Annotated in this window: 51 protein-coding genes (2 of these 51 only partly in view); 31 read left to right on the forward strand and 20 right to left on the reverse strand. The window is 71.2% G+C overall.

What is annotated here, in order from left to right; genetic code table 11:
* Window positions 1-1,924 carry the 5' portion of a M14 family zinc carboxypeptidase gene (locus GE115_RS03725; protein WP_312854873.1) on the reverse strand. Its footprint begins 1,226 nt before the window's first position, so only the first 1,924 of its 3,150 coding nucleotides appear in the window; it begins with the start codon at window positions 1,922-1,924; the stop codon falls past the left edge of the window.
* A 634-nt stretch (window positions 1,925-2,558) separates the two neighbouring features.
* Between GE115_RS03725 and dnaB the strand changes: the two genes are divergently transcribed.
* The gene (dnaB, locus tag GE115_RS03730; RefSeq protein WP_153683884.1) at window positions 2,559-3,932 is read left to right on the forward strand and encodes a replicative DNA helicase; all 1,374 of its coding nucleotides are present in this window, start codon (window positions 2,559-2,561) and stop codon (window positions 3,930-3,932) included.
* A gap of 85 nt (window positions 3,933-4,017) precedes the next feature.
* Here dnaB and GE115_RS03735 read toward each other — a convergent pair whose 3' ends face one another.
* Together GE115_RS03735 and GE115_RS03740 are read right to left on the reverse strand one after the other, a co-directional pair.
* On the reverse strand, window positions 4,018-4,239 hold the full coding sequence (locus tag GE115_RS03735) for a tautomerase family protein (protein ID WP_153683469.1): 222 nt from the start codon (window positions 4,237-4,239) through the stop codon (window positions 4,018-4,020).
* Window positions 4,240-4,330: 91 nt separating this feature from the next.
* On the reverse strand, window positions 4,331-5,086 hold the full coding sequence (locus tag GE115_RS03740; RefSeq protein ID WP_153683470.1) for an SDR family oxidoreductase: 756 nt from the start codon (window positions 5,084-5,086) through the stop codon (window positions 4,331-4,333).
* A gap of 215 nt (window positions 5,087-5,301) precedes the next feature.
* Between GE115_RS03740 and GE115_RS03745 the strand changes: the two genes are divergently transcribed.
* From GE115_RS03745 to GE115_RS03765, 5 genes are all read left to right on the forward strand, one after another.
* The gene (locus tag GE115_RS03745; RefSeq protein WP_153683471.1) at window positions 5,302-6,324 is read left to right on the forward strand and encodes a TRAP transporter substrate-binding protein; all 1,023 of its coding nucleotides are present in this window, start codon (window positions 5,302-5,304) and stop codon (window positions 6,322-6,324) included.
* A gap of 26 nt (window positions 6,325-6,350) precedes the next feature.
* Window positions 6,351-6,866 (forward strand): TRAP transporter small permease, encoded by a 516-nt coding sequence (locus GE115_RS03750; protein WP_153683472.1) that lies wholly within the window; start codon window positions 6,351-6,353, stop codon window positions 6,864-6,866.
* Window positions 6,863-8,173, forward strand: coding sequence for a TRAP transporter large permease (locus tag GE115_RS03755; protein ID WP_153683473.1), 1,311 nt, complete (start codon window positions 6,863-6,865; stop codon window positions 8,171-8,173). The genes GE115_RS03750 and GE115_RS03755 overlap by 4 nt, the downstream gene beginning before the upstream one ends.
* Window positions 8,174-8,204: 31 nt before the next feature.
* Window positions 8,205-9,041, forward strand: coding sequence for a 5-dehydro-4-deoxy-D-glucuronate isomerase (gene kduI / locus GE115_RS03760; protein ID WP_153683474.1), 837 nt, complete (start codon window positions 8,205-8,207; stop codon window positions 9,039-9,041).
* 68 nt (window positions 9,042-9,109) lie between these two features.
* Window positions 9,110-9,826, forward strand: a complete 717-nt coding sequence (locus GE115_RS03765; RefSeq protein WP_172979678.1) for an IclR family transcriptional regulator — start codon at window positions 9,110-9,112, stop codon at window positions 9,824-9,826.
* A 37-nt stretch (window positions 9,827-9,863) separates the two neighbouring features.
* Here GE115_RS03765 and GE115_RS03770 read toward each other — a convergent pair whose 3' ends face one another.
* Together GE115_RS03770 and GE115_RS03775 are read right to left on the reverse strand one after the other, a co-directional pair.
* Window positions 9,864-10,298 (reverse strand): hypothetical protein, encoded by a 435-nt coding sequence (locus tag GE115_RS03770; RefSeq protein ID WP_153683476.1) that lies wholly within the window; start codon window positions 10,296-10,298, stop codon window positions 9,864-9,866.
* A gap of 97 nt (window positions 10,299-10,395) precedes the next feature.
* The gene (locus GE115_RS03775) at window positions 10,396-11,370 is read right to left on the reverse strand and encodes a GlxA family transcriptional regulator (RefSeq protein ID WP_153683477.1); all 975 of its coding nucleotides are present in this window, start codon (window positions 11,368-11,370) and stop codon (window positions 10,396-10,398) included.
* 71 nt (window positions 11,371-11,441) lie between these two features.
* Between GE115_RS03775 and GE115_RS03780 the strand changes: the two genes are divergently transcribed.
* From GE115_RS03780 to GE115_RS03800, 5 genes are all read left to right on the forward strand, one after another.
* The gene (locus GE115_RS03780; protein ID WP_153683478.1) at window positions 11,442-12,110 is read left to right on the forward strand and encodes a DJ-1/PfpI family protein; all 669 of its coding nucleotides are present in this window, start codon (window positions 11,442-11,444) and stop codon (window positions 12,108-12,110) included.
* Window positions 12,111-12,197: 87 nt separating this feature from the next.
* On the forward strand, window positions 12,198-12,662 hold the full coding sequence (locus GE115_RS03785; RefSeq protein WP_172979680.1) for a PPOX class F420-dependent oxidoreductase: 465 nt from the start codon (window positions 12,198-12,200) through the stop codon (window positions 12,660-12,662).
* A gap of 46 nt (window positions 12,663-12,708) precedes the next feature.
* Window positions 12,709-13,212: a hypothetical protein gene (locus GE115_RS03790; RefSeq protein ID WP_153683480.1), complete on the forward strand. Its 504-nt coding sequence runs from the start codon at window positions 12,709-12,711 to the stop codon at window positions 13,210-13,212.
* Window positions 13,212-13,961, forward strand: a complete 750-nt coding sequence (locus tag GE115_RS03795; protein WP_153683481.1) for a class I SAM-dependent methyltransferase — start codon at window positions 13,212-13,214, stop codon at window positions 13,959-13,961. The genes GE115_RS03790 and GE115_RS03795 overlap by 1 nt, the downstream gene beginning before the upstream one ends.
* 25 nt (window positions 13,962-13,986) lie before the next feature.
* The gene (locus tag GE115_RS03800) at window positions 13,987-14,565 is read left to right on the forward strand and encodes a DUF2867 domain-containing protein (protein WP_246190566.1); all 579 of its coding nucleotides are present in this window, start codon (window positions 13,987-13,989) and stop codon (window positions 14,563-14,565) included.
* A gap of 33 nt (window positions 14,566-14,598) precedes the next feature.
* Here GE115_RS03800 and GE115_RS03805 read toward each other — a convergent pair whose 3' ends face one another.
* Window positions 14,599-15,213, reverse strand: a complete 615-nt coding sequence (locus GE115_RS03805) for a TetR family transcriptional regulator (protein WP_153683483.1) — start codon at window positions 15,211-15,213, stop codon at window positions 14,599-14,601.
* 159 nt (window positions 15,214-15,372) lie between these two features.
* Between GE115_RS03805 and GE115_RS03810 the strand changes: the two genes are divergently transcribed.
* The 4 genes from GE115_RS03810 (at window position 15,373) to GE115_RS03825 (ending at window position 21,040) form a co-directional block, all read left to right on the forward strand.
* Window positions 15,373-18,120, forward strand: coding sequence for a helix-turn-helix transcriptional regulator (locus GE115_RS03810; RefSeq protein WP_172979682.1), 2,748 nt, complete (start codon window positions 15,373-15,375; stop codon window positions 18,118-18,120).
* 113 nt (window positions 18,121-18,233) lie between these two features.
* Complete coding sequence (locus GE115_RS03815; protein WP_153683485.1) at window positions 18,234-19,073, forward strand: alpha/beta fold hydrolase; 840 nt, start codon at window positions 18,234-18,236, stop codon at window positions 19,071-19,073.
* Entirely contained in the window at window positions 19,070-19,948 is an 879-nt protein-coding gene (locus GE115_RS03820; protein ID WP_153683486.1) for an alpha/beta hydrolase, read from the forward strand. The genes GE115_RS03815 and GE115_RS03820 overlap by 4 nt, the downstream gene beginning before the upstream one ends.
* Before the next feature lie 132 nt (window positions 19,949-20,080).
* Window positions 20,081-21,040: an alpha/beta fold hydrolase gene (locus tag GE115_RS03825; protein WP_153683487.1), complete on the forward strand. Its 960-nt coding sequence runs from the start codon at window positions 20,081-20,083 to the stop codon at window positions 21,038-21,040.
* A 22-nt stretch (window positions 21,041-21,062) separates the two neighbouring features.
* Here the strand turns inward: GE115_RS03825 and GE115_RS03830 are convergent, their stop codons facing one another.
* The 3 genes from GE115_RS03830 to GE115_RS03840 form a co-directional block, all read right to left on the reverse strand.
* Entirely contained in the window at window positions 21,063-23,831 is a 2,769-nt protein-coding gene (locus tag GE115_RS03830) for a helix-turn-helix transcriptional regulator (RefSeq protein WP_216648744.1), read from the reverse strand.
* Window positions 23,832-24,088: 257 nt separating this feature from the next.
* Window positions 24,089-24,445, reverse strand: coding sequence for a nuclear transport factor 2 family protein (locus GE115_RS03835; RefSeq protein ID WP_153683488.1), 357 nt, complete (start codon window positions 24,443-24,445; stop codon window positions 24,089-24,091).
* 55 nt (window positions 24,446-24,500) lie between these two features.
* Window positions 24,501-25,310, reverse strand: coding sequence for a hypothetical protein (locus GE115_RS03840; protein ID WP_153683489.1), 810 nt, complete (start codon window positions 25,308-25,310; stop codon window positions 24,501-24,503).
* A 148-nt stretch (window positions 25,311-25,458) separates the two neighbouring features.
* On the opposite strand from GE115_RS03840, the gene GE115_RS03845 reads away from it, so the two are divergent.
* From GE115_RS03845 to GE115_RS03860, 4 genes are all read left to right on the forward strand, one after another.
* A complete protein-coding gene (locus tag GE115_RS03845) occupies window positions 25,459-26,478 on the forward strand; it encodes a zinc-dependent alcohol dehydrogenase family protein (RefSeq protein WP_216648745.1) in 1,020 nt (339 codons plus the stop codon).
* A gap of 25 nt (window positions 26,479-26,503) precedes the next feature.
* A complete protein-coding gene (locus GE115_RS03850) occupies window positions 26,504-27,379 on the forward strand; it encodes a helix-turn-helix transcriptional regulator (RefSeq protein WP_153683490.1) in 876 nt (291 codons plus the stop codon).
* A gap of 80 nt (window positions 27,380-27,459) precedes the next feature.
* Window positions 27,460-27,816, forward strand: a complete 357-nt coding sequence (locus GE115_RS03855; RefSeq protein WP_376765696.1) for a DUF3054 domain-containing protein — start codon at window positions 27,460-27,462, stop codon at window positions 27,814-27,816.
* Between the two features lie 30 nt (window positions 27,817-27,846).
* Window positions 27,847-28,269, forward strand: a complete 423-nt coding sequence (locus GE115_RS03860) for a PPOX class F420-dependent oxidoreductase (RefSeq protein WP_153683491.1) — start codon at window positions 27,847-27,849, stop codon at window positions 28,267-28,269.
* 77 nt (window positions 28,270-28,346) lie between these two features.
* On the opposite strand, the gene GE115_RS03865 is transcribed toward GE115_RS03860, so the two are convergent.
* Window positions 28,347-29,687, reverse strand: a complete 1,341-nt coding sequence (locus GE115_RS03865; RefSeq protein ID WP_172979684.1) for a phytase — start codon at window positions 29,685-29,687, stop codon at window positions 28,347-28,349.
* Between the two features lie 77 nt (window positions 29,688-29,764).
* Window positions 29,765-30,544 (reverse strand): hypothetical protein, encoded by a 780-nt coding sequence (locus tag GE115_RS03870; RefSeq protein ID WP_153683493.1) that lies wholly within the window; start codon window positions 30,542-30,544, stop codon window positions 29,765-29,767.
* Window positions 30,545-30,803: 259 nt separating this feature from the next.
* On the opposite strand from GE115_RS03870, the gene GE115_RS03875 reads away from it, so the two are divergent.
* Complete coding sequence (locus GE115_RS03875; RefSeq protein ID WP_312854875.1) at window positions 30,804-32,759, forward strand: FAD-binding monooxygenase; 1,956 nt, start codon at window positions 30,804-30,806, stop codon at window positions 32,757-32,759.
* Between the two features lie 46 nt (window positions 32,760-32,805).
* Here GE115_RS03875 and GE115_RS03880 read toward each other — a convergent pair whose 3' ends face one another.
* Window positions 32,806-33,522, reverse strand: coding sequence for an IclR family transcriptional regulator (locus GE115_RS03880; RefSeq protein WP_153683494.1), 717 nt, complete (start codon window positions 33,520-33,522; stop codon window positions 32,806-32,808).
* Between the two features lie 243 nt (window positions 33,523-33,765).
* On the opposite strand from GE115_RS03880, the gene GE115_RS03885 reads away from it, so the two are divergent.
* Both GE115_RS03885 and pntB read left to right on the forward strand, forming a co-directional pair.
* The gene (locus GE115_RS03885; protein ID WP_153683495.1) at window positions 33,766-35,346 is read left to right on the forward strand and encodes a Re/Si-specific NAD(P)(+) transhydrogenase subunit alpha; all 1,581 of its coding nucleotides are present in this window, start codon (window positions 33,766-33,768) and stop codon (window positions 35,344-35,346) included.
* 10 nt (window positions 35,347-35,356) lie between these two features.
* A complete protein-coding gene (pntB, locus tag GE115_RS03890; protein ID WP_446678398.1) occupies window positions 35,357-36,760 on the forward strand; it encodes a Re/Si-specific NAD(P)(+) transhydrogenase subunit beta in 1,404 nt (467 codons plus the stop codon).
* Between the two features lie 36 nt (window positions 36,761-36,796).
* Here pntB and GE115_RS03895 read toward each other — a convergent pair whose 3' ends face one another.
* From GE115_RS03895 to GE115_RS18715, 5 genes are read right to left on the reverse strand one after another with little or no spacing between them, the layout of a single operon-like run.
* Window positions 36,797-37,405 (reverse strand): GNAT family N-acetyltransferase, encoded by a 609-nt coding sequence (locus GE115_RS03895; protein WP_153683497.1) that lies wholly within the window; start codon window positions 37,403-37,405, stop codon window positions 36,797-36,799.
* Window positions 37,393-39,549, reverse strand: coding sequence for a penicillin acylase family protein (locus GE115_RS03900; protein WP_172979686.1), 2,157 nt, complete (start codon window positions 39,547-39,549; stop codon window positions 37,393-37,395). The genes GE115_RS03895 and GE115_RS03900 overlap by 13 nt, the downstream gene beginning before the upstream one ends.
* Entirely contained in the window at window positions 39,542-42,148 is a 2,607-nt protein-coding gene (locus GE115_RS03905; RefSeq protein WP_153683499.1) for a GNAT family N-acetyltransferase, read from the reverse strand. The genes GE115_RS03900 and GE115_RS03905 overlap by 8 nt, the downstream gene beginning before the upstream one ends.
* On the reverse strand, window positions 42,145-43,527 hold the full coding sequence (locus GE115_RS03910; protein WP_312854877.1) for a lysine N(6)-hydroxylase/L-ornithine N(5)-oxygenase family protein: 1,383 nt from the start codon (window positions 43,525-43,527) through the stop codon (window positions 42,145-42,147). The genes GE115_RS03905 and GE115_RS03910 overlap by 4 nt, the downstream gene beginning before the upstream one ends.
* Window positions 43,524-45,002, reverse strand: a complete 1,479-nt coding sequence (locus tag GE115_RS18715; protein WP_312854878.1) for a pyridoxal phosphate-dependent decarboxylase family protein — start codon at window positions 45,000-45,002, stop codon at window positions 43,524-43,526. The genes GE115_RS03910 and GE115_RS18715 overlap by 4 nt, the downstream gene beginning before the upstream one ends.
* A 221-nt stretch (window positions 45,003-45,223) precedes the next feature.
* On the opposite strand from GE115_RS18715, the gene GE115_RS03920 reads away from it, so the two are divergent.
* From GE115_RS03920 to GE115_RS03930, 3 genes are read left to right on the forward strand one after another with little or no spacing between them, the layout of a single operon-like run.
* Window positions 45,224-46,840, forward strand: a complete 1,617-nt coding sequence (locus GE115_RS03920) for a glycosyltransferase family 39 protein (protein WP_172979687.1) — start codon at window positions 45,224-45,226, stop codon at window positions 46,838-46,840.
* A 32-nt stretch (window positions 46,841-46,872) separates the two neighbouring features.
* Complete coding sequence (locus GE115_RS03925; RefSeq protein ID WP_153683502.1) at window positions 46,873-47,463, forward strand: hypothetical protein; 591 nt, start codon at window positions 46,873-46,875, stop codon at window positions 47,461-47,463.
* On the forward strand, window positions 47,460-47,765 hold the full coding sequence (locus GE115_RS03930) for an ABC transporter ATP-binding protein (RefSeq protein WP_153683503.1): 306 nt from the start codon (window positions 47,460-47,462) through the stop codon (window positions 47,763-47,765). Before GE115_RS03925 ends, GE115_RS03930 begins: the two co-directional genes overlap by 4 nt.
* An 80-nt stretch (window positions 47,766-47,845) precedes the next feature.
* On the opposite strand, the gene purB is transcribed toward GE115_RS03930, so the two are convergent.
* Both purB and GE115_RS03940 read right to left on the reverse strand, forming a co-directional pair.
* Window positions 47,846-49,225 carry an adenylosuccinate lyase gene (gene purB / locus GE115_RS03935; protein ID WP_153683504.1) on the reverse strand — a complete coding sequence of 460 codons (1,380 nt, stop codon included), beginning with the start codon at window positions 49,223-49,225 and terminating at the stop codon, window positions 47,846-47,848.
* A complete protein-coding gene (locus tag GE115_RS03940; RefSeq protein ID WP_153683505.1) occupies window positions 49,222-49,749 on the reverse strand; it encodes a low molecular weight protein-tyrosine-phosphatase in 528 nt (175 codons plus the stop codon). The genes purB and GE115_RS03940 overlap by 4 nt, the downstream gene beginning before the upstream one ends.
* 211 nt (window positions 49,750-49,960) lie before the next feature.
* Between GE115_RS03940 and GE115_RS03945 the strand changes: the two genes are divergently transcribed.
* From GE115_RS03945 to GE115_RS03955, 3 genes are all read left to right on the forward strand, one after another.
* The gene (locus tag GE115_RS03945; protein ID WP_172979689.1) at window positions 49,961-50,902 is read left to right on the forward strand and encodes an aminoglycoside phosphotransferase family protein; all 942 of its coding nucleotides are present in this window, start codon (window positions 49,961-49,963) and stop codon (window positions 50,900-50,902) included.
* Window positions 50,903-51,025: 123 nt separating this feature from the next.
* Window positions 51,026-51,346 (forward strand): hypothetical protein, encoded by a 321-nt coding sequence (locus tag GE115_RS03950; RefSeq protein WP_153683507.1) that lies wholly within the window; start codon window positions 51,026-51,028, stop codon window positions 51,344-51,346.
* Window positions 51,346-52,797: an alpha/beta hydrolase family protein gene (locus GE115_RS03955; RefSeq protein WP_153683508.1), complete on the forward strand. Its 1,452-nt coding sequence runs from the start codon at window positions 51,346-51,348 to the stop codon at window positions 52,795-52,797. The genes GE115_RS03950 and GE115_RS03955 overlap by 1 nt, the downstream gene beginning before the upstream one ends.
* On the opposite strand, the gene GE115_RS03960 is transcribed toward GE115_RS03955, so the two are convergent.
* On the reverse strand, window positions 52,772-53,155 hold the full coding sequence (locus GE115_RS03960; RefSeq protein WP_153683509.1) for a phage holin family protein: 384 nt from the start codon (window positions 53,153-53,155) through the stop codon (window positions 52,772-52,774). The two genes, GE115_RS03955 and GE115_RS03960, sit on opposite strands and share 26 nt — an antisense overlap.
* 148 nt (window positions 53,156-53,303) lie before the next feature.
* Here GE115_RS03960 and GE115_RS03965 point away from each other — a divergent pair, with 148 nt between their 5' ends.
* From GE115_RS03965 to GE115_RS03975, 3 genes are all read left to right on the forward strand, one after another.
* Complete coding sequence (locus tag GE115_RS03965) at window positions 53,304-54,395, forward strand: histidinol-phosphate transaminase (RefSeq protein ID WP_312854879.1); 1,092 nt, start codon at window positions 53,304-53,306, stop codon at window positions 54,393-54,395.
* Between the two features lie 78 nt (window positions 54,396-54,473).
* Entirely contained in the window at window positions 54,474-55,607 is a 1,134-nt protein-coding gene (locus GE115_RS03970; protein WP_312854880.1) for a thiamine pyrophosphate-dependent dehydrogenase E1 component subunit alpha, read from the forward strand.
* 98 nt (window positions 55,608-55,705) lie between these two features.
* Window positions 55,706-56,201, forward strand: the 5' portion of a protein-coding gene (locus GE115_RS03975; RefSeq protein ID WP_246190572.1) for an alpha-ketoacid dehydrogenase subunit beta. It continues 464 nt past the right edge of the window; the window shows 496 of its 960 coding nt (coding positions 1-496); the start codon lies at window positions 55,706-55,708; its stop codon lies beyond the right edge, outside the window.

The following is a 56,201-nucleotide window of genomic DNA, read 5'->3' on the forward strand; positions in this document are numbered from 1 at the left end:
AGCCGAGCGCGGTGCTCTCCTCGAACGCGAGGGCCAAGCCGTCGCTCGCGACGAAGTCGACCCCGTAGAGGTCGGCCACGGCCGACGCCGCGGCGTGGCTCGCGGCATCCGGACCGAGCAGGATCGTGCCGTCGGCGAGCTGCGACAGGGCCACGCCCTCGCCGAGCAGCTCGTTGACCGCCTGGTAGTCGGCGACGCCGCGCGGCTGGAAGGCGAGGTAGGTGCCGGCGGCCGGGATCGACCCGGTGAGCGGGGCGTCGACGATCGGCTCGAGGGCCGTCGTCGGCGCGGCATCCGTCGTCGAACCCACCGACGCGACATCGGCGCCCCACAGCAGGGCGAGGCTCCACGCGGAGATGTCGTACATGCTGGGCACGCGCTCGGAGATGTCGCTGCCCTCGTCGAGCAGCACGTTGGCGAGACCGCGCAGCGGCTGGTGCATGTCGACGTAGAACGAGCCGGAGGGGTACGTCACGTCGCCCGACGTGAACGGCTCCGTCGTCTTCGACACGCGGATGCCGTGGACCAGCAGCTGCTGCACGAGCGTCTCAGCGTCGGACGCCGAGCGCTGCGAGCCGTCGGTCGGGATGACGTAGGCGCGCGGGTAGTCGGCGTTGTAGACGTCGGTCTCGTCCCAGATCGTCGTCCACTCGGCCGGCACGCCCTCGGGGAGGTCCTCGGGTGCGATATCGGCCGGGATCACGACGCTCGGTTCGCCCGCGAGGCCGCGCCGGAAGATCTCGATCTGGTTGTCGAGCAGCGCGTCGCGGTGCTCGAGCACGTAGTCGGACACGGTGTCGACGACGATCTCGGCGACCTCGATGTTGATCTTCGCGCGGGCCGGCTGGTCGCCGCTGCGTCCGAGCGGGAGCTCGACGGTGTTCGTGACGGCGCCCTGGTAGGCGACGTACTGCGGGGCGAAGATCGGGGGCCAGTCATCCCACCCGGAGCGCTGGTCGCGGAACGGGATGTTGATGAAGCCCGTGTTCGTGGTCGTCGTCGCCCCGCTCGCCGGGTCGTAGTACGTGTTGCCCGGGATGTTCGCCGCGGTGACGCGCTCCTCGATCTCGAGCGCCGTCGCGTACGCGTGCGGCACGAACAGGTCGTACTCGTAGTTCTCACCGTGCGGGGGCCCGCAGGGCTCGACCTGCAGCACGTTCGTGTAGCCGTGCAGGTCGATGAAGTAGGTGGGCTGGATGATGCTCGCGAGATCGCGAACGACGGATGCCTCGGCGGTCGCGCCCGTCACGAAGTCGCGGTTCGCGTCGTACCCGTTGGCCGTCGCGCGCTGTCCGAGCGCGCGACCGTCGGGGTTGTTCGTCACCGTGAAGTACAGGCGGTTCGTCGCGATGAGGTCGAGCACCTCGGGATCGGTGCTCGTCGCCAGGTCCTCGATGTAGTTGAGGGTGGCGTCGGTGCCCTCCCACTCGTTGCCGTGGATGTTGCCGTTGTACCAGATCGGCACCTTGTAGCCGGCCTGCAGCGCCTCGTCGGAGGCCGCGGCGGTCGGGTCGAGCTTCACCTTGTCACGCCAGGCCGCCTGCTGCGCGACCTGCTCGGGCGTCTCGGGTGCGGTGACCGTCACCAGGTAGATGTCGCGACCCTGCGCCGAGGTGCCGACCACCTGCGCCGACACGCGGTCGCTCGAGTCCATCAGGCCGTTGATGAACGGCGCGATCTCGTCGTACGGCATGACGCCGCGCGCGATCGATGCGTCGGTCGGGAGGTCGGGGAACACCGTGAGCTCGGGCTGAGTCGGATACTGCGTCGGCATCTGGATGAGCGGCGAGACCGGCCGCACGATGTCGAGCACGGGCGGCTCCACCGCGGCGAAGGCGGGTGCGGCGAAGACGGGGGCGGCGACCATCGCCGTCGTCAGGACGACGGCCGAGGTGCACACCCCCGCGAGGGTTCGTCTGAGCACGGAAACTCCATTCGGTGTCCAGCCGACCGGGGTCGGCTCCGCCGAGTCTGGCCGCGCGCCGCCGAGACGACCTCGACGGTGAACCGGTGCTCGAACGTGGATGCAAATCTATGGAGGTCGTGTTACGGAGAACAACCCCCGCGGTTGCATTCGTGTGACCGGCCGACGCCGGCGAGGGCCTCCCTCGTCGGCCCTGCACGGGCTGCTCACGGCGCTGCGGCCGCTACACCCGGAGTGCGCTGCAATGCAAGAGCAATGCTCGAGTTCTCCAGATGGTTGTGCACAGGTACGGATGCCTCGTCGGTGAGTTTCCGAAGAAGTTTTCCCCCACAGGTGTGGAATCAGGAAACACCGGGTCAAGCCTGAATTCAGGTCGTGTAATTCACACGAATTCCACAGTTCTCCACAGGCTGAGTGCACATGATCCACGGCGTTTCGCCCAGACTGTCCCCAGAGTTATCCACAGGTGCAGTTGTGTGTGGACAGGTGTGTTCCCTATCGTGAAGCAGCGTCTCCCGACCGGCCCCGCGGTCCACTCCCGAATCCGGTGTCGGCAGTCCCTGATAGGACTGGCCGAAGGGATCGACGCGCGCTCGCGCGGAGCATCCGCGGAGCCGAATCGGAGGTCATGGAGTTGTCGATCGCGCACATCGGACTCGCCGAACCGCACGACGACGGTGAGACCCGCCGAGGCGAACGCACTCCCCCGCACGACCTCCTCGCCGAGCAGAGCGCCCTCGGCGGCATGATGCTCTCCAAAGACGCGGTCGCCGACGTCATCGAGACGATCCGCGGCGTCGACTTCTACGTGCCCAAGCACGAGGTGGTCTTCAACGCCATCCTCTCGCTCTACTCGCACGGCGAGCCGACCGACGTCATCGCGGTGACCGACGAGCTCACGAAGTCGGGCGAACTGCAGCGGGCCGGCGGCGTCGAGTACCTGCACACCCTGACGAGCCTCGTGCCGACCGCGGCGAACGCCGGCTTCTACGCCTCGATCGTCGCCGAACGCGCACTGCTGCGCCGGCTCGTCGAAGCGGGAACCCGCATCGTGCAGATGGGCTACGCCGGCGAAGGCGAGGTCACCGAACTCGTCAACCACGCGCAGGCCGAGATCTACGGCGTCACCGGCTCGGTCGAGACTGAAGACTACGTGCCGCTCACCGAGGCGGTGACCGCGGCGATCGACGAGATCGAGGCCGCCAAGCACACCGACGGCAAGATGACCGGCGTGCCCACCGGCTTCCACGACCTCGACGACCTGACCAACGGCTTCCACCCTGGCCAGATGATCATCGTCGCGGCCCGCCCCGCTATGGGAAAGTCGACGCTCGCGCTCGACTTCGCCCGGTCCGCGGCGATCCACCACGACCTGCCGTCGATCGTCTTCTCGCTCGAGATGGGCAAGGCCGAGATCGCGATGCGCCTGCTCTCCGCCGAGGCCAACGTGCCGCTGCAGAACATGCGCAAGGGCACGGTCGACGGCCGCGACTGGACCACCATCGCCGCGACCCGCGGTCGCATCAACGACGCGCCGCTCTACATCGACGACTCCCCCAACATGACCCTCGTGGAGATCCGGGCCAAGTGCCGCCGGCTCAAGCAGCGCGTCGGGCTCAAGATGGTGATCATCGACTACCTGCAGCTGATGACCAGCGGCAAGCGCGTCGAGAGCCGCCAGCAGGAGGTCTCGGAGTTCTCACGTGCGCTGAAGCTGCTCGCGAAGGAGCTGCAGGTGCCCGTGATCGCGCTGTCGCAGCTGAACCGTGGCCCCGAGCAGCGCGCCGACAAGATGCCCGCCCTCAGCGACCTGCGCGAGTCGGGCTCGATCGAGCAGGACGCCGACATGGTGATCCTGCTGCATCGCGAAGCGGCCTACGAACGCGACAGCCCCCGAGCCGGCGAGGCCGACCTCATCGTCGCCAAGCACCGGAACGGCCCGACTCGTACGATCACGGTCGCGTTCCAGGGCCACTTCTCGAAGTTCGCGGACATGGCGCAGGTGTAGGGGTCGCGAAACGCATCCGCGAAGCCGGCGTTGCCGTCGAGGTCCTCGCGATCCCCGAACGGACGCTGAGGTGCGCACTCAGGTGTCAGCCGCCGTGCTTGGCGACGACCTCTGCGCGCGAGGCATCCTCGCTCGCGAGTACCCCGCCGTTCGCGACGACGTCCGGGGTGATCTCCTGGAAGACCATCCGTACGTCCTGACGGCGTGCGCCCAGGATCTCGACGGCGCTCTCGGTGACTGCTTCGGCGAATGCGCGGCGCTGTTCGACGGTGCGGCCCTTCAGGAGCTCGACGGTGATGTTGGGCATGGTTCCTCCTCGGTTCGGTGTTGCGTCAGTGGTTCGGTGATGCGTCAGTGGTGTGGCTGATTGCCGAGCCGGTGCTCGGCGTCGGAGTCGGTCATCGGCCCATCCACCCGCCATCGACGGGCAGCACGACGCCTGAGATGTAGTCCGACGCGCGGCTCGCGAGGAAGACCGTTGCCCCGGCCAGGTCGTCGGGCCTTCCCCACCTGCCCGCCGGGATTCGCTCGAGGATCGCCGTCGATCGGACCGAATCGGCGCGAAGCGCCTCGGTGTTGTCGGTGGAGATGTATCCGGGCGCGATCGCGTTCACGGTGACGCCGTGTGCGGTCCATTCGTTGGCGAGTGCCTTCGTCAGCCCTCCGATCGCAGACTTCGCGGCGGTATAGCCCGGTACGTTGATGCCCCCCTGGAAGCTCAGCAGGCTCGCAGTGAAGATGATCTTGCCCCGGCCGCGCCGGAGCATCTGCGCTCCGATGGCCTGCGTGAGCAGGAACTGGCTGGTCAGGTTGACCTCGAGCACCTCGTCCCACCATCCCATGGGATGTTCGGCGGCAGGTGCCCGCCGGATCGTTCCGGCGTTGTTGACGAGGATGTCGGCCGTCGGGGCCACCTCGGCGGCGAACCGGGCGACCTGCTCGCGGTCGCGGAAATCGACTGCGAGACCCTCGAAACGCCGGCCGAGGGCGCGGACCCGCTCGCCGATCACGCCTCCCTCAGCCTCCTGTGAGGCCGACGCGGCGATGATGTCGGCACCAGCTGCCGCCAGTGCCTCGGCCATGGCCAGACCGATACCGCGTCGTGCGCCGGTCACCACAGCGGTGGTACCGGTCAAGTCGAACAGGCCGCTCATCGAGACTGCGCCTCCGCCGTGCTCGTCTGCACGGGCGCATCCCCGCTTCTCCGATATCCCGCCGCGTGCATGTCGCCTCCCCGTTGAGAGCATTCGTGATGGAACCGCGTTCCGATTCAAGTTCTGTGTGGTGAAACTCTGTTCCGTGTTGCTACAGTAGCCCACACTGCACTGTCCGGCGCAAGCGTGACCGGGTTACTCAAGGAGGAGTTCCAATGCACAAGCGTGTTCTTGCCGTCGCGACGGCATCCGTCATGGCGATCGGTCTCGCCGCCTGCTCCAGCGGGGCCGGAGAAGCGGCAGGCGAATCCGACGAAGGGAGCGGCGAGAAGCGCGTCTTCAAGGTCGCCTTCAATCAGAACGCCGCGCACCCGCAGGCCCAGGCCATCCTCGCGCTGTCCGACGAGCTGGAGGCCCAGACGGACGGGCAGTACTCCCTCGAGCTCTACCCCGACGCCACCCTGGGAACGCAGGAGGCGACGATCGAGCAGATCCAGTCGGGCACGATCGACTTCGCCTTCGTGGCGGGCTCGTTGCTCGAGAGCTTCAGCTCGGATGTCGCGGTCGTCAACCTGCCCTACATCTACGAATCGCCCGAGCACCAGATGGAGGTGCTGAACGACGACGCCATCGTCGGCGACCTGTACGACTCGCTGCTGGAGGACGACATCAAGGTCCTCGCGGCCGCGCACGCCGGCGTCCGGAACATGTACACCGACAAGCCGATCGAGTCGCCCGACGACCTCGCCGGCTACAAGATCCGCGTGATCGGATCCGACACCAACGTCCGGATGATGGAACTCATGGGCGGCAGTGCCGCACCGATGGCGATGGGCGAGGTCTACACGGCCATCCAGTCCGGTGTCATCGACGGCGCCGAGAACAACGAGGTCACCTACTTCGACGTTTCGCACTACGAGGTCGCGCCGTTCTACTCGGCGACGAAGCACCTCATGCTGCCGGACTTCTTCATCGCGAGCCCGAAGACCTGGGACAGCCTGGACGAGGAGACGCGCGAACTGTTCGAGGAACTGCTCGACGGTGCCGTCGAGGACGTGCTCCACAACTTCGCGGTCGCCGCCGAGGAGGCGCAGGAGAAGGCCGAGGACGGGGGCGCGGAGTTCGTCGACGCCGACGCCGAAGCGTTCCGCGAGGCCGTGCTGCCGCTGCACGAGGAGGTCGTGACCACCTCGGCCATGGAGGAGATCTACGACGCCATCGAGTCCGCCCGCGGTTGACGCGGCACGTTCGAAGGAGGAAGTCCATGACCACGTTCCGACATTGGCTCGACCGCGTGCTCCGCGTCCTGTGCATCGCACTCTTCGCGATCCTCGTCCTGCTCGTCGTCTGGCAGGTGTTCACCCGCCTCGTCCTCAACGCACCGAGCGCCTGGAGTGAGGAGGCCGCGCGCTACACGTTCGTCTGGGTCTCGCTGCTCGGGATCGCGATCGCGGTCGGTGAGAAAGCCGACGTGGTCATGGACTTCCTCGTCGAGAAGCTGCCGGTGAGCCTGCAACGGGTCGCCGACGTGCTCGCGTACCTGTGCGTGCTCGCGTTCGTCTCCTACGTCATGATCTACGGCGGCTTCCTCCAGGTCGTGGCGTCCTGGACCGCGACCAACGCGTTGCTGCCCCTCACCGCGGGGCAGTTGTACCTCGTGGTGCCGATCGCGGGCATCATCATCAGCTTCTACCTGATCCTGCACATCGTGCACGCGCTCTCGCCCGGATACACCGGCCGCGAGGGCTTCACCGAGAACCCCGAGGCGGCGACGGCATGACCGACCCGCTCGTCCTCAGCGGCATCCTCATCGGCGGACTGGTGCTGTTGCTCGCCCTCGGCGTGCCCGTGTCGATCGCGATCGGGCTCCCGTCCGCGGTCTGCATGCTGCTCCTCGCGGGCTTCGAGAACGGCGCGATCACGTCGATGCAGCAGATGTTCCGCGGCGCGAACACGTTCGTGTTGGTCGCGGTTCCGTTCTTCGTGCTCGCGGGCGCCATCATGAACACGGGTGGCATCGCGGAGAGGCTCATCAATCTCGCGCGGGTCATGGTCGGACGAACCCCCGCCGGCCTCCTGCACACCAACGTGATCGCGAACGCGATCTTCGGCACCGTATCCGGCTCGGCCGTCGCGACCGCTGCGGCCGTCGGCTCGACGATGACGCCGATGCTCAAGAAGGAGGGCTACGACCCGGCGATGTCGGCCGCGACGAACGTGTCTGCAGCGCCCTCCGGCATGCTCATCCCGCCGAGCAACACGCTCATCATCTATTCGCTCGCCGCCGGCGGCACGTCGATCGGCGCGCTGTTCCTGGCCGGCTACATCCCCGGCATCCTCTGGGCGCTCGGATGCTCCGCAGTCGTGTTCTTCTATGCCCGTCGGCATCCCGAACTGCGCGGCAACGCGTTCCCGGGCTGGAGGACCGCCTTCGTGGTCTTCCTTCGAGCGCTGCCGTCGCTCGGTCTCATCGTCGTCGCGATCGGCGGCATCATCGCGGGATTCTTCACGCCCACCGAGGGCTCCGCGATCGCGGTCGTGTACGCGCTCGTCCTGTCGATGATCTACCGCACGGTGCGAGTGCGCGACCTGCCGGGCATCCTCTACGACGCCTGCCGGACCAGCGCGATCGCGATCTTCCTCATCGCCGTGTCGTCGATCATGGGGTACGTCATGACGTACGCGCGGATCCCGCAGCTCATCGCCGAGACGCTGTTCGGCTGGACCGACTCGAAGGTCGTCGTGCTGCTGATCATGATGGTCGTGCTGCTGCTCATCGGCATCCCGCTGGACCCGACGCCCGCGATCCTCATCTTCGTGCCGATCTTCCTGCCCATCGCGGTGTCGTACGGGATCGACCCGGTGCACTTCGGCATCATGATGGTGTTCAACCTCGCGATCGCCGTGATCTCACCGCCTTCGGCTCCCGTCCTCTTCGTGGGAACGCAGGTCGCGAAGGTCCGGCTCGAGCCGGTCATCCGGCGGATGGTGCCGTTCCTCGTCGTACTCGTCATCCTGCTGTTCGTGATCGTGTTCGTCCCCGACCTGTCGCTGTGGCTGCCGCGACTGGCCGGACTCATCAACTAGCCCAACCCAGCACCGACCCTCAGGAGAACCCATGGCCTCCCGCACGCGCGGCCCCGTCTCGCCCGAGCAGATCCCCGGCTTCACCCAGCAGGACCTGCGCGACCGCTTCCTCGTCGACGACCTCCTCGTGCCCGGGCGGCTCTCGGCGGTCTCCACCCAGTTCGACCGGGTGGTCGCCGTGGGCGCCGTCCCGACCGACGCGCCGATCGAGCTCACGACCATCCCGGAGATCCGCTCGGAGTACTTCCTCGAGCATCGTGAGATCGGCATTGTGAACGTCGGCGACGACGGAACGGTGACCGCAGACGGCGTCGAGTATCCGATGGCCCCCGAGGCCGTCCTCTACCTGGGGCGGGGCGTGCGCGAGGTCGTCTTCACGTCGGCGGATCCTGCCGCGCCCGCGAGGTTCTATGGGTTCTCGGCGCCGGCGCACACGTCGTACCCGACGGTCCTCGCCCGGCCCGACGAGGGCACCGTCCGCGAGCTGGGCGAGCAGGCCACCTCGAACACCCGGCGGCTGCGCCAGGTCATCCACGAGAACGGCATCCGCAGTTGCCAGATCGTCATGGGCGTCACGCGACTGCTCGAGGGCAACATGTGGAACACCCTCCCCTCGCACACGCATGAACGGCGCAGCGAGTTCTACCTGTACTTCGACGTCGCTGCCGACGCACGGGTGGTCCATCTCATGGGCGAGCCCTCCGAGACCCGCCACCTGCTCGTGGGTGACGGCGAACTCGTGATGTCGCCGAGCTGGTCGATTCACTCCGGCGTCGGGTCGCGGGCGTACGCTTTCGTTTGGGCGATGGCAGGTGAGAACCAATCCTTCGACGATATGGATCACGTGCAGATCACTGAACTGGTGTGAGGGGCGAAACGATGGGCCGGATGTCGACGATGACCGCCCCGCCGGCCAACGCGAGCATGAAGACGCTCGTGGTGCTCGAGGCGGCGCTCACCAATGAGCGCTTCACCGACATCGTGGACGCCGCCGCGCTGCCGAAGTCGACGGTCCACCGGATCCTCGCCACGCTCGTCGAAGAGGGCTTCGTCGCCGGCGACGCAGACTCGGGATACCGCGCGGGCGGCAGACTGCTCACGCTGGCAGGGCGGGTCCTGTCGGACGTCGAGAGCACGACGCTCGCGCTCCCGATCGCCGAGCGACTGGCCGCCGCCGTGGACTGCACGGTTCACATCGGCGTGCTCTCGGGCGACGAGATGGTCTACCTGATACGCATCGATTCGTCCAAGCCGTACCGGATGCGCTCGCGCGTGGGATTGGGCATCCCGTTGCACACCAGCGGCATGGGCAAGGCCGTGATGGCCCAGTGGGACCGGGCCGATGTCGAGCGCTACGCCGAGCGGACCGGGCTGCCCGCACGCACCGAAGCGACGATCGCCGACCTTTCCGCGCTGATGGCCCAGCTGGCAGACGTACGCGATCGCGGATACGCACTGGACCTCGGCGAGAACGAGGCGGGAACCGTCTGCGTCGCCGCACCCGTGTTCGACCACACGGGTCGGGCGACGCACGGGCTGTCGATCTCCTCGATCGCCCTGGAGCACCCCGGTTCGAGCATCGAGGCGCTCGCGCCCGAGGCGATCGCGGCCGCGCGTGAGCTTTCGCGGCTGCTCGGGGCCTCGGCGGTGTGAGCGGGACCGTGGAACCTGCGCTGGCAGCTGCGGACGCTCAGCCGGTGGCCTTGCGAATGTGCTCGGCGACCCGCTTCTCGGTCTCGGGCGTGAGCGCGAGCAGTGCGAACGAGGTCACCCACATGTCGCCGTCGTCGAGCTGTGCCGCTTCCTCGAAGCCGAGCGTCGGATAGCGCGTCTCGAACTTCGACGCCGGCTTGAAGAAGAGCACGATCTTGCCGTTCGCATCGGCGTACGAGGGGAACCCGTACCACGTCTTCGGGAACAGTTGCGGTGCGACGTCCTTGACGATGCGGTCGATGCCCTCGGCGATCGCGCGGTCGTCGTCGGGCAGGGCGGCGATCGCCTCGAGGAGTGCCTTCTCGCCCACTTCACGCGCCTTGCCGGCCTTCGCCTCGGCTCGCAGCTCAGCGGCGCGCTGCTTGACGGCGGCGCGTTCGTCGGCGGAGAGTCCGTCGGTCTTCGTAGCCATGAGTTGCTCCTTCTCGATGCGTTCTCGGGGATCGGTGTCGAACTGCATCCACGCTACGGAGCCGGAGCCGGGCGGCGCTTCTCGAATCCTGATCGTCTCACCGTCGGCCGTGCACCGCGCCGGCGAAGGTCCGCCGATACTCCTGCGGCGTGGTGCGGAGCACACGCCGGAAGGCGGTGCGCAGCGCTTCCGTCGAGGTGAATCCGCACTCCCCGGCCAGCGCCTCGATCGGCAGGTCGCTGTGCTCGAGCAGCTCCTGGGCCCGACGGACCCGCTGCTCCGTCAGCCACTCCACGGGGCTCACCCCCGTCTCCTGCCGGAACCTGCGGGTGAGCGTGCGGACGCTCACCAGCGCTCGGTCGGCGAGCTCGTGCAGGGGCATCGATTCCTGCAGGTTGGCGAGCATCCAATCGCGCAGCGGCGCGAGCGTGACTCCGGATCCTTCGGGCAGCGGCTGCTCGATGAACTGGGCCTGGCCGCCCGCCCGGACCGGGGCCACCACCAGTCGTCGTGCGGTCGCGTTCGCCACGCGCGCCCCGTGGTCGGCGCGCACCAGCTGCAGGCACAGGTCGATCCCGGCCGCCAGTCCCGCGGAGGTCAGCACATCGCCTTCGTCGACGAACAGCAGGTCGGGTTCGACGTGCACGGCGGGGTAGGTCTCGGCGAGGCGTCGGGCGTGGGCCCAGTGCGTGGTCGCGCGCCGGCCGTCGAGCAACCCCGTCGCGGCCAGCAGGAACGCGCCGGTGCAGATCGACACCAGTCGCGCGCCACGGCGATGCGCCTCCAGCAGCACCTCGGTGATCTCGGGCTGGTCGACCACGCCGTCGTCGGCGGTGCCGGGCACCACGACGGTGTCGGCGCGGGTGGCCCAGGCCAGGTCGTGCTCGGCGCTGAGCAGGAAGCCGCTGTCGGTCGGCACCTGGGGCGCATCTCCGCACACGGCGACCCGGTATCGGCGAGACGCATGCCGGTTGGCGGCCTGGCCGAGCACCTGGCACGGGATCGCGAGGTCGAACGCCACCACGCCCTTCGGGGCGAGGACGGCCACGGTGTGCTCCGGCGAAGGCATCATGGCCGGATTCTAGGTGCATATGGCCTTCGGGCCACTCCCCTTGGACCGGAGGCCCTCGCAGGATGGGCACCATGCCCACTGATACCGACACCGCACCTGATACCGACACCGCACCGCATACCCGGATCGACATCGCCGTCTTCGACGGATTCGACGAACTCGACGTGGTCGGTCCGCTCGAGGTGCTGCGATCCGCGGCGCTGCTCGGCGCCCCACTGACCGTCCGGCTCGGCTCGGCCCACGGTTCCCGCATCGCGCGCGGCCTGTTCGGGCTCACGATCGAGCTCGATGGCGACCTGGGGGCCGATGCCGACGTCCTGCTGATCCCCGGCGGCGGGTACCAGCCGCCGCGAGAGCACGGGGTCCGAGCCCAGATCGTCGATGGCACGCTGGGCGCAGCCGCGACCGACGCGCTGCAACGCGGAGCCGTCGTGGCGGCCGTGTGCTCCGGCGCCATGGTCCTCGCGAACGCCGGCCTGCTCCGGGGTCGCCCCGCCATCACGCACCGGAGTGCGATCGGAGACCTCCTGGCGCTCGGCGCGCGCATCCGCGACGTCCGCGTCGTCGACGACGGCGACGTCATCACGTGCGGAGGAGTGACCGCCGGCATCGACCTCGCCCTGCACCTGGTCGCACGCATCGCCGGCGAGGGGATCGCCGAACTGACGGCGCGACGGATGGAGCACGACCGGACCAGCGCGGTGATCGGCATGACCGCGGTGAGCACAGAGGCGAGCTGAAGCGTTTGACATACATACAGGCATGTACGTATGTTAACCACACCGAGATCGACCCATCCCGATGAACGAGTTCCAGGTGAGGCATCCATGAGCACCGCGCAGAGCCGGTTCCGGCGCATCCAGAGCGCGATCTTCACCCGGATCCGGCATCCCGAGGCGGCGACCGTCTCGGAGACGGGCGCGATCGCCTGGGATGCGAGTCTCCTCCGTGGAAGGCACGGCGTCCTCGTCACGTATCGCGCTGACGGAAGCTCGGTGCCGACGCCCGTCTGGTACGCGGCGCACGGTGATCGCGTGTTCGTGCGCACCGGTGCCGAGGCCTACAAGGTCAAGCGCATCCTCCGAACGCCTGCGGTGCTCCTCGCGTCCAGCACCGGTCGCGGCAAGCCGACGGGGGCGCCGATGCGGGGCCGTGCGCGGATCCTCGACCCCAGCGAGGAATCGATCGCCGAGCGCGCGCTGCGGGCCCGGCACGGGCTGCTGCGATGGGTGTACTCGGGGGCGATCGACGACCACGTGCCGACCGTCTACATCGAGGTCGGTCCAAGGTAGACGGCCGGCTGCCGCCGAACGGAGCCGGAATGAGGGGAAACACATCATGAGCACAGACCGCGTCATCACGAGGTCCGTTCCGGACCGCGTCCGTCGGGCCATCGGCGTCGCCGAGGTCCCGCCCCGGCTGGCCGCGCTGGTGACCCTGCCCGATCACGACTACCTCGATGCCTTCACGCTCGAGTTCCGCGATGCCGATCGCTGGACGGCCGAGACCTGGGCGCGGGCCATGTTCGAGGACGACCGCGCGGTGCTCCGACGCGCCGCGACTCGCGGCCTGCTCGGCGTGATGCTGAGCCGGCCGGCTCCACCCGGGCGGATCGGCAACTACACCGTCGTGGCTCCGGACCCCCGCACCCTGCGGGGCGACGTCGAGTCGAAGCTCAGCGAGGATCAGGTGATCGTGATCGTGGGCGCTGACGAGGTGTCGTTGGTCACGGCGGTCCGATATCGGGTGCCGATCGCGAGGCTGACCTGGGGCGCGCTGTCCAATCTGCACCGGTCGTTCGCACCGCGGGTGCTGCGGTACGCCGCGGCCCGGATCCGCTGATGGTCGCGATCGACACCGATGACCGCCCGTCGCGGCGCGATGCCGTGCGCCCCGGTCTCGACCGGCAGCCCGCGTCGGTCACGGCGATGTTCGACCGGGTCGCGCCGCGGTACGACCTGCTCAACCTGCTGATGACCGGCGGTCACGTGACGCGGTGGCGTCAGGCCGCCACCGCGGCTCTCGCACCTCGGCGCGGGGAGGACATCCTCGACGTCGCCGCCGGAACCGGCACGTCGTCCGTCCCGCTCGCCGCCACCGGAGCCCGGGTCGTCGCGTCGGATCCATCACCGGGCATGCTGGCCGTCGGTCGACGCCGGCATCCGCACCTCGACTTCGTTCGCGCGGACGCATTCGACCTGCCGTTCGCCGACGCCACGTTCGACGCCGTCACCATCACCTTCGGCCTCCGCAACATCGGCGACGCGGAGCGCGCGCTGCGCGAGATGGCGCGCGTGTGCCGACCCGGCGGACGCCTGGTGGTCTGCGAGTTCTCGACCCCGACGACGCCGCTCGTGCGGGCAGGTCACCGGCTGGTCGTGCGCGGCCTTCTGCCGACGCTGGGCCGGCTGGCGTCGTCCGATCCGCCGGCCTACCGCTACCTCGCCGACACGGTGCTCGACTGGCCCGACCAGTACGCGCTCGCCGCCGCCATCGCGCGGTGCGGCTGGGAGCGCGTCGAACACCGCAACCTCAGCGGCGGCATCGTCGCGTTGCATCGCGCCACGCGCCCGCGAGGAGGTCGCCGATGAGGCATCCGGGAGAACCGGCATGATGATGCTGCCCCGCCCACGCGCCTACTCGGCCGAGGCCTCGCCGACGGCGCTCCTCGCCGGAGCTCGAATCCGGAACGACTGGAGCAGTCGGCAACGCCAGCCCGTGACGAGCCGCGCGAGCGCCGATCCCGCCGAATGGACACGCCTGCTGTTCCACACGCCGCCCACATGGGTGGTCTCAGGACTCGCGATCCGCGACCGGCTCGTGGCGCTGGTCGGGCTGCGACCCGTTACGGAGGACACGTTCCGCGTCCTGGCGCAGAGCGAGCAGGAGGTACTCCTGGGCAGCGATGATCGGCACCTCGACTTCCGAGCTTCGGTCCGCTGTGCCCACGGCACGGTGGACGTGGTCACGTTCGTGCAGGTGCACAACGCGCTCGGGTGGCTGTACCTGGTACCCGTTCGTCTCGTGCATTCGATGATCGTGCGCCGGATGCTTCGGCACGCGGCCGATCGGCTGGACCCCGGTCGATCGTCGCACGCGACGGTGCAGCGCAGTCGCCAGGTGGAGGAGATCGCGACTCGGGTGCGGGACGACGAGTTCCGGCGGATCGCCACGCGCGGAGGCCACCTGCTCTGAGCGCCGCCGGCGGCCGGTCGGGTGCGACGTCGCCTACGGCACGGGTGCGACGCCCAGGATGCCCCGCACCGCGCGCTCGAGGAGCTCGACATCGTGCGGGGCTTCATGCTGCAACTCGATCCCGACCGATTCCAGGACGGTGAGGTACGTGGCCGCGGTCAGGCGCGCGGGTGGGCCAGCGGGGATCGTGCCAGTGCGGCGACCGGCGTCGATGAGCCCGGCGCACTCCGTCTCGAGTCGACCGTAGATCTCCTCGAGCGCACGGCCGATCGGATGATCCTGGCCGGTGAACTCGACCCGCAGGGTGAGCATGACGCTCGCGCCGGGCGATCGGCGGCAGTAGTGGGCGTGGCCTCGCGCCATCGCGATCAGCGAGACCAGCGGATCCCCTTCGGCGAGAGCGGGCCGGCGCACGGCCTCGTCCCAGGTCTCGCTCACCCACTCCACCACGGAGAGGACGAGCACCTCCTTGTTGGCGAACTGGTGGTACACGGCTCCCCGGGTGTACCCGGCATCCCTGGCTACGTGCTCCAGGGCCAAGCTCGCGTACCCGAACTTGGACAGCCCCCGTGCGGCCGCCGACAGCACCGACTCCCGCGTCTTCGCGCGCCGGTCGGCCTGCGTCCGACGCTCCGTCGAGTCGCTCATGCCGGGCCTCCCGCGCGCTTCCGCATCCTCGGAGTATACGAACATCGGTGTACGTATGTTCGGCTGGCGCCGATCGGGAGATTCGTTGTCAACTCCGACGAATTCGTCGTAGCGCCGGCCGCCCTGTGCTCGATAGCTTTCTTCCGGGAAGGAGCGACGGTGATCGCTGACGCAGGTGCCGCGCCCTTCCTCGGGCGATCCGACGAGTTGCACCGACTGCGCGCGCTGGTGAGCGCTGCACGCAACGGCGTCGGAGGCGCGGTGCTCGTTCGCGGTGAGGCCGGCATCGGCAAGAGCACGCTGCTCGCCGAGCTCGCCGCCGAGAGCCAGGGTGTCACGATCCTCGCGCTCACCGGCTTCGAGGTCGAGTCGCGCTTCGCCTACGGCGCGCTGCAGCGGCTCGGCCGCCCGCTCGCCGACCAGGTCGACGAGCTGCCCGACCGGCAGCGGCAAGCGGTCCTCGTGGCGACCGGCCTCGCCGAAGGCCGGGCTCCCGAGCGGGCCCTGGTCGGCCTGGCCGCCCTGACCCTGCTCGCGCGTCGCGCGCAAGAGGGGCCGCTGCTCGTGCTGGTCGACGACGCCCAGCACCTCGACGCCGAGTCGCTCGAGGTGCTCGGATTCGTCGCACGGCGGCTCTCCGCCGAGTCCGTGGCGCTGGTGTTCGCCGCCCGCGGCGACGAGATCGTCTCCACGGCGCTGGCGGGTGTGGCCGAGCTCCCGTTGGCCGGGTTGGCCGAGTCGGATGCTTCGCAACTCGTCCACTCCACGATGAACCGGCCACTCGATCCCGGCGTGGTCGCCGAGATCGTCGCGCAGACGGGCGGCAACCCGCTCGCGCTGAGCGAGATGGCCGCGGTCGGCGACCCCGATCGCCTGACCTCGACCGCGATCGCCGGCTCGCCGGCACCGATCGGCCGCAGGCTCGAGGCACACTACCTCGCGCGTGTGTCCGGCGCCTCACCCGAGGCGCGTCGTTGGCTCCTGATCGCCGCCGCCGAGTCGGCCGGTGACCTGCGGATCATCCGTGCCGCCGCGGCGGCGTTGGGGTTGCCCGATTCGGCATCCGCCGAGGTGGAGGCCGTGCAGCTCGTGGAGATCCGCGAGGGCGTGCGGTTCCGGCATCCGCTCGTTCGCTCGGCGGTGTACAACGCCGCGACCGACGCCGACCGACGCGAGGTGCACGGGGCGCTCCGTCGCGCGACGGCGGCGCAGGGCATGGAGGACTTCAGCGCCTGGCACGCGGCGGCCGCGGCGGTCGACGCCGACCAGTCCGTCGTCGACGAGCTCGTCGGCCTCGCCGACCGCGCCGGCACGCGCGGCGGCCTCGCCTCCCGCGCGCGACTGCTCGCGCGGGCAGCCGATCTCAGTCCCACGCCGTCGGCGCGCGGCATCCTGCTGGTGACCGCCGCCGAAGCGGCGATCGGGGCGGGGGCGGCGCGACTCGCGCTGGAATTGCTGCACCGGATCGACGAGGACGCGGTCGACGTCGTCACGCGCGGACGGCTGTTGTTCGTGCGGGCGATGTGCGGCCTCTTCCTCGCCGACCCCGCGGTCATCCGCATCGGCGCGGCGCTCCTCGTCGAAGCCGCGGACGCGTTCCACGACCGGGTGCCCGAGTTGGAGCAGCGCGCGCTGCTGCAGGCGTACAACTTCGCGCAGACGACCGAACACGAGATGGATCGGCTCACCCTCGAGCAGCTCGGCACCCGGCTCCGGTCCGGATCGAGGGTGGCAGAGGGTCCGCGCGCGGTCGCGCTGCGCGCACTGAGCGACTTCATCCTCGAGCCGTATGCGGTCGCCGTGCCGCAGTTGCGTGCCGCCGTCGCCATGCTCGAGGGTCTCGACGACCCCGCGCTGATCGAGTTCAGCTTCATCGCGGTCAGCCCGACGGTCGGGCTCTGGGACGCAGACCTCGCCGCGCGCCTGTTGGAGCGAACGGCGGCCGTCGCCCGAGCGGCGGGCGCGATCCGCGAGCTGGACGCCCTGCTCTGGGTGCTCAGCGCGGTCGAGCTGACCCGAGCCGACCCGCGGCGCTCAGGAGCGTACCTCGAGCAGGCTGCCGAGCTGCGGCGGGTCGTGGGCTACGGCGAGGAGCAGGTCGCCAACCCCGCGCAGCTGGCCTGGGCCGGCACGCCGACCGAGACGGTCGAGCAGATCGGAGCCGCAGTGGCCGCCGCGGGCTGGGGCGGCGTCTCGCGGATGGCGACCGCCGCGCTCGCCATCCGCGAGGTCGCCGAGGGGCGCTACCAGCAGGCGTACGACCGCCTGCGCGACCTGGTGGACCTGCCGTTCCTGCAGGCGGGCTTCCACCAGATCCCCGAGTTCGTCGAGGCCGCCGCGCGCAGCCGCCACCGCGACGAGGCGGTCGAGGCCGCCACGCGGATGCGCGCGTTCGCCGATGCCTCCGGGAGCCCATGGGCGCGAGGCATGGATGAGCGCTGCACCGCGCTCCTGGCCGACGACGCGGGAGCCGAGCAGCACTACCTGGCTTCGATCGGGAGCCTCGACCTCACCGAGATGACCGGCGAGCGCGGTCGTGCACGACTGCTCTACGGCGAATGGCTGCGGCGGATGCGTCGGCGCCGGGACGCGCGAGAACAGCTGCATCGCGCGTGGGAGCTCTTCGAGCAGGCGGGCGCCCCGGCGTTCGCCGAACGCGCGCGCCGCGAACTCGAGGCGACCGGCGAGACCGCCGAGCTCACGGAACGCCCCGAAGCGGTGCTGACCGCCCAGGAGTCGCTCGTGGCACGACTGGCCGCGCAGGGCGCCACCAACCCCGAGATCGGCGCCACCCTCTTCATCAGCACCAACACGGTCGACTATCACCTGCGCAAGGTGTTCCGGAAGCTCGGCCTCTCGTCGCGTCGCCAGCTGGCGGATGCCTCGGAGCGGTTCGGATCGCTGTAGCAGGGCAGGGCACGTCGCCCTCCGTCCACTCCCGACTACGAGCACCACGTGGTGCGCTCCGCGCAGCCGCGCGGAAGCATGGCGTCCACCACCACCGAACTCGGGAGGCGCCCATGCCCCACGTCACCGCCGATGACGGCGCGCAGATCTTCTACAAGGACTGGGGCACCGACGGGACACCCGTGCTGCTCAGCCACGGCTGGCCGTTGAACTCCGATGCCTGGGAGGCCGCCGCGCGCTTCCTCGCGGAGCACGGTCACCGCGCCATCGCGCACGACCGCCGCGGCCACGGCAGGTCGACCCAGACGTGGAACGGCAACGAGATGGACACCTACGCCGACGACCTCGCCTGCCTGATCAATCACCTCGATCTCACCGACGTCACCCTCGTCGGCCACTCCACCGGCGGCGGCGAGATCACGCGGTACGTCGCCCGGCACGGCACGTCCCGGGTGGCACGAGTCATCCTCGTCTCAGCGGTGCCGCCGCTCATGGTGCGGACCGACGACAACCCTGGCGGCCTGCCCATCGAGACGTTCGACGCGATCCGTGCCGGCGAGGCGCACAACCGCTCGCAGCTGTACCGCGACCTGGCCGACGGCCCGTTCTTCGGCAATAACCGCACGGGCGCGGTGCCGCAGGGCACGCGCGACGCCTTCTGGCTGCAAGGGCTCGCCTCGGGCACCCGCAACGCCTACGAGTGCATCGCCGCATTCTCGGCGACCGACTTCCGGCCAGACCTCGCGGCGATCGACGTGCCGACCCTGGTCATCCACGGGGACGACGACCAGATCGTGCCGTTCCCGATCAGCGGCCGCTTGTCGGCCGAGATCGTCCCTGATGCGCGGCTCCTCGTCTACGAGGGCGGCGCGCACGGACTGCCGGATACCGATCGCGAGCGGCTCCACGCCGACATCCTCGCGTTCATCGACGAAGGAGGAGACCGACCATGACCGACACCGAGAACCCCGAGAACACCGTGAACGCCGACACCCCGGACGCTCCCGACGCACCCGACACGATCGTGCTCGTGCACGGCCTCTGGATGACGCCGCGCAGCTGGGAGGGCTGGAAGGCGCACTTCGAGGCGAAGGGCTACACGGTGCTCGTGCCCGGCTACCCGGGATTCGAGATCGAGGTCGAGGCCCTGCGCGAGAACCCCGACATCATCGCGAAGCTCACCGTGCCCGAGACCGTCGACCACCTCGCCGCCCGGATCGAGGCGCTGCCCAAACCGCCGATCATCATGGGCCACTCCTTCGGCGGCACGCTCACGCAGCTGCTGCTCGCACGCGGGCTCGGGGCATCCGCCGTCGTGGTGGACTCGGCACCGACCGAAGGCGTCCGCGTGAACCCGCTCTCGCAGGTCAAGTCGCTGTTCCCCGCCCTGAAGAACCCGGCGAACCGGCACAAGGCCGTCGGCTTCACGCCCGAGGAGTTCCACTACGCGTTCGCCAACACGCTCTCTCGCGAGGACTCCGATGCGGTGTGGCAGCAGTACGCCATCCCCGCTCCCGCGAACTGGGTGTGGTCGTACGGGCTGATCGCGAACTTCAAGCCCGGCAAGCAGGAGACCTGGGTCGACTACGCGGTCGACCGGGCGCCGCTGCTGTTCATCGGCGGCGAGAAGGACCACATCATGCCGCCCTCGGTCAACAAGTCGAACGCGAAGCACTACGCGAAGTCGCCCGCCCTGACCGAGTACCACGAGTTCCCCGGTCGCTCGCACTGGATCTGCGCCGAGCCCGGCTGGGAAGAGGTCGCCGACTACGCGCTCGAGTGGGCGCTGCAGCACGCCCGCCCTGTCGTGGCATCCGCCACCGCCTGACCCTCGACGACGGCCCCCGGTCAGGAGAGTACTCGAAGACCAGTGGGTCTGACGGGTTCGCGGAACGGAGCGAGCGGCGAGCCTGAGGAGGGAGGTCGGCACCGCGTCGGCTTCCGCGAGAAAGGACCGATCATGACCTCGCATCTCCACGAATTCGACGCCCCCGACGGACCCGGAAGCGTCGCGGCTGCGCCCGACCTCCCGGCTGGTTTCACCACGACGTTCCACAGTCGCCTCGTCGACGCGGGCGGACTGGGCCAGCACGTCGTCATCGGCGGTGACGGCCCGCCGCTCCTGCTGGTGCACGGCTGGCCGGAGTCCTGGTACGCCTGGCGGTTCGTCATGCCGACCCTGGCCCGTACCCACACCGTCATCGCCGTCGACCAACGCGGCATGGGACTGACGGGCAAGCCCGAGGACGGATACGACGCCGGCACGCTCGCGCGTGACCTCGCGGCGCTCATGGATGCCCTCGGCCACGACCGCTTCGGAGTGGTCGGCCACGACACGGGCATGGTCATCAGCTACGCGCTCGCCGCGGACTTCCCGGACCGGGTGGAACGGCTCGTCGTGGCCGAGATCCCCGGAGCGCCGGGGGCGGTGCCCGCGCCGCCGCTGTTCGTGCCCCAGCCCCTCAACGACAAGCTCTGGCACATCCCGTTCAACCGGGCGGGCAAGGTGGCGGAGCAGCTCATCCGCGGACGCGAGGACATCTTCTTCGGCTACGAGTTCGCCATCCAGGGTGGGCCGGCGCTGCCGCAGCAGGTCATCGAGTACTACATCCGCAACTTCCTGGACGAGCGCGCGCTGCGCGGCGGATTGGGCTTCTACCGCGAATGGGATGCCACGATGGCGCAGAACCAGGAGCGCGCGAAGCGCCCGCTGCAGATGCCGGTGCTCGCCATCGGCGGTGCGCAGAGTTGGGGCGCGCACGTCGCAGAGGGGATGGAGCCGACGGCATCCGATGTGCAGGCCGCGGTAGTCGAGGGCGCCGGGCACTGGGTGGCCGAGCAGGCGCCGGAAGCGCTGGCGGAGCTCCTGACCGGATTCCTGGTGCCGGTCGCGCCCCTGAGCCAGGTGGGAATCGGGTGAGGGGCGCGCTCCGCGGCGCGGACTAGCGCGCGGCCCGACCGGGCTCTCGCGCCAGGAGCGCGGCGCGGAGCGCCCTCCGCGACGTGATGCCGAGCTTGAGGTACACCTTCTTCAGGTGCCACTCGACCGTGCGCGGGCTCAGGTAGAGCTCGGTGCCGATCTCGATGTTGGTGCCGCCATCAGCGGCCAATCGGGCGACGTGCGCCTCCTGCGGGGTGAGCTCATCGTGGTTCGCGTCGACACGCCGGCGAACCTTGGCGCCGGTGGCCGACAGCTCGTGCCGAGCGCGCTCGGCGAATCCCTCGGCGCCCATCTCGGCCAGCATCGAGTGCGCGACCCGAAGCTGTCCACGGGCGTCCAGTCGACGTTTCTCGCGCCGGAGCCACTCCCCGTACACGAGATGGGCGCGTGCGAGCTCGGGGCGCAAGGGGGTCGCCGCGAGATGCCCGATCGCGGCCTGGTAGTGGGCCTCGGCCTCGCCGTCTTCGATCAACAACGCCGTGCACCGCTCGGCGATCCCGAGCGCCCAATCCGACGCACCGACGCGTGCACTTTCCACGAGACGGGTGAGCGGCTCGGCACCGAGGTGCGGGCGACCGAGCCGTGCTGCAGCCTCGACGAGCTCCGCCGACGCCAGGATCGAGACGTACCAGTCGGGCCAGTCGTCCCACGCCCGTTGCGCGGCCGACAGCGCGTCCTCGTATCGGCCGAGGCCGTTGCAGAGCATCGCCGTGGTCCAGTTCACCCACTGCAGCGCGAAACCGGCGCCCGCCGCGCCGGAGTTCTGCACCGTCCGGTCGAGCAGCTCGAACGCATCCGTCGCGCGGCCTCGAAGGGCAGCGAACAACATTCCTCCGAATGGTGCGACCCGGCTTCCGGTCGCCTGCGTGACCGCGTCCGCCTCCGCGTCCACGCGCGCGGTCGCTGCGAAGTCACCGGTCCAGGCGACGGTGATGGCTTTCCCGTTCAGCCCGAAGGCCAGAGGTGCCAGCGCCCCGGCGTCGCGCGCGAGCTGCATCTGCCGGGTGATCACCGCGTCCCAACTCTCGAAGTCCCACACCTCGACGGCGGCGCAGGATGCGATGACACTCCATCGCATCCCCTTGTCGAGGGAGAGGTCCTCGGCCAGGAAGGCCGCGATCCCCCGACGCAGGATCGGCGCGGCTGCCGCGCGGCCGTCCGTCATCAGCGTCGACATGCCGTCGAGGAGCAGGTCGGCGGCGAGCGACCCTTCATTCGGATCCGCCCGATCGCGGACGACCCGTGACACCTCGCGCATGTCGGCGTTGGCGAGCTTCCCCGCGAACAGGGCGGCACCCCACGCGTCGAGGTACGACTCGCGGGCCAGCACCGGATCGAGCGGTTCCAGCCGTTCCGCCGCGGCGAGCAGCAAGGCCGGCGCGGCATCGACCGCTCCGGACGCCGAGATGACCTGCGCGCGGAGCAGGTCGACTCGCGCCGCCTGCAGTTCGTCGGGCGCCGCGGCGTCGACGGTCGACAGGACGTGCAATGCGGACTCGAACTCGCCGGCGTGCAGGCTCGCCTGGGCCGCAGCGAGGGCGCGCCCCACGCGCCGATCGGAGTTGCTCGTGAGGAGTGCGGACCGTCGCAGGAATGCCGCCGCTGCGGAGAGGCCGCCGCGGGCTCGAGCGCGACCGGCCGAACGCTCCAGCTCGAGGGCGATGGCTTCGTCGGGGCCGATGGCCGCTGCCGCGAGGTGCCAGGCGCGCCGGTCGGGGTCGATCCGAGGGTCCGTCGCCTCGGCGAGGGCGAGATGCACCGAACGGCGGTCGTGGGCGGTGGCCGCACCGTAGACCGCCGAGCGGACCAGTGGATGCCGGAACCGCACGCCCCGGTCGATGGCGAGCAGTCCCTCGGCCTCAGTGGCCTCGGCGGCCGAGTACGGTATCCCGAGCCGTTCCGCGGCCCGCCACAACAGGTGGGGGTCGTCCGCCGGCTCGGCAGCCGCGAGCAGGAGCAGGAGCCGGGCCTCGCGGGAGAGCGCGAGGAGCCGCAGCCGGAATGCCTCCTCGATCCGCCGCGGGAGCTCCTGCCCGTCTCGGAGCCCGAACACGCCCGGCAGTTGCGTCGAGTCCAATCGGTTCGGCAACTCCAGGAGGGCGAGGGGGTTCCCCCGTGTCTCGGCGAGGAGCCGGTTGCGGATGTCGGGGTCGAACCGGCCGGGGATGACCATTTCGAGCAGGACCCGGGCATCGTCCTCGTCGAGGCCCTGCAGTTGCAGTTCCGGCAGGCCCGCGAGCTCCCGATGCGTGGTCGGCTCGCGGACGGCGAAGACCATCGCCACCGAGTCGGCGAGCAGTCGCCTCGCGACGAACGCCAGCGCCTGCCCGGAGGCGCTGTCGAGCCACTGGGCGTCGTCGATGAGGCACAGCATGGGCTGCGCTGCGGCGACCTCCGAGAGCAGGCTGAGTGCCGCCAACGAGACGAGGAACGGGTCGGGTGACGCCCCGTCGATGAGGCCGAGCGCGACGCTGAGGGCGATGCGCTGCGGGTGCGGGATCGACTCGAGGTGACCGAGCAGCGGCCGGCACAGCTGATGCAGCGAGGCGAACGGCAACTGCATCTCGGACTCGACGCCCGACGTGCGGTGGATCTGCAGGTCGCGGGCCTCGTGAGCGCAATACCGGAGCAATGCGGTCTTGCCGACGCCGGCTTCCCCGCGAACGACGGCGACGGCACCGCGGCCATCGCGGGCCTCGGCCAGCAGTCGGTCCAGCGCCTGCCGCTCTCGGGATCGCCCCAGAAGGACGTCGTCGTCGTGGAGCGTCACGAGTCAGGGGTCGCGAGCCTGGATGAGGCGGACATCTCGGCCTCCCGGAGGCCCCGGCACCGGCTGCCGGTGCGTGTCGGTGTGCGGGCGACGGCGCGCTCGCGGTGAGGAATGCGTTCGGGAAGTCGACCGGTTCGGCGCGTCACAGCCGGGGAAAACGTGAAGGAGCCTCGACAACGTCCGGAGTGTATCGCCGCGGGTCGCCTCCGACAAGAGCAGGCGGCCACCCGTGCACCGGCGGCCGGTCGATCAACCGATCAGCCCGCGCGCTCCGTGCACCACTCGGTGAATCGCGTGGCGCGGCCGTCGTCGTCGAGGCGGACGACCCAGAGGTTGTCGTAGTCGGCATGCCCGGGGTACCTGGTGATGCCCTGGACCACGACCAGGCCCGGTGACTCGGTGAGCACGCTCCCCTCGAACGTCCACGTGCCGGGTTCGTCTCCCTCGGCCGCCCAGTCCGCGGCGATCGCGTCTCGCCCGGTGACCGAGTCCGACCCGTCGGGCCGGTAGTCGTAGACCGCGTCCTCGCTGAACACCTCGGCGATGTCCGCCGGGTCGTTCGTCTCCCACGCGCGCACGTACCGCTCCAACCAGGCCGCTCCGGTATTCGTCATGCGTTCATCCCACCCCGGATGCCACGGCCGGTCAACCGTCGGCGCGTCACCGCGATCAGCGATTCGACGCGCGCCATTGGTCGCTCGGAATCATCCTGGGACGGCCCGACCAACCGGTGGTGTCCTCCTCGATGAGCAGGCCGTGAGGCAGGTAGAACTCGGGTTCGTTCCGTCGGATGCCGAGCTCGCGACAGTACGAGTTCAATCGCGAGAGGTCGAACCGATCCGGGATGCGCTTCGCGGCGTACGCGTTCAGATCCTCGAAGGGCAGCGGGCTCCCCGAGACGTGCCACTGCCAGCGCGACTGGAACGAAGCCTGGATGTTGCGAGAGGAGCCATCCGGTTCACTCAACCAGAACGCGCGATCGCCGAAGGCGACCACCGAGCCGTCACGCACGATGTGCGGCGAGACGTTCGTCCTGAGGCTCCGGCAGCCGAGTCGGCGCCCGATGACCATGTGGGTGCCCAGGTCCGACCCCTGGCTGAAGAGCGCGGTCCAGTTCGACCTCGTGGGAACGAGGAGTTGCTTCCACGACGGGATCGCGAACGGTTCCAGCGCGTGGAGGAGGGTGGGCAACGGGCCGTCGAGCGAGGTGAAGCTGCGGCCACCGAGTTCCGTGAGCCACGCTTCGGCAGCCGCGGCGACGTCGTCGAAGGGAGCGTCGAGGTACCAGATCGTGTCGGTGAACGGTGCGCACGAGCCGGCGAGGAGCTCTTCGGAAGCCGGCGCGTCGTCTTCGGATGACTCCGATCCGACCACGCGGTCGAGCACCGCCGCGACCGCGTCGGCCGCGGGCCCTTCGGGCAACGAGTCGAGCAGGCCATGGAGGTTCCAGGAGTCACCGCGTGCGGCATCGCCGGTCATCGCACCTGTCTATCGCATGCCGTCGGTTGGTGCTCCGTAGGCTGCACCGGCGCCTGAGGGGCCCTGACAGGGCCTGCCACTCCTCGCGGCCGACCCGTTCAATGGTTCGTGGGCGCGAACGCGCCCGCAGTCATTCGAGGAGGCATCCATGCGTGGAGTGGTGATGTACAGCGCCGGCGACGTCAGGGTCGAGGACCGTGACGACCCGCGGATCATCGAGCCGACCGACGCGATCATCCGCCTGACGGCGACGTGCGTCTGCGGTTCGGACCTGTGGCCGTATCGCGGGGTCGAGCCCGCCGACCACCAGGTCATGGGCCACGAGTACGTCGGCGTGGTCGAGGAGATCGGGGCCGACGTGAAGAACGTGAAGGTCGGCGACTTCGTCGTCGGCTCGTTCGTGATCTCCGACAACACGTGCGAGATCTGCCGCGCGGGCTTCCAGTCGAAGTGCGTGCACGCCGAGTTCGTCGCGCAGATCGGCACCCAGGCCGAGAAGGCGCGGATCCCGTACGCCGACGGCACGCTGGTGGCGACGCCGGGGCATCCCGGCCCCGAGCTGATCCCGTCGCTGCTCGCGGCATCCGACGTACTCGGAACCGGATGGTTCGCGGCGGTCGCCGCCCAGGCGGGTCCGGGCAAGACGGTGGCGGTGGTCGGCGACGGCGCGGTCGGGCTGATGGCGGTCCTCGCCGCGAAGCAGCTCGGCGCAGACCGCATCATCGCGATGTCCCGTCACCCCGAACGGCAGGCGCTCGCCCGCTACTACGGCGCGACCGACATCGTGGAGGAGCGCGGCGACGCGGGCGTCGCGAAGATCAAGGAGCTGACGAACGGGCTGGGCGCGCACTCGGTCGTCGAAGCCGTCGGTACCCAGGAGTCCTTCATGCAGGCCGTCGGCGCCACGCGCGGCGGCGGGCACCTGGGCTACGTCGGCGTGAACTACGACGTGACGATCCCTGGCATCGAGTTGTTCTTCGCCGGGATCCACACGCTCGGCGGGCCTGCGCCGGTGCGTCGATTCCTACCCGACCTGATCGACCTGATCTGGCGGCGCGAGATCGACCCAGGCAGGGTCTTCGACCTCACCCTCCCGCTCGAGGAGGCGGCTGAGGCGTACCGGGCGATGGACGAGCGCCGGGCCACGAAGGTCCTGCTCACGCTGTGACGGCCGATCGACGTACGGTGAAGCCATGAGCACGAACGACGACGTGCGCGAGTTCCTGATGTCCCGGCGGGCGAACGTGACGCCCGAGCGGGCCGGGCTGCCCGGCGGCGGCGAACGCCGGGTGCCGGGCCTGCGCCGTGAGGAGGTCGCCCTGCTCGCCGGCGTGAGCCTCGAGTACTACACGCGTCTCGAGCGCGGCCGCATCCACGGGGCATCCGAGAGCGTGCTCGAAGCGATCGCGGGTGCCCTGCAACTCGACGACGTCGAACGCGCCCACCTCTTCGACCTCGCGCGGGCGAAGCCCGCCACGGGCATTCCGCGCGACAGGGCGGCGACAGGCCGGCCGGCGTCCACCCGCGCGGTGCGCGCGTCGGTGCAACGCGTCCTCGACAACCTGACCGTTCCTGCCGTGGTGTACGACGCCCGGCAGGATCTCGTGGGCGCGAACACCCTCGGTCGTGCGCTCTTCGCTCCGCACTTCGAGGCCGACCAGCCCAACTTCGCCCGGTTCATCTTCCTCGACTCGCGCGCGCCCGACTACTACGCCGACTGGCCCCTCGCGTGCAGCCTGACCGCGGCGATGCTGCGCTACGAGGCCGGGCGCGACCCCCTCAACGGCGAGTTGACGGCGCTGATCGGCGAGCTCTCGACCCGCAGCCCCACGTTCCGGCGGCACTGGGCGGAGCAGGACGTGCATGAGCACCGCACCGGCACGAAGGTCTACCGGCATCCCGCGATCGGGCCGCTCGAACTCCAGTACGACGTCTTCGAGATGCCCGGGGAGCCGGGGCTCTCGATCGGCACCTACACCGCGGAACCCGGAACGGCCGCGGCCGACGGGCTCGTGCTGCTCGCCAGCTGGGCGGCGAACCAGGAGGACGAGCACCCGACGGCGCCGTGAGGTCGTGCCGTCGTCCGTAGGCTGGACCGGTGACCTCCGCACCACCCGAGACCTCCGGCGAGGCATCCGTTCGCCCGCCGATCAGCCACCTGGTCGGCGCCATCCTGCTGGATGCCGCGCTCGTGACCGCGTTCGCCGCGACCGGCCGCGCGACGCACGGCGAGGACGCGCTCGCCGGGCTCTGGCAGACGGCGTGGCCGTTCCTCGGAGGGCTCGTGATCGGATGGCTCGCCACGCGCGCCTGGCGCGCGCCGGCGGCACCGCTGCGCACGGGGCTCGGCGTCTGGGCGGCGACGATCGTCGTCGGGATGCTGCTGCGCGCGGTCTCCGGGCAGGGGACGGCGCTCCCGTTCGTGATCGTCGCGACCGTCGTGCTGTTCGCGGCGCTGGTCGGCTGGCGGGCGATCGCCGCGCTCGTCGCGCGGCGGCGGCGATGAGGCATCCACGTCGATGAGGCATCCACGTCGATGAAGCGTTCAGCCGGCAGCTGGCAGGCTGGTGGGGTGATCACCGACGCCGCGCTCGCCTTCCTCGCCGAGTACCACCTCGCCACCCTCTCGACCATCGGGAAGGACGGCCGTGTGCACGCCGTGCCGGTCGGCATCACGTACCGCGACGGCATCGTGCGCGTGATCGGGTCGCGAGGCACGCAGAAGTTCCTCAACGTCGAGCGCACGGGTCGCGCGAGCGTCAACACGGTCGACGGCATGCGGTGGCTCAGCTTCGAGGGCCCCGCGCGCATCCTCGACGACGCCGAGTCGGTCGCGCTCGCCGTGGAGCTCTACACCGCGCGCTACCGGGCGCCGCGCGTGAACCCCGAGCGCGTCGTGCTCGAACTCACCGTCGAGCGTGTGCTCGGGTCGCCGCAGTTCCGCGCCGGCGCGGCCTGATCGCGCCGGCCGCCGCACCGAACGCCGTATGCGCGTGCGGCGTTCGACGCGGCGCGCCCGACCGGGCCGCTGACCTCCTAGCGGAACCGCGGGTCGTTCCCCGCCGACGTGTCGACCTTCAGGCGCAAGGCCCGCGCGATGTCCTCCCACCCGACGTACGAGAAGTTCGTGGCATCGCGCTCGGAGTCGACGCCGGTACCGGTCTCGGGTTCGTCGTGCGTGACGAACAGGCCCTGTCGGTAGTCGCCCACCGGGCGGTTGGTCACCGCGAGGCCGTCGGAGCCGTTGATCTCATCGGCGCCGTCCACGCCGTCGACGCGGAACGTGCCGACGAGCGCGTTCCGGCCCTGTCGCTGGTAGACCGCGAAGGTGTCGTCGCCCTGGCTCGAGACGATGAGGTATCCCGTCGCGCCGGGGCCGTAGTAGAGGTCGACGCCCTCGGCGTCGGCCTCGAGCGCGGTGCCGCCGTACCCCTGATCGGCGGGGTCGATCGGGGTGCACTCCTCGGTCTCGGGGTCGTACGCGTCATGGATGCCGAAGTCCCGTACGCGGTCGATGAGCTCGGGCTCGGTCGACCCGAACGGCAGGGCGATCCGCCAGAGCCCGACATCCTCCTGACCCGCGTAGAGCACGCCCGTGCGCTGGTCGACGGTGAGCCCCTCGAGATGCGGCCCGACTCCTGGCTCCTCGCACGGCGTCCAGACACTGCCGTCGGGCAGCGGGAACGAGGCGGGCATCTCGATCGTCGAGACGTCGGCGTAGCCGAGCGCGCCGCCGACGTCGACGAGGCGCGCGGTCGCGAGGGTGGTCGCGCCCTCCTGCGTGACGACGGCGTAGTCGGCCTCCGCGGTCTGCCACACGGCGAGCCCGTATGCGGTGTGGCCCTCGTCGACCACCTCACGGTCGGGGCTGAACAGGAACGGCTGCTCGGCCGCGGTCACCTCGACCAGCGGTGTCTGTGCCGACGCCCCGGCCGGGTCGATCGCGAAGAAGCGCAGCTGGTCGTTGTACCGGTCGGAGACGACCGCCACGTCGACCGTGCGGCCGCCGAACTCGACGCCGTAGGCGATGTCGACGTTGTTGTACCGCCCGGCTGCGCCGTCGGCGCGCGGCGCGACGGTCGCGGGCAGGGACTGCACCTCGGTCGAGTCGAGGTCGTAGACCCGGAGCCCGCCCTCCTTCGCGGTGACGATGACGAGCGACGAGTCGGTGCCCTCGGCACCCACCCAGATCGCCGGGTCGTCGCCGGTGGCGTTCCCGCCCTCGTCGTCGTCGTAGAGCACCGGCGTCTCGTTGTCGGTGGTGACGACGGCCGGGCCGTCGCCCGGTCGGTTCGGGGCGGCCTGCGCGGCGGACGAGGCCCCGGCGAGGAGGACGACGATCGATGCCGCGACGGCACCGTGCATGATTCGAGTCATGTCGGCGACCATCGCGGAGGCGGCCGAACTCGGGTCGACGTCGCGGTGAACGCCGGTGGAACACTGTCGGCGCGACGCTATTCCGCCGACGGAGTCACGCCGAGCGCGATCCTGCCGGTCGCGTCGAGCCGGGCGACGGCGAGTCCATCCGTGCCCTCGGCCTCGGTCGGGTAGGGCACGCGCAGCCCGGGCAGGGGCAGCCGCCCGTCCTGGGTGCACTCGCTCCGCGACGCACTGCCGGGCAGCAGCAGCACGAGGCAGACGTCCTCGCCATCCGAGGTGCGCGCGACGTACGCCGCGGGTCCGTCGAGCCGGCTCGCGAGCAGGCGCACGGATGCCTCGTCGATGCCACCCTCCACGGCGGCGAGCCGCGTCACGCGGGCCGCCTCCGCCGCCACCGGCAGCTGCTCGATGAGCACGAGGATGTCGGTCTCCTCGAGCGGCGTCCCCGCCTCCGGCGCGAAGCGCTGCGCCGCCGTCCATCCGAGGAGTGCCCCGGCCACGAGGCCGGTGCTCGCCGCCGCCGCCGCCCACCTGGCGATGCGCCGGCGATCCGTGCTGCGGCGACCGGAGTCGGTCGTATCGGGGACGGCCCCCGGCTCGGTTGCCGGCCCCCGCCGGAGCCCGGCCCTGGGCCCGAGCCCGGGCCCGGGATCCGTCTCGTCCCCGGACGGGGCTCGGCCGGAGGCATCCGATGCGCTGCCGACCGGTGCGCTGCTCGCGTTCCGCTGCCGCCCGACGCCGTGCGCAGCGAGCGCTGCCAGCTCGTCGACCGCCCTCGCCCGTTCGGCGTCGTCCGAGTCCGCGCCGTAGGCGATCCGCTGCAGGTCGCGGATCGGGCTCTCGCTCGCGTCCACCCCGCCTCCTCCCGACAGCCTGCAACGGTCGGCGGCGAGCGGCAAGGGCGTGATGCGAATCGAGGCCGCGTCCGGCCATCGAAACCGCGTTGGGTGGCGCGGTGCGCGCGGGCCGCCGACGCGGCGGAGGAACGCCGGTTGCGACGCACGGCACGTCGCTCTACCATGCAGATGCGCGATATGAGAATCCCATGTTCGTATATAGAACACGGTGAGCCACAGCCCCACGCGCAACCGCACGACGAGGTGAGGAGACACGGTGCAGTTCCACCACCACGGGTACGTCTCGGGCGACCCGCGCGTGCAGCCCGCCGCGGGCATCGGCCGCGACCGCCCCACCGACCTGCCCGACGAGGTCGACGTGCTCATCGTCGGCTCGGGCCCCGCGGGCATGCTGCTCGCCGCCCAGCTCTCGCAGTACCCCGACGTCGTGACCCGCGTCGTCGAGCGCCGCGACGGGCGGCTCGTGCTCGGCCAGGCCGACGGCATCCAGCCCCGCAGCGTCGAGACGTTCCAGGCGTTCGGCTTCGCCGAGCGCATCACCGCCGAGGCCTACAACATCGGCTACATGAACTTCTGGGGCCCCGACCCCGACGACCCGCAGAAGATCATGCGCACGACGCGCACCGAGGACTACGGCTTCAAGATCAGCGAGTTCCCCCACCTCATCGTGAACCAGGCGAGGGTGCTCGACTACTTCGCCGAGGCCGCGCTGCACGGCCCCGGCCGCATCGTGCCCGACTACGGCGTGGAGTTCGTCGGCCTGACCGTGCATGAGCCGGGCTCGCCCGAGGCCGGCTCGCCCGAAGCCGGCTCGCCCCAAGCCGGCTCCGGCGACTACCCGGTCGAGGTGCGGCTCCGCTCCACGGCGGGCGAGCGCGCGGGCGAGGAGCGCACGGTGCGCGCCAAGTACGTCGTGGGATGCGACGGTGCCCGCAGCGGCGTGCGTGAGGCGATCGGCCGAAGCCACGTCGGCGGGTTCTCCGCCCACGCGTGGGGCGTCATGGACGTCCTCGTCAACACCGACTTCCCCGACTGGCGCACGAAGTGCGCGATCAACTCGGCGGCGGGCAACATCCTGCACATCCCCCGGGAGGGTGGATACCTGTGCCGCATGTACATCGACCTCGGCGAGGTGTCGGCGGAGAGCCACCGCGAAGTGCGCAAGACGCCGATCGAGACGATCATCGCCAAGGCCAACGACATCCTGCATCCGTACTCGATCGACGTTCGCGAGGTCGCCTGGCACAGCGTCTACGAGGTCGGGCATCGGGTCACCGACCACTTCGACGACCGCGCCGAGACGGAGACCGGCGACGGGGCGGATGCCTCGCCGCGGGTGTTCCTCGCGGGCGACGCGTGCCACACGCACAGTGCGAAGGCCGGGCAGGGCATGAACGTCTCGATGCAGGACGGCTTCAACCTCGGCTGGAAGCTGGGCGCGGTGGTCACGGGCCGGGCTTCGGCCCGCCTGCTCTCGACCTACTCGGCCGAACGCCAGCCGGTCGCGCAGCAGCTCATCGACTTCGATCGCGAGTGGTCGTCGCTCATGGCGCGCAAGCCCGACGAGATCTCCGACCCGCAGGAGCTCGCGAACTACTACCTGGGCACCGCCGAGTTCCCCTCCGGGTTCATGACGCAGTACGGCCCCTCGATGATCGTCGGCGACGCGACGCACCAGCACCTCGCGTCGGGCTTCCCGATCGGCAAGCGATTCAAGTCCTCCGAGGTGTCGTTCGTGTGCGACGGCAACGTCGTGCACCTCGGCCACCACGCCAGGGCCGACGGCCGCTGGCGCATCTACGCGTTCGCCGACGCTCCGGCCGCGGGCGAGGCATCCGCCCTGTCGTCGTGGGCCGAGCGCATGGCGGCGCCCGACTCGCCGCTCTCCCGGTTCACGCCGGCCGGCGTGGATGTCGACGCCGTGTTCGACGTCAAGGTGATCTACCAGCAGCGGCATGAGGACGTGGACCTCATGCGCGTGCCCGAGGTGTTCCGGCCGAAGACCGGGCCGCTGGACCTCATGGACTGGGAGAAGGTGTTCGCAGCGGCGCCGAGCGCGTGGTGCCCGACCGACATCTTCGAGGAGCGCGGCATCTCACGCGAGGGCACCGTCGTCGTCGTTCGTCCCGACCAGTACGTCGCGCACGTGCTGCCGCTCGAGGCGACCGACGAGCTCGCCGCCTTCTTCGAGGGTGTGATGCTGCCGGCCTGACGCCGGGGTCTCGATACGCTTCGCTACTCGACCGCCGGGGGTCGCATCACGCGCCGTAGGCGCGGCGGATCGCGTCGGCGGCCGACCGCAGCCGTGCGGCGATCTCCTCCTCGGCGATCGGGAACGACACGTGGATCACGGCGATCGCCGCGGGCGGATGCCCGGGCAGGCTGAGGGGCACGGCGACCGAGCGCAGGGACGGTACGACCTCGTCGTGGCTGTGCGTGTACCCGCGGTCGCGGCTCTCGGCGATCTCCACGCGCAGGTCCTCCGACACGTCGGTCGGCCACGCGCGCTCGGGCAGCGCCGCGAGGATCGCCTTGCCCGGCCCACCGCGCGTGATCGGATGCCGGTGCCCCGGCCGGTACGACACCACCGCGGCGCTGCGGCGCGGCGAGGCGCTGACTAAGGTCACGGCCTCCCCCGCGTCGGCGTCGGCCAGCACGGCGACGAGGCACGTCATGCCGAGCTCATTGGCCACCTCGTTGAGTTCGGGCAGCGCGACCTGCTGCAGGTCGCGCGCCACCCCGGCGGCGAGGGCCGCGAGTCCCGTTCCCAGCCCGACGCGGCCCGAGGCATCCCGTCGCACGAGGCCGTGGTCCTCGAGCGTGCGCAGCAGACGGTACGCGACCGAACGGTGCACGCCGAGCCGCGCCGCGATCTCGTCGATCGACAGGTCGCGATCGTCGGCGGCCAGGATCTCGAGCACGCGGATGCCGCGGCTCAGCGTCTGCGAGCCGGCGGTCGGCGTGGCGGAGGTCATTGCCCGATAGTAGAACGCCGCGACCGGAATGCGAACGGGTCCGTCGCCCGGCACCGTTTCGGCGGCGTGCCGGCCGCGCGCGCTGGCGCCGACGGCACCGCGACCGTTTCGCTGCGCGAAAGAACCGCGATTCTTGCGGCCCGAAACGGCGGTATCCGGCTCGCTTCGTACCGTTCGGCCCCTACAGTGATCGAGATGCTGCAGCACGCCCCCACGTGCGCTCGATGAAGAGGAGAACGCCGCATGTCCCGAATCGGGATCGTCACCGAACCACCCCCGGAGACCCGCGTCGCCGCCACGCCGGCGACGGTGAAGCAGCTCATCTCGCTCGGCTACGACGTCGTCGTCGAGGCGGGCGCCGGCGCAGCGTCGTCCTTCCCCGACGACGCCTACGCGGCCGCCGGCGCGACGATCGGCACGGCCTCCGACGCGCTCGCCTCGGCGATCGTGCTCAAGGTGAACGCTCCGACCGACGAGGAGATCGCGGCCCTGGCGCCGGGCACCACGATCGTGGGACTGCTCGCCCCGGCGTTCAAGCCGGAACTGCTCGCGGCGCTCGCCGAGCGCGGCGTGACCGCCCTCGCGATGGACGCGGTACCGCGCATCTCGCGCGCGCAGTCGATGGACGTGCTCAGCTCGATGGCGAACATCGCCGGATATCGCGCGGTCGTCGAGGCCGCGCACGAGTTCGGCCGCTTCTTCACGGGCCAGGTGACGGCGGCCGGCAAGGTGCCGCCCGCGAAGGTGCTCGTCGCCGGCGCCGGCGTCGCCGGGCTCGCGGCGATCGGCGCGGCGTCGAGCCTCGGCGCGATCGTGCGCGCGACCGACCCCCGACCCGAGGTCGCCGACCAGGTCAAGTCGATCGGCGGCGAGTACCTGAAGGTCGAGGTCGAGGTCGAGCAGTCCACCGACGGCTATGCGAAGGCGACGAGCGAGGCGTACGACCGGCGGGCCGCCGAGATCTACTCCGAGCAGGCCGCCGACGTCGACATCATCGTCACCACCGCGCTGATCCCCGGTCGGCCGGCACCCAAGCTCATCACCGCGGCGGATGTCGCGAGCATGAAGTCGGGCAGCGTCATCGTCGACATGGCGGCTGGCATGGGCGGCAATGTCGAGGGTTCCGTCGCGGGCGAGCGCATCGTCACGCCGAACGGCGTCGTGATCCTCGGCTACACCGACCTCGCGTCGCGCCTGCCCACGCAGGCCTCGCAGCTCTACGGCACGAACGTCGTGAACCTGCTGAAGCTCCTCACGCCCGGAAAAGACGGCGAGCTCGTGCTCGACTTCGACGACGTCGTGCAGCGGTCGGTGACCGTCGCGCGCGGCGGCGACGTCACCTGGCCGCCGCCGCCCGTGCAGGTGTCGGCGGCGCCCGCGGCATCCGCCTCGCCGGCCGGTGCGGGCGGGCCGGATGCCTCCGCGCCCGAGCCGAAGCGGCCGATGTCGCCGGTGCGCCGGGTCGTGCTGATCGCGATCGGCATCGCGGCGCTGTTCGCCGTGAACGCGGTCGCGCCACCGCCGCTACCGCAGCACTTCACGGTGCTCGTGCTCGCGGTCATCGTGGGCTTCTACGTCATCGGCAAGGTGGCGCACGCGCTGCACACCCCGCTCATGAGCGTCACGAACGCCATCTCGGGCATCATCGTCGTCGGCGCCATGGTGCAGATCACGAGCGACGTGCTCGTCGTCCAGATCCTCGCCGCGATCGCCGTGCTGCTCGCGAGCATCAACATCTTCGGCGGGTTCGCGGTCACGCGACGCATGCTCGCCATGTTCTCTCAGGGAACCGCCTCGAAGGGCCAGGCTGCCGACCGTGCATGACGTGACCACCATCGACGCGCCGTCGTCCATCGCCGGGGCCGCGTACATCGTCGCCGCCCTGCTCTTCATCATGAGCCTCGCGGGGCTCAGCAAGCACGAAACCTCCCGAGCCGGTGTCGGCTACGGCATCGCGGGCATGGCGATCGCGCTGGTCGCGACCGTCTGGGCGACCTTCGCCGGCGCGTGGGGTTCGCCGACGGTCACGCTCGGCGCCGTGCTGCTCGTCGTCGCCGTCATCGTCGGCGCCGCGATCGGGCTCTGGCGCGCCCGCGTCGTCGAGATGACCGGCATGCCCGAGCTGATCGCGCTGCTGCACAGCTTCGTCGGACTCGCGGCCGTGCTCGTCGGCTGGAACGGCGCGCTCGCGTCGCCGCACCTGACCGGGGCGCTGCTCGACATCCACCACGCCGAGGTGTTCATCGGCGTCTTCATCGGCGCCGTGACCTTCACCGGGTCGATCGTGGCGTTCCTGAAGCTCTCGGCGCGCATGTCGTCCGCCCCGCTGATGCTGCCCGGCAAGAACGCCCTGAACCTCGGCGCACTCGTCGCATTCGTCGCGCTCACCGTCTGGTACGTGATCACGCCCGAGCTGTGGCTGCTGGTCGTCGTCACGGCACTGGCACTCGCGCTCGGCTGGCACCTCGTGGCATCCATCGGCGGTGGCGACATGCCCGTCGTCATCTCGATGCTGAACAGCTACTCGGGGTGGGCCGCTGCCGCGGCCGGCTTCCTGCTGAACAACGACCTGCTCATCGTCACCGGCGCGCTCGTCGGCTCGTCGGGTGCGTACCTGTCGTACATCATGTGCAAGGCGATGAACCGATCGTTCATCTCGGTGATCGCGGGCGGGTTCGGCATCGCCGCGCCGACCTCGTCGGGCGAGGTCGAGGGCGAGACGCGCGAGATCACCGTCGAAGAGGCCGCCGAGATGCTGCGGGATGCCTCGAGCGTGATCATCACCCCCGGCTACGGCATGGCCGTGGCGCAGGCCCAGTACCCGGTCGCCGAGCTCACGGCGAAGCTGCGCGAGCGGGGTGCCGAGGTGCGCTTCGGCATCCACCCGGTCGCAGGACGCCTGCCCGGGCACATGAACGTGCTGCTCGCCGAGGCGAAGGTGCCGTACGACGTCGTCGAGGAGATGGACGAGATCAACGACGACTTCGCGGCCACCGCGGTCGTGCTCGTCATCGGCGCGAACGACACCGTGAACCCGGCCGCGGCCGAGGACCCGGGCAGCCCGATTGCCGGCATGCCGGTGCTGCGGGTGTGGGAGGCGGGCAACGTCATCGTCTTCAAGCGCTCGATGGCCGCCGGCTACGCGGGCGTCGCGAACCCGCTGTTCACGCGGGACAACACCCGCATGCTGTTCGGCGACGCGAAGCAGCGCGTGGAGGACATCCTGAAGGCGCTGTAACTCCGTCAGACGGTTCTCGATGCGGCGCTGGCGCGCCTACCCGACCACCGGTGGCCGCGCGGCGCGCTCCTCGAACGCCGCGCGCTCGAGGAAGGCGAGGCGGGCCGTCTTGTGCTCGAGCGCGATCTCGGGTCCGGGGGTGAAGCCGAAGCGCGTCATGCGCGCGATGGCCCGCTCGTTGCCGATGTCGGGCTCGACGACGACGCGCAGCGCGCCGGGGTCGGCGAACACGAAGTCCGCGAGCACGAGCAGCACGCGGGTCGTGAACCCGGGTGCCGGCGCGCCGCGACCGCCGAGGAAGAAGTGCACGCCGACGTCGCCCGTCCGCACGTCGTAGTGCTCGCCGACCGGGTCGTGCTCGGGCTCGTACGTCTGCAGCAGCACGATCGGTTCGCCGTCGCGCCGCAGCAGGAACGCGTGGTGGCTGGGCAGCGAGTCGACGAAGCGGTAGACCTCGCGGAGCTCATCGCGCGAGTGGCCGCCGAGGCCCCAGAACGCCGCCCACGGCCTCCGCACCCACTCGTGCACGAGGTCGAGGTCGCGATCGTCGTCGACATCGAGCACGCGCAGCTCGAGTTCGCCGAGCACGGCGTCGAGCGTGCGGAACACGACCGCACCGGGGGCGCCGGTGGTCAGCCTGCCCATGGGTCCTCCTGGCGCGCCAGTCGGTGCCAGTCCGTCACGATCGGGGTGGTCTCGCCGCGGCTCCACGCCGCGAGCTGGTCGTCGAAGTGCACCTCGCCGGGTACGCCGGATGCCCCGAATGGCACGTTCCACCGGCTGCCCGGACGGTCGGCGAGATCCCAGACCCATCTCGCGACGGAGCCCCGGAATCCCGCGTCGGTCACGCCGGGCACCGAGCCCGTGCAGCGAACGGTGTCGCCGGCGCCGCCGAGGGCCACGGGCGCCATTCGGGGCACGTCGGCGCCGGGCACGTCGGCGAGCACGTGGAGCGGGTGGAGGCGGTGGCGGTCGCCCCAGGCGGTCGTCTCCTCGCTCGCGGCCGCCTCCTCGAGCGCGGCCACGAGTTCGGCCCGCCCGTCGATACCCAGTGCCCGCGCGTCGAGCAGCGACTCGAGCGCATCGCCGACCCGGCCTGCCACCGAGAACCAGGGGTCGAAGATCGCGCCCATGCCGTGCGGGGCATGCAGCGGCGCGAGCGACGGATGTGCGGCCAGCCGACGTACGAGCGCCGAGTGCCAGGCCGCGAAGCGGGCGGCGATGACGCTGTCGGCGCCGCGGTTCCCGTCCCATTCGAAGAACAGTGCGGCGAGGTCGGCGCCGGCCGCTGACGGTGCCGGAGCACCTGGTCGGGCGAGTGCATCTCGCAGCCGCCCGACGAGCGCGAGCGCGCGCTCGTCGAGGACGTCGGCGTGGATGGACGACATATCGGCGGGGCTCGCGTCGTGCACGTCGGCGAGCAACGTCCTGATGCGCCGAGCCCGGGCCGACGACGGGTAGGCGTAGCCCAGGTCGTGGCCGGGACGGTCGGGGCGTTCGTTCGCGTCCACCGCGACCGAGGTAACCGGCTCGGGTGGTGGCAGCGGCGTCGGCCCGGATGCGGCCGGGTCGGTCGTGCCCCCTGGATCGGCCCCGACCTCCCACGCGTCGAGCGGCAACCGTCGTTCGTGCACCTCCCGCTGCGGCGCGCGGCCGGCCGTGAAGCGCAGCACGTCGCCCGAGGCATCCGCCGCGAGGACGCGGTTGACCGGGTCGACCCAGCGCTCGAAGGCCGACGCCACGTCGGCCACCGACCTCGCGCGGAGCAGCCGACGGAAGGCGGCGAAACCCAGGTCGGCGTCGACCCGCGCGGGCAGCCGCACGCTGAAGCACCCGCCCGGCCCGTCGACGACGACGGGGCCGCGCGCAGTCTCGAGCGCGACGACCTGCTCGGAGGCGCCGTCCCGCACGTGGATCGCCTCCACCCGGCGGTCGACCGGCTCCCAGCCGTCGGCGCCGAGCGCCTCGACCCGGCCATCGATGTCGCGAAGCCGCTCGCGGAACACGTCGGCGCTGTGCGCGATGGCGTTCGTGATGCCCCAGGCGGCCGATCCGGTGTGCCCGAAATGCGGCACGCCGGGCACGCCCGGGAAGGCGAGCCCGACCACGTCGTACTCGGGGCACGCGAGGCGCACCTGCTGGTAGACCCCGGGGAGCTCGAGCAGGCGGTGCGGGTCCCCGGCGAGCAGCGGCGCGCCCGTCGGGGTGCGGCTTCCATGGATCGCCCACGCGTTGCTGCCGGCCGCGGCCGGGACGCCGGGCGTGAAGCGGTCGACGTGCTCGTCGCCGAGCGTGGCGGCGAGGTGCGCGCGCCAGAGCAGGTTCGGGAACGGCGAGAACAGCACATGCGCGACGAGGAATACGCCGAGCGGAGCCCACGCCGGCCACGGAGTCGGTTCGGGTGCCTCCGCGCCGAAGACGTCGACCGACGCGAATGTCGCGAACTCGCCGCCCGGTGCGTTCGCCGAGCGGCGACGACCCTCGGGCAGTCCCGCGTTCACGCCGCGCACGTACGCGTCGACCCAGGCCCGGTCGTCGGGTTCGAGCGCGTCGTACGCGCGCTCGGCCGTCTCGGCGAGGCGGATGCGCCGCGCGAAGCGGTCCCACTCGAGACCTGCCGGGCCGATCCGCTCGGCGAGGCGTCCCTCGGCACGCCACCGGTCGACCTCGATCTGCCACGCCCGGTCGAGCGCGGTCACGCGGCCCTGCGCCTCGGCGAGGCCCAGTTCGTCGGCGGCGCGAAGGTGCGGCACGCCGAGTGCGTCGCGGAAGAGCTCGGCCTCAGCCATCCAGCCGCTCCGAGAAGGCCCCTTCACCATGCGCCGAGGGTACCGGCACCGCGTCGACCGTCGCCGCGCCGACCGGAACCGACGACCGCCCGATGGGGTTCGCCATCGTGCCGGCATACAGCAGCGACGCCGACTGGCTCGCGAGGTCGACCATCTGGAGCGTGTTGCGCAGCTGCAGCCGGTTCAGGCACGAGTGCGCGAACCGGTCGGCCCGCAGGTCGACGGACGAGTCGAGGTCGGGATGCTCAGACGCATGCCGATCGACGCATGCGGCGACGAGCCGCCAGAACTCGGCCTCGGGCAGCGTGCCGTCGCCGTCGAGGATCGCGGCGAGGTGGCGCAGCACGCCGTCGAAGACGTCAGTGAAGATCGCGAGCGCCCGCTCCCGATCGTCGACGACCGCACGGATGCGCGCGACGTCCTCGGGCAGGGCGATGCGGTCGGAGAGCACCGCGACCTCCTCGCCGATGTCCTTCATGAACACTCGGCGCGGCACGTGCCCGTCGAGCACGAGGATCAGGTTCTCGCCGTGCGGCATGAACGCGAGGTCGTACGCGAGCAGGCAGTGCACGACCGGCCTGAGGTACGCGTCGAGGTACGCGGCCACCCACTCGCGGGCCGGCAGTCCCGACGCGCGCACCAGCGCGGTCGCGATCGAGGCGCCCGAGGCATCCCGATGCAGCAGCGCCGCCATCGTCGCGAGCCGCTCGCCGGGCGCGAGGCGCGGCACCGGGCTCTCGCGCCAGAGCGCGGCGATCATCTTGCGGTGCGGCGACGGAGTCGCGGTGCGGTGATACGCGTCGCCGGTGTACCCGATCGACGCGTGCTCGCGCAGCACCTCGAAGCGGCCGGCGCGCAGCGTGGCATCCGAGTCGACGAGCGTCGCGACCCAGTCGTTGATGGCGGGCGTCGCGCGCATGTACGCCGGCGAGAGTCCGCGCAGGAAGCCCATGTTCTGGATCGCGAGCGCCGTCTTCACGTACGACCGATCGGGCCGCGCCACGTTGAAGAACGTGCGGATCGACTGCTGCGCGCGGTACTCGTCGTCGCCCTCGCCGAGGTGCACGAGGTCGCGCCGGGCGACGTCGGGCGCGAACGTGATCGCGATGCGGTGCTGCCACTGCCACGGATGCACCGGCAGGTAGCGGTACTCCTCCGGGTCGAGGCCGAGCCCGCGGAGGCGCTCGTCGAACCGCGCGAGCGTCGCGCCGCCGAGCTCGGACTCGTACAGCTCGCCTTCGGTGAGGCCGGCGCCGAGCGCGAGATGGCCGGTCGCCTTCCGCACGGCGAGCCAGACCAGGCGAACGGATGCCGCCGCCTCCGGCGCGTAGGCCGCGAACTCGGCGAGGCCGAACCCGATGCGGCCGTTGTTCGCGACGAAGCCGGGATGCCCCTCGGTCATGCCCGCCTCGATCGACTGGAAGTCGGCCACCGCGAGCTCGGCCGCGGGCAGGCCGCCGCGGTGCAGCTTGAACGCCGCGCTCGCGAGGGTCGACGCGATCTCCTCGAGGTACGTCGCGAGCAGGGCGTCGGGGATGCCGAGCTCGGCCTGCAGCTCGGCGACGAACGCCTGCGCGTCGAGGTCGGCGGGCTCGCCGCCGACCGTGCGCTCGAGCGTGGCCTCGTCGATCGCCCAGTGCTCGAGGGCGTGTCGGCGCGCCCGGAACCGGTAGCGAGAGACGGGCGTCTCGACGACCCAGGCGGCCGCGTCGGTCGGTTCGCCTGCGCCGGTCTCTTCGTCGGCGTCGGCGATCGGGGCGAGCAGCCGTTCGTGCGCGAACTCCGCGATGGCCTTCGCGACGAGGTGCCGCTGCGCGGCCGCCATCGTCTCGGGCGTGAGGTGCGGCGCGCCTGAGACATCCGCCCGCTCCGGGGCATCCGCCCGCTCATTCAGGAACTTCTGCGCGACACGCCGGTCGGCGGACGCCTCTGCCGGCGTGTCGGCGCGAGCTTCCTGAATCGCGGATCCGCCGGGGGTGGGGAGATGGGCGGGGGCGGATGCCTCGAACCACGCGTGTTCGAGCACCGAGAGGTTCGCCCGCTTGCCCGGCAGGTCGACCTCGCGGAGCACGCGGAACCCCACCTCGGCGTTCTTGCGCGCGATGGCCGCGTTGCGCACGTCGGGTTCGACCACGACGCGGCGCGCGCCGAGCCCGTCGAAGCAGAACCGCACGACCGTCGCCATGACCGCCGAGGTCAGGCCGTGCACACGCGGGGCGTCCGGCCGCGGCGGTGAGACGAGCAGGTGCATGCCGACGTCGCCCGGCTCGGCGTCGTGCACGTCGGCGAGCAGCACGCGCGCGGGGTCGTACGTCTCGACGAGGAACGCGGGCTCGCCGTCGCGCAGTCCGATCCAGGCCTGCTGGTCGGGGTCGGCGGCGACGTCGCGGAAGTACTCGAGCACCTCGTCGGCCGAGAGTCCGCCCATCTGCCAGAAGGCCGAGTGCGGGTCGGTGAGCCAGGCGTGCAGCACGGCGGCGTCGCGGTCGGGGTCGACCGGCGCGATGCCGAGGCGACCGGCCGGGGTGTCGCGCACGAACGCGACGGCGAACGCGGGCGTCGCGGGCGCCGGACGCGAGATCGAGGGTGCGAGGCTCATCGCGCCGCCACCGCCTCGGCGGCCGCCGCCGGGACCGAAGGCACCGCAGGCACCGACGAGCTCGCCACCGCATCCCCCGGCACCGCCGCATCGCCCGGCACCCCGAACTCCTGGAACGCGATGCGCCGCTCGATCGCGTACGGCTCGCCGCCCGTGATCGCCGCGAGGATGTTGGCGTTGCGCCACGCCCCGAACCCGAGGTCGGGCGCGGTCAGTCCGTGCGTGTGCTCCTCGCCGTTCTGCACGAAGAGGCGCCGGCGCCCGCCGTCGATCGAGTAGTCGAGGGCCACGTCGAGGCGCCCGAGGTCGTCGCGCGCGACGAGTTCGCCGAGCGGGTCGAGGAACGCCGGCACGCGAGGCGCGTAACCGGTCGCCAGCACCACGGATGCCACCCGCCGGTCGTACTCCTCGCCGAGCTGGTTGTGACGCAGGCGCAGGACGAACTCCGAGGCATCCGGGTTCCACGAAGCGGCGACGAGCTCGGTATCGGTGAGCAGCGTCGTCGGCACCGGCCGCGCGGCGCTCTTGCGATAGAGGGTGTCGTAGATGTCGTCGATGAGCTCGCCGCTGATGCCCTTGTAGAGGCCGCGCTGCTCGCGGCCGAGCCGGTCGCGCAGCGCGAGGGGCAGGCCGTGGAAGTGCTCCGTGTACTCGGGCGAGGTCATCTCGAGCGTGAGCTTCGTGTACTCCATCGGGAAGAACCTCGGCGACCGCGTGATCCAGTCGAGGCGGTACTCGTGCACATCGACCTCCTCGAGCAGGTCGCGGTAGATCTCGGCGGCCGACTGCCCGCTGCCGACGATCGCGATCGACGGCGACGAGGCGAGCTCGTCGCGCCGGTGCAGGTAGTCGGCGCTGTGCACGACCCGGTCGGCGACGTCCGCGAGCGCGGCCGGCACCTTCGGCTCGGTGCCGATGCCGAGCACGACGTGCCGGGCGCGCAGCTCCTCGAGCGTGCCGTCGGCCAGCGCCGCGCGCACCACGAAGCAGTCTTCGGATGCCTCGTACGAGACCTCGGTCACCCGACGGCCCCAACGCAGCGCGGTGAGCTGCTCGGCCGCCCAGCGGCAGTACGCGTCGTACTCCGCCCGCAGGGGGTAGAAGCTCTCGCGGATGTAGAACGGGTAGAGGCGCCCGCGCTGCTTCAGGTAGTTCAGGAACGAGAACGGCGAGGTCGGGTCGGCCATCGACACGAGGTCGGCGAGGAACGGCACCTGGATGGTCGAGCCCTCGAGCATCATGCCGTGGTGCCACCGGAAGCCGTCGGCCTGGTCGAGGAACACCGCGTCGAGGTCGAGCGGCTCGGCGAGGCACGCGAGGCCCAGGTTGAACGGGCCGATGCCGATGCCGACGAGGTCGTGGATGCGGGTCGCGCTCACCGGGCCACCTCCTCGAGGTCGAGGTCGTCGAGGTGCTCGGCATCGCGCAACCCGTCGCCGGCGGCGCGCACGAGGTCGAACACGTCGAGCACCTGCGCGAGCGTCGTCTCGGGGTTCAGCAGCGTGAGCTTCAGGCAGGGGCGGCCGTCGATGACGGTCTTCGCGACGTGCGCGCGGCCCGACTCGAACAGCACGCGCCGGATCAGCGCGACGAGGCGGTCGGCCTCGGCGTCGGGGCATCCGGCCGGCCGGTAGCGGAAGAGCACGGTCGAGAGGTCGGTCCGCGAGACCAGCTCGAGGTCGTCGGCCGCCGCGACGGCGGCGTGCACCTCCTGCGTCAGGTCGAGCACGCGGTCGAACAGGTCGCCGAGGCCGTCGGCGCCGATGGCCCGCAGCGTCGCCCAGAGCTTCAGCGCGTCGAAGCGTCGCGTGGTCTGCAGCGACTTGTCGACCTGGTTCGGCTCGGCGTTCTCGAGGGGGTTGAGGTAGTCGGCGTGCCACGCGATGGCCGCGAGATCGCGCGGGTCGCGCACGACGATCGCGCTCGACGACACGGGCTGGAAGAAGCTCTTGTGGTAGTCGACCGTCACCGAGCGGGCGCGCTCGATGCCGTCGAGGAGGTGCCGGCGGGTGGCCGAGACGAGCAGGCCGCAGCCGTACGCGGCATCCACGTGCAGCCAGACGCCCTCGCGATCGCAGATGTCGGCGATCGCGGCGAGCGGGTCGATGCAGCCCCGGTCGGTCGTGCCGGCGGTCGCGACGACGGCCATCGGGATACGGCCGGCGGCGATGAGGCCGTCGACGGACTCCGCGAGCCGGTCGGGCCGCATCCGCCCGTCGCCGTCGACCGGTACCAGCTCGACGGCGTCGTCGCCGAGGCCGAGCAGCAACGTCGACTTCTGCACGCTGAAGTGGCTGGAGCCGGTCGCGAAGACGACGAGCCGCGCGAGGGTCTCGGGGCGCGAGAGGCCGAGTTCCGCGGCGGCCCGCGCGACCGCGGCCTCGCGTGCGAGCAGCAGGGCCTGCAGGTTCGACAGCGTGCCGCCCGAGGTGAAGACCCCGTCGCCGGCGGCGAAGCCGATGCGACTCGCCGTCCACTCGATGAGCCGCCGTTCCATGAGCGTGCCCGCGGTCGACTGGTCGTAGGTGTCGAGCGACGCGTTGACCGCGGAGACGATCGCCTCCGCCGCAACCGCGGGAACCGCGACCGGGCAGTTGAGGTGGGCGAGGTAGGCCGGGGCGTGGAACCAGACGGCGTGCCGCACGAAGAGGTCGTCGAGCTCGCGCAGCGCCTCGTTCGTGCCGACGCCCGCCGCGTCGAGGTCGACCGCGTCGACGAGCGCCTGCAGCTCGGTGCGGGACGCACCCGAGAACGGTTGCGCCGTCGTGCGGAATCGGCCCGCGAGCCGGCGCACGACCTCGGTCGTGCTCGAGGCGTAGTCGTCAGCGGTCGCGGCGGTCAGGATGTGCGGCACGTCTCCCCCTTCGTGTGGCGTCTCGGCGCGATGCACTGCTCGGCGCGCGCCGAATACCCCCCGTTCGGGGGTAACTGTTAGGTAAGCCTCGCCTAAGCTAGCACCACCGCGACGATCCGTCGAGCGGTGACCCCGTGTGACGCGAAGCGGTCGCCGGACCCCGCTTCGGCGCCTGCGCAAGCCCCTCGATGGGTGGCCGTCGAGCGCGCACAATGACGGTGATGTCCGACACCGGCCGAGCCGGGACGACCGGCTTCCGCAGCGATCGCGCCGCGCACGGCGAACGCCCGCCCGCCGCAGCGCGGAGCGGGACGCGCGCCGAGCCACCCGCCGCACCGCCCGCCGCATCGCCCCCATCCGGCTGGAGCGACCGCCGCATCGCCTTCCTCGTCGGCATCGCCGCCACGGCCCTCGGCCTCGCGGGCATCTGGATCCCGTCGTACTGGGGCGATGAGGCGGCGACCCTGATGTCGGCGCGTCGCGACTGGGCCTCGCTCGCGGCGCTGCTCGGCACGATCGACGCCGTGCACGGCCTCTACTACGCGTTCATGCACCTCTGGATCGACCTCGTCGGCACCTCGCCGTTCGCCGTGCGCCTGCCCTCGGGTCTCGCGTTCGGCGCTGCGGCCGCCGGCCTCTACCTGCTCGTGCGCACGCGCGCGGATCGCGGCACGGCGCTCGTCGCGGCATCCGTGCTCGCGATGACACCGCGCGTGACGCAGGCGGCGACCGAGGCGCGGCCGCTCGCGTTCGCGACCGCGACCGCGGTCTGGCTCACCCTGCTGCTCGTGCGACTGCTCGACGGGCGGATGCCCCGTGCCTGGTGGTGGGCGTACGGCGCGGGCGTCGCCGCGGCGGGCACGCTGAACCTGTACGTGCTGCTGCTCGTGCCGGTGCACGCGGTCGCCGCGATCATGCACCCCGCGCGGCGGGCACGGCTGGGCGCGTTCGCGGGCGGCGTGGGCGTCGCCGCGGTGCTGGCGGCGCCGATCATGGCGGCCGCGGTGTCGCAGCGCGAGCAGATCGCGTTCCGCGAGGACCAGGAGGTCGTGACTCTCACCGGCGTGCTCGTCGGCCAGTGGTTCATGCTCGTATCGCTCGCCGTGGTCGCGTGGGCGCTCGTCGTCGCGGGCGTCGTGCTCGCCCTCGTGCACCGCGCCGATCCGGCCTGGGCGGGGCGGCGCTGGCTGCTCGCCGTCGCGCTGGCCTGGATCGTGATCCCGACGACCGTGCTCGTGGCCGTGACCGCGCTCGTCACGCCCGCCTACACGCCGCGGTACCTGGTCTTCTGCGCGCCCGGCGCGGCGATCGCGATCGCCGTCGCGGCATCCGCCCTGCGACGCGGATGGCAGCGCGCCCTCATCGTCGTCGCGGTCGCGGCTCTCGCGCTGCCCGCCTACGTCGACCAGCGCACCCCATACTCGAAGAACGCCGGCACCGACTGGCAGGATGTCTCGGCCACGGTCGAGCGCCTGGCCGAGCCCGGCGACGGCGTCCTCTTCGACGAGGGCGTGCGACCGTCGCGGCGCCCCCGGCTCGCGATGCACACCTATCCCGACGGCTTCGCGGGATTGCGCGACCTCGGGCTCGTGCGGGCCCACGACCGGACCGACGGCCTGTGGGACGTCACGGCCCCCCTCGCCGAGGTCGTCGACCGGTTGCGCGGGATCGACCGGGTCGTGGTCGTGTCGCGCAGCGAGCGGGGCGCCGACGACGACATCCGCGTGCTGCTCGAGGCCGGGTTCGTGGAGCGCGAGCGCGTGCAGCTCGAGTCCGACGTCGTGCGCAGCTTCGAGCGGCGCCCGCTCTCGGCGGGCTCCCGGGAACCGCCCGCGTAGGATTGAACGGTTCCCGATCGAAAGAGGTCACCGTGGCCGATGCCCGTGGCAGCGCCGTGGAGCGTGCGCAGTACTGGGTCGTTCCCGTCGTGCGCGGTGCGCTCGCGCTCGTGCCCTCGATCGTGATCACGTTCTTGCAGATCCACTCGACCGCGCTGGGCCAGTCGGTCTTCGGCGTCTGGGCGCTCGTCGCCGGTGCGGTGGTCGGCGCGCTCACGCTGCGCACGGTCGACGACCGGGTCACCCGCTCGCTGTTCGCGACGCAGGGCGCGCTCACGGCCGCGGCGGGCCTGCTCGCCCTCATCGTGACGCCGAACCTCGGATTCCTCGTCGTGCTGCTCAGCTCGTGGGCCGCGATCACCGGCATCCTCGAGATCTTCGCGGGCCTGCGCGCCCGCGGGCGCAGCCAGGCGGCCCGAGACTGGCTCATCGTCGGCGGGGCGACCGCGCTCGCCGCGATCGCGTTCCTCGTCTTCCCGTTCGACCCCGTGAGCATCGTCGGACTCCTCGGCGCCTACCTCGTCGTCATCGGCGTGCTGCTCGAGATCGGCGGCTTCTCCCTCAAGTGGGCCGGCCGCGCCGCCGTGGCCGGGCCCGAGGCATCCCGATCGGAGCAGTCGTGACCCAGCAGCCCGGTGGCCCCTACCAGCCGAGTCGGCGCGAGGTGCTGCGCCCAGCCGAGTACGTCGGCGGCGCCGCGATCGCGGCGATCTTCGTCGGCGTGATCACGCTCGCGGGCACGCGCGACTGGACGATCACGCTCATCGGCGCCGGCGCGGTGTTCATCGTCGTGCTCGTCGTGCTCGCGCTGCTGCAGATGGCCGTGAAGCCGGATGCCTCGGAGCGCGCGGAACTCGACCAGGCCGAGGCCGAACGACCCGAGCGCCTCGAGCCGCGCGACCCCGACACCCCGCCGGTCGAGTAGGCGCGCCAGCGCCGTATCGAGACCCGGTGACGTGGTCTCGATACGCTCCTTCGTCGCTCCTCGACCGGCGGTACGCCGGGTCAGAGCCGGTCGACGAGCTCGTCGGCGAGGCCGACGTAGGTCGGCGGGGTGAGCGCGAGCAGGCGCTGCTTCGCCTCGTCGCCGATCTCGAGGCCGCCGACGAACTCCGCCAGCTCGGCCGCGCCGACGCGCTTGCCGCGGGTCAGCTCCTTGAGCAGGGCGTAGGGGTCGCTGATGGTCGAACGGCCGGCCACGACCTCGGCGCGGATCACGGTCTGGATCGCCTCGCCCAGCACCTCCCAGTTGTGGTCGAGGTCGTCGAGCAGCAACGCCCGATCGAGGTCGATCTCGCCGAGGCCGCGCTGGATGTTGTCGAGCGCGAGCAGCGAGTGACCGAAGCCGACGCCGATGTTGCGCTGCGCGCTCGAATCGGTGAGGTCGCGCTGGAGCCGCGAGGTGACGAGCGTCGCCGCGAGCGAGTCGAGCACCGCGCTCGAGAGCTCGAGATTGGCTTCGGCGTTCTCGAAGCGGATCGGGTTGACCTTGTGCGGCATGGTCGACGAGCCCGTCGCGCCGGCCGCCGGGATCTGACGGAAGTACCCGAGCGAGATGTAGGTCCAGATGTCGGTCGCGAGGTTGTGCAGCACGCGGTTGGCGTGCGAGACCCGGCCGTAGAGTTCGGCCTGCCAGTCGTGCGACTCGATCTGGGTCGTGAGCGGGTTCCAGCTCAGGCCGAGCGACTCGACGAACTCCTGCGAGACCTGCGGCCACGAGACATCCGGTGCCGCGACGACGTGCGCCGAGAAGGTGCCGGTCGCACCCGAGAACTTGCCGAGGTACTCGGTCTGCTCGACCTGCGCGACGATGCGGCCGAGGCGGTGCGCGAAGACCGCGAGCTCCTTGCCCATGGTCGACGGCGTCGCCGGCTGCCCGTGCGTGCGCGAGAGCATCGCGGCGTCGCGGTGCTCGCGGGCCATCGCGGTGAGCGTCTCGATGACCGAGCGGAGCTTGGGCAGCCACACGCGCTCGACCGCGTCGCGCACGGTGATCGCGTACGAGAGGTTGTTGATGTCCTCGCTGGTGCACGCGAAGTGGGTGAGCTCGGCGACGGCGTCGAGCCCGAGCGTCGAGAGGCGGCGGCGCACGTAGTACTCGACGGCCTTCACGTCGTGCCGGGTCGTCGCCTCGAGGGTCGCGAGCTCGTCGATGTCGGCCTGGCCGAAGTCCGTGACGACCTGGCGCAGCGCGGCCTTCTGGGAGTCGTCGAGCGCAGCGGTGCCGAAGAATCCGCGGTCGGTCTGGGCGATCAGCCACTCGACCTCGACGTGCACGCGGGCGCGGTTGAGGCCCGCCTCCGACAGGTACTCCCCCAGGTCGCCGACCGCGCTGCGGTAGCGGCCATCGAGCGGGCTGAGCGGCTGAGCAGGCAGCGACATCATCGGATTCCTTGTCTGAGAGCGGGGGCGAGTTGCCGGAAGAGCGACTGAGTCGACCGCTCTATCATCCCAAGAACTCGATCGAAGGTTTCCGCGTCGGAGTAGTAGGGGTCGGGAACGTCCTGCAACGGCGCCAGATCCGAGTCGAACTCGAGCAGCAGGCGCACCTTGTGCTGGTCGACCGCCGAGCGCGCCCAGTTGCGCAGGATCCGGGCCTGGCCGCGGTCGAAGGCGACGACGAGGTCGAGCTCGCGGAACGTCGCCGGATCGAACTGCCGCGCTCGATGCTTGCTGCCGTCGTAGCCCGCGCGCTCGAGCGCGTCGATGGTGCGCCGGTCGGCCTGCTCGCCGACGTGCCAGTCGCCGGTCGCGGCAGACTCGATCGCGAGGGCGCCGTCGAGCCCTGCGCGCTCGGCGAGGGTGCGCAGCACGACCTCGGCCATCGGCGACCGGCAGATGTTGCCGGTGCAGACGAACGACACTCGGAAGGGCTCCGCAGCGGCCCCCGCGGGTTCCGCTCGCGTCATGGGTCCCATTGTGGAGGAGATCCCCCGGTCGCGCAGTACCCCATCCGGGAACACCCGCCGCCGACCCTGGAACACCCGCCGTCCAGTGATGACGTTCCACGCCGAGTGATGACGTTTCGAGAGCTCGCCGGCGACGTTCCGTCATCACTCGGCGGGGCACGGTCGGGCGGGGGCGGGCATGGTTGGGTGGCGACCGCGGTACGGTGGCGCGATGAGTCGCGAGGTCCACGACGGAACGGATGCCCCGCCCGCCGACGTGCACGTCGATGCCGAGCTCGTCCGCAGGCTCGTCGAGGCGCAGCATCCGGATCTCGCCGGCCGCGTCGAGCTGGTCGCGAGCGGCTGGGACAACGCGATCCTCCGCCTCGGCTCCCGCCACGCGGTGCGGATGCCGCGACGCGCGCTCGGCGCCCAGCTCGCGGCCGGGGAGCAGCGCTGGCTGCCCGAGCTCGCGCCGCGGCTGCCCGTCGCAATCCCGGTGCCGGTCCGCACCGGAGCGCCGGCCTTCGGCTACCCCTATCCGTGGAGCATCGTGCCGTGGTTCGACGGCGCGGACGCGGCATCCGTCGACCGGGCGTCGCGCGCAGCGGCGGCGGCCGCGCTCGCGGGATTCGTGGTGGCGCTCGGTGATCCCGCGCCGGCGGAGGCGCCCGAGAACCGGTTCCCGGGCATTCCGCTCGCCGAGCGGGATGCGCTCACGCGCGAGGGGCTGGCGTCGGCCGCGCTCGCCGAGGCGTTCGCGCCCGCCGACCGCGCCGACCTCGTCGCCGCCTGGGATGCCGCGCTCCGGGCGCCAGCGTACGACGGCTCCCCCGTGTGGGTGCACGGCGACCTGCATCCCGCGAACCTCCTCCTCGACGAGCGCGCGGCGCTCGCCGCGGTGCTCGACTTCGGCGACCTCACCTCGGGCGACTCGGCGACCGACCTCGCGACCGCGTGGCTCACGTTCGATCACGTCGGCCGGGCGGCGTTCCGCGCGACGGTGGATGCCTCGGGCCGGGCGGATGCCGCGACCTGGACGCGTGCGCGAGGATGGGCGATCGCGCTGGGGGTGGCCATGGTGTCGTCCGTCGGCGTCCAGGGCCGGATCGGGCGGACCGGGTTCGAGGCGCTGCGCGAGGTGCTGGCCGACGCGGCGCTCGAGCGCGGCTGAGGCGGGCCCGGCCACGCGTCCGCGCACCGCGTCCGCTCCTCCACAGGTGGTGGATCGGGCACATCGTCCGACCGCGTCGGCATGCGGCGCGAGTCGCGTTCGCGCCCGCGGCATCCTCGTCCCATGCACGACCTCGCGACCACCAGGGCACCGTACGGAGGGCCGCCCGTCGACGCCACGGCACGACTGGAGGCCGCAGAGGCCGGGCTCGCGCGCCTCGCACGGTTCGCCGAGGGCCTGCGCGAGTTCGCGTCGGCGCTCGGCGTCGACTCATGTGCCGGGCACAGCTGGAGCGGCGACGCTGCCGACCGCTACGCCGAGGCGTACCAGCGACTCGTCGCCGATGTCTCCGCCTCGGCCGGCTGGGCCGAGCAGGCCCGCGACGCGCTCGAGCGACAGGTCGCGCGCCTGCGCGCTTCGGTCCCCATGAGCGGGCGCGGCTGATGTCCGACGAGCTCACGGTCACGACCGGAGCCACGACGCGCGTCGTCCTCGGCGACCTCTGGCAGGAGGCCGCTCGGCTCGGTGCGGCCGAGGCGATGTGCGCCGATTGGGAGCGACGGCGGGTCGACCTCGAGCGCGATCTCGAGCGCGACGAGGTGATCGCCGACGGTGTCGGGCGGTGGAACGTCGACGGGCCGACGTTCGCGCTCCGCCAGGCGGGTGCGGCCCTTCGGTCGGTGCATGAGGATTCGGTGCGCCTGCGTTCGGCGCTCGACGGCGCGGCGGTCGCCTACGGCGACGTCGAGCGGTCGCTGGCCGCGATGTGGGACCTCGGCACCCGGCTGAGCGGTCATCTGCTCGGCGAGCAGGACACCCCGATGACCCGTGTCGGGTTGGCGACTCTCGGTGGTCTCGTGGTGCCGCTGGCCATCGTCGGCGCGCACACCGGCTGGTGGGATCCCGAGGCAGCCGGCAAGCGCATCCTCGCCGATCCCGCGTTCGTCGAGCTCGTCCGAGCCGCCGGCGGGGTGATCGACGAGGCGGTGATGCTGCGGCTCGGCGTGCCGCTGGCGCTGGCGCTCCCGATCGGGCGGGCCATCGGCACCTCCGAGAACGCAACGCTCCTCGTCGGCATCGCGGCGGGTCTCGGCATCCTCGGCAACCGGGCGCTCGTCGAGACGCCGGTCACGGTCACGCGCGCACCGGCACCGAAGCCCGAACGGATGCCGCCGCCGGCCGGAGTCGGCGAGCTCGCCCGACGCATCCCGAGCCCCGACCCGGGCGAGCCGCAGGTGCTCGTCGAGCGCTACGAGGTCGACGGCGAACGGCGGTTCATCGTCTACATCGCCGGCACCGAGTCTTGGTCGCCGGTGCCGGGCGACGCCGTCATCGACCTGACGAGCGATGTGCACGGGGTCGCCGACGACTCCCACCTCGGGGGCGAGGGCGCCGAAGGGTCCGCGAGCGCGGCCGAACGCGCCGTGCGCCAGGCGCTCACGGCAGCCGGCGCACAGCCCGGCGACGCCATCCTGCCGGTCGGCTACTCGGCGGGCGGCATCGCGGCGGCCGACCTGGCGGCCTCCCCCGACCTCGCCGTCCCCCTCGCGGTCACGTTCGGCTCCCCGAGCTCGGCCGTCCACACGGGCGAGGTGGCGCTGCTCTCGGTCGAGCACCTCGAAGACCCGGTTCCGGCCACGGGCGGCGCCTCGCACGCCTCACCGGGGCTCACGACGGTGGGGCGCGTGGCGCTCGGCGATGCGGCGAAGGAGGACCCCTTCGCCGCGCATGCGCTCGAGCTCTACCGCGAGACGGCAGCGATGATGGACGGATCCGAGGATCCCACGATCCTCGCGTTCGAGGAGCGCATCCGCGACTTCACGGGCGGCGAGACGGGCGAGCTCACGCGATGGGTCGCGACCCGCGAGGTCAGTCCTTCGACGGACGGACGATGAGCCCGATCAGCCAGCTGAAGAGGCCCAGCACGAGCGCGCCGAGGACGCCCCACCAGAAGCTCTCGACCCGCAGGCCGAAGCCCATCAGGTCGGAGATCCAGTCGACGAGCAGCAGCAGGAGCCCGTTGACGATGAAGGAGATGAGTCCGAGCGTGATGACGTAGATGGGGAACGCCACGATCCGGATGAACGTGCCGACGATCGCGTTCACGAGTCCGAAGATGAACGCGACGAGCAGGTAGGTGAGCACCGTGGCGACGGGAGTGTCCTCCCACGGCACGACGGTGACGCCGGAGACGAGCAAAGTCGTCAGCCAGAGCGCGACGGCGACGACCACGACCTTCACGATGAACCGCATGCCCCCACTCTGGCAGAGCACGTCGCCGGGAGGACAGAGGGTGCACCGGCGCGCCTCGACACCGAGGCCGCCTCGACACCGATGCCGCTTCGGCGCCGAGGCCGCCTCGACACCGGAGCACCCCGCGACTCCGGAGTACGGTGGAGGCGTGAACGCATCGGAGCCCACCCCCGTCCGCCTGCGCCCCGAGATCGCCGCGCTGCCGCCGTATCGACAGGGCCGCCCGGCACCCGCCGACGGATTCAAGCTCTCGAGCAACGAGAACCCGCACGACCCGCTGCCGTCGGTGCGCGATGCGGTCGCCGCGACGGCCGCATCGATCAACCGCTACCCCGACGCCACCGCGCTCGCGCTGCGCGAGGTGCTCGCCGAGCGCTTCGGCGTGACCGCCGACGAGGTGCTCGTCGGCGCGGGGTCGGTGTCGCTGCTCGCGGCGCTCATCCAGGCCGCCGCGGGCGCGGGCGACGAGGTCGTCTACTCGTGGCGCTCGTTCGAGGCGTACCCGGGGCTCGTCACGGTGTCGGGCGCGACGAGCGTGCAGGTGCCCAACCGCGCCGACCACGGCCACGAGCTCGACGACCTGGCCGCTGCCGTCACCGACCGCACCCGCGTCGTGATCGTCTGCTCCCCCAACAACCCGACGGGTGTCATCGTCACGGCCGACGAGTTCGACGCCTTCATGGCGAAGGTGCCGTCCGACCGGCTCGTGCTCCTCGACGAGGCGTACGTCGAGTTCGTTCGCGACGGGGCATCCGTCGACGGTCGCGCGCTCATCGGCCGCCACCCGAACCTCGTGATCCTGCGCACCTTCTCGAAGGCCTACGGACTCGCGGGGCTGCGCGTCGGCTATGCCATCGGCCCGGTGCCGATCCTCGACGCGGCCCGCGCGACGCTCGTGCCGCTGAGCGTCACCGCGGCCTCGACCGCTGCCGCGATCGCCTCGCTCGAGCCGGCCGCCGAGCGCGAGCTGCTCGCGCGCGTCGACGTGATCGTCGAGCGCCGCGACCGCCTCGCCGACGCGCTCCGCGCCGACGGCTGGCCGATCCCGCAGGCGCAGGGCAACTTCCTCTGGCTGCCGACCGGCGACGCCACGGATCCCACCGCCGAGGCGCTGTGGTCCGCGGGCGTCGTCGCCCGCCCGTTCGCCGGTGACGGCATCCGGGTGAGCGTCGGCGAGGAGGCATCCGTCGACGCCGTCGTGAACGCGCTGAAGCCACTCGCACCCGGTCGCCCTCTGTAGCCTTCCGCGAAGCGGATTTCGCAGAGGTTGTCGGAGACTCACAAGAAGGGCGCACCTTCGAGCGGGTAGCGTGGAACGGTGGCCGCCCTTGAACGAGAATTCTCCGCGCCGACGCTCCAGCTCCTGACCCACGAGGGTGAGCTGCGTCCGACGCCGGAGGCCGAGCAGTTCCTGCCCGTGATCGAGTCGCTGGCCGACGCCGAGCTCGAGCAGTTCTACCGCGACATGATGATCTCGCGGCGCATCGACATCGCCGGCGCCAATCTGCAGCGGCAGGGCCAGCTCGCGCTGTGGGTGCCGAGCCACGGCCAGGAGGCGGCGCAGGTCGGATCCGGGCGGGCCGCACGGCCGCAGGACCACATCTTCCCCTCGTATCGCGAGCACATCGTCGGCATCATCCGAGGCCTCGACCCCGTGAAGATCCTCTCGCTGCTGCGGGGCGTGACGCTCGGCGGATGGAACCCCGCCGAGAACGGCAACTTCCACCTCTACACGCTCGTCCTGGCGTCGCAGACGCTGCACGCGACCGGATACGCGATGGGCCTGGGCTTCGACGGCGCGACGGCGACGGGCGACCCCGAGTCCGATGCGGCCGTGCTCGTCTACCTCGGCGACGGCGCCACCTCGCAGGGCGACGCGAGCGAGGCGCTCGTGTTCGCGGCGAGCTACCGGACGCCGCAGGTCTTCCTCGTGCAGAACAACCAGTGGGCGATCTCGGTGCCCGTGTCGCGCCAGTCGCCGAGCCCGATCGCCAACCGCGGGTACGGCTTCGGCATGCCCGGCGTGCGCATCGACGGCAACGACGTGCTCGTCAGCTACGCGGTCAGCCGCACCGCGCTCGAAGAGGCTCGCTCGGGACTCGGTCCGAGCTACATCGAAGCGGTGACGTACCGCATGGGGGCGCACACGACCGCCGACGACCCGACGAAGTACCGCACCCAAGACGAGGTCGACTACTGGGCGCAGCGCGACCCGATCACCAGGTATCGCACGTGGCTCGAGGGCCGCGGTGCGTCGGCCGCCTTCTTCGACGAGGTCGACGTCGAGGCGCAGGACGCGGCATCCGATGTTCGTCGCCGTGCCCTCGATCTCGGCGCGCCCACCCGTGAGGCGATCTTCGAGCACGTCTACTCGGACCCGCATCCGCTGATGCGCGACCAGTACGCCTGGCTCGACCGGTTCGAGCGCAGCCTCGACGGAGGCGACGCATGAGCGCCGGCCAGGTGTATGCCGGTGTCGGCATGGAGGAGACGGAGGCCAGGGTGGACGAGTCGACCGTGAGCGGGGTGCGCGGCGTGCAGACGCTCTCGATGGCCAAGGCGATCACCGCGGGCCTGCGCGAGGCGCTGCGCGGCGACGACAAGGTGCTCCTCATGGGCGAGGACATCGGCTCGCTCGGCGGCGTCTTCCGGGTGACCGAGGGCCTGAAGGCCGAGTTCGGCGAGCATCGCGTGCTCGACACGCCGCTCGCCGAGTCGGGCATCGTCGGCACGGCGATCGGGCTGGCGATGCGCGGCTACCGGCCCGTGGTCGAGATCCAGTTCGACGGGTTCATCTTCCCGGCCTTCGACCAGATCACGACCCAGCTCTCACGGCTCACGCTCCGCCACGACGGTTCGGTCTCCATGCCGGTCGTCATCCGAGTGCCCTACGGCGGACACATCGGCTCGATCGAGCACCATCAGGAGAGCCCCGAGGCGTACTTCGCGCACACGCCGGGCCTTCGGGTGGTCAGCCCCTCGAACCCGCACGACGCCTACTGGATGATCCAGGAGGCGATCGCCTCGAACGACCCGGTGCTCTACT

Origin of the sequence: Agromyces agglutinans, from assembly GCF_009647605.1 — a bacterium.
In the GTDB taxonomy this organism is placed as follows: domain Bacteria; phylum Actinomycetota; class Actinomycetes; order Actinomycetales; family Microbacteriaceae; genus Agromyces; species Agromyces agglutinans.

Excerpts from the sequence above, each read along its gene's own strand:
- GE115_RS03960 (WP_153683509.1), bottom strand. The coding sequence starts at position 53,155 with ATGCGGTTCATCGTGAAGGTCGTGGTCGTCGCCGTCGCGCTCTGGCTG.
- GE115_RS03860 (WP_153683491.1), top strand. The coding sequence starts at position 27,847 with ATGAAGCGTTCAGCCGGCAGCTGGCAGGCTGGTGGGGTGATCACCGAC.
- GE115_RS03845 (WP_216648745.1), top strand. The coding sequence starts at position 25,459 with ATGCGTGGAGTGGTGATGTACAGCGCCGGCGACGTCAGGGTCGAGGAC.
- GE115_RS03735 (WP_153683469.1), bottom strand. The coding sequence starts at position 4,239 with ATGCCCAACATCACCGTCGAGCTCCTGAAGGGCCGCACCGTCGAACAG.
- GE115_RS03785 (WP_172979680.1), top strand. The coding sequence starts at position 12,198 with ATGAGCACCGCGCAGAGCCGGTTCCGGCGCATCCAGAGCGCGATCTTC.
- GE115_RS03900 (WP_172979686.1), bottom strand. The coding sequence starts at position 39,549 with ATGGCTGAGGCCGAGCTCTTCCGCGACGCACTCGGCGTGCCGCACCTT.
- GE115_RS03780 (WP_153683478.1), top strand. The coding sequence starts at position 11,442 with ATGCCCACTGATACCGACACCGCACCTGATACCGACACCGCACCGCAT.
- GE115_RS03755 (WP_153683473.1), top strand. The coding sequence starts at position 6,863 with ATGACCGACCCGCTCGTCCTCAGCGGCATCCTCATCGGCGGACTGGTG.
- GE115_RS03905 (WP_153683499.1), bottom strand. The coding sequence starts at position 42,148 with ATGAGCCTCGCACCCTCGATCTCGCGTCCGGCGCCCGCGACGCCCGCG.
- GE115_RS03800 (WP_246190566.1), top strand. The coding sequence starts at position 13,987 with ATGCTGCCCCGCCCACGCGCCTACTCGGCCGAGGCCTCGCCGACGGCG.
- GE115_RS03835 (WP_153683488.1), bottom strand. The coding sequence starts at position 24,445 with ATGACGAATACCGGAGCGGCCTGGTTGGAGCGGTACGTGCGCGCGTGG.
- GE115_RS03805 (WP_153683483.1), bottom strand. The coding sequence starts at position 15,213 with ATGAGCGACTCGACGGAGCGTCGGACGCAGGCCGACCGGCGCGCGAAG.
- GE115_RS03825 (WP_153683487.1), top strand. The coding sequence starts at position 20,081 with ATGACCTCGCATCTCCACGAATTCGACGCCCCCGACGGACCCGGAAGC.
- GE115_RS03880 (WP_153683494.1), bottom strand. The coding sequence starts at position 33,522 with ATGACCTCCGCCACGCCGACCGCCGGCTCGCAGACGCTGAGCCGCGGC.
- GE115_RS03790 (WP_153683480.1), top strand. The coding sequence starts at position 12,709 with ATGAGCACAGACCGCGTCATCACGAGGTCCGTTCCGGACCGCGTCCGT.
- GE115_RS03770 (WP_153683476.1), bottom strand. The coding sequence starts at position 10,298 with ATGGCTACGAAGACCGACGGACTCTCCGCCGACGAACGCGCCGCCGTC.
- purB (WP_153683504.1), bottom strand. The coding sequence starts at position 49,225 with ATGATGTCGCTGCCTGCTCAGCCGCTCAGCCCGCTCGATGGCCGCTAC.
- GE115_RS03795 (WP_153683481.1), top strand. The coding sequence starts at position 13,212 with ATGGTCGCGATCGACACCGATGACCGCCCGTCGCGGCGCGATGCCGTG.
- GE115_RS03775 (WP_153683477.1), bottom strand. The coding sequence starts at position 11,370 with ATGATGCCTTCGCCGGAGCACACCGTGGCCGTCCTCGCCCCGAAGGGC.
- GE115_RS03840 (WP_153683489.1), bottom strand. The coding sequence starts at position 25,310 with ATGACCGGCGATGCCGCACGCGGTGACTCCTGGAACCTCCATGGCCTG.
- GE115_RS03940 (WP_153683505.1), bottom strand. The coding sequence starts at position 49,749 with ATGACGCGAGCGGAACCCGCGGGGGCCGCTGCGGAGCCCTTCCGAGTG.
- GE115_RS03815 (WP_153683485.1), top strand. The coding sequence starts at position 18,234 with ATGCCCCACGTCACCGCCGATGACGGCGCGCAGATCTTCTACAAGGAC.
- GE115_RS03920 (WP_172979687.1), top strand. The coding sequence starts at position 45,224 with ATGTCCGACACCGGCCGAGCCGGGACGACCGGCTTCCGCAGCGATCGC.
- GE115_RS03895 (WP_153683497.1), bottom strand. The coding sequence starts at position 37,405 with ATGGGCAGGCTGACCACCGGCGCCCCCGGTGCGGTCGTGTTCCGCACG.
- GE115_RS03885 (WP_153683495.1), top strand. The coding sequence starts at position 33,766 with ATGTCCCGAATCGGGATCGTCACCGAACCACCCCCGGAGACCCGCGTC.
- GE115_RS03745 (WP_153683471.1), top strand. The coding sequence starts at position 5,302 with ATGCACAAGCGTGTTCTTGCCGTCGCGACGGCATCCGTCATGGCGATC.
- GE115_RS03750 (WP_153683472.1), top strand. The coding sequence starts at position 6,351 with ATGACCACGTTCCGACATTGGCTCGACCGCGTGCTCCGCGTCCTGTGC.
- GE115_RS03945 (WP_172979689.1), top strand. The coding sequence starts at position 49,961 with ATGAGTCGCGAGGTCCACGACGGAACGGATGCCCCGCCCGCCGACGTG.
- GE115_RS03740 (WP_153683470.1), bottom strand. The coding sequence starts at position 5,086 with ATGAGCGGCCTGTTCGACTTGACCGGTACCACCGCTGTGGTGACCGGC.
- GE115_RS03955 (WP_153683508.1), top strand. The coding sequence starts at position 51,346 with ATGTCCGACGAGCTCACGGTCACGACCGGAGCCACGACGCGCGTCGTC.
- GE115_RS03950 (WP_153683507.1), top strand. The coding sequence starts at position 51,026 with ATGCACGACCTCGCGACCACCAGGGCACCGTACGGAGGGCCGCCCGTC.
- GE115_RS03865 (WP_172979684.1), bottom strand. The coding sequence starts at position 29,687 with ATGACTCGAATCATGCACGGTGCCGTCGCGGCATCGATCGTCGTCCTC.
- GE115_RS03850 (WP_153683490.1), top strand. The coding sequence starts at position 26,504 with ATGAGCACGAACGACGACGTGCGCGAGTTCCTGATGTCCCGGCGGGCG.
- kduI (WP_153683474.1), top strand. The coding sequence starts at position 8,205 with ATGGCCTCCCGCACGCGCGGCCCCGTCTCGCCCGAGCAGATCCCCGGC.
- GE115_RS03820 (WP_153683486.1), top strand. The coding sequence starts at position 19,070 with ATGACCGACACCGAGAACCCCGAGAACACCGTGAACGCCGACACCCCG.